The 57,671-nt window shown below is 40.0% G+C and carries 53 protein-coding genes, 1 tRNA gene, 1 pseudogene and 1 riboswitch (1 of these 56 running past the window's edge); of the genes and pseudogenes, 35 read left to right on the top strand and 20 right to left on the bottom strand.

Annotated elements, in window-relative coordinates; translation table 11 throughout:
* Positions 1-818 carry the 5' portion of a gluconeogenesis factor YvcK family protein gene (locus tag ACTG7L_RS04290; RefSeq protein WP_439327551.1) on the bottom strand. 88 nt of this gene lie to the left of the window's left edge, so only the first 818 of its 906 coding nucleotides appear in the window; the start codon lies at positions 816-818; its stop codon lies off the left edge, out of view.
* Positions 819-1,004: 186 nt separating this feature from the next.
* A riboswitch (molybdenum cofactor riboswitch) is annotated at positions 1,005-1,153 on the top strand.
* On the opposite strand from ACTG7L_RS04290, the gene moaA reads away from it, so the two are divergent.
* From moaA to ACTG7L_RS04255, 7 genes are all read left to right on the top strand, one after another.
* A complete protein-coding gene (gene moaA, locus ACTG7L_RS04285; protein ID WP_439327550.1) occupies positions 1,142-2,152 on the top strand; it encodes a GTP 3',8-cyclase MoaA in 1,011 nt (336 codons plus the stop codon). (Overlaps the previous riboswitch by 12 nt.)
* A gap of 197 nt (positions 2,153-2,349) precedes the next feature.
* Complete coding sequence (moaC, locus tag ACTG7L_RS04280) at positions 2,350-2,826, top strand: cyclic pyranopterin monophosphate synthase MoaC (RefSeq protein WP_439327549.1); 477 nt, start codon at positions 2,350-2,352, stop codon at positions 2,824-2,826.
* Complete coding sequence (moaD, locus tag ACTG7L_RS04275; protein ID WP_439327548.1) at positions 2,826-3,071, top strand: molybdopterin synthase sulfur carrier subunit; 246 nt, start codon at positions 2,826-2,828, stop codon at positions 3,069-3,071. The genes moaC and moaD overlap by 1 nt, the downstream gene beginning before the upstream one ends.
* A gap of 3 nt (positions 3,072-3,074) precedes the next feature.
* Positions 3,075-3,527: a molybdopterin synthase catalytic subunit MoaE gene (gene moaE, locus ACTG7L_RS04270; RefSeq protein ID WP_439327547.1), complete on the top strand. Its 453-nt coding sequence runs from the start codon at positions 3,075-3,077 to the stop codon at positions 3,525-3,527.
* A 141-nt stretch (positions 3,528-3,668) separates the two neighbouring features.
* Positions 3,669-4,535: an Rpn family recombination-promoting nuclease/putative transposase gene (locus ACTG7L_RS04265; RefSeq protein ID WP_439327546.1), complete on the top strand. Its 867-nt coding sequence runs from the start codon at positions 3,669-3,671 to the stop codon at positions 4,533-4,535.
* Positions 4,536-4,629: 94 nt separating this feature from the next.
* Entirely contained in the window at positions 4,630-5,433 is an 804-nt protein-coding gene (gene xthA / locus ACTG7L_RS04260) for an exodeoxyribonuclease III (protein ID WP_439327545.1), read from the top strand.
* Positions 5,433-6,224, top strand: coding sequence for a TIGR01619 family protein (locus ACTG7L_RS04255; RefSeq protein WP_439327544.1), 792 nt, complete (start codon positions 5,433-5,435; stop codon positions 6,222-6,224). The genes xthA and ACTG7L_RS04255 overlap by 1 nt, the downstream gene beginning before the upstream one ends.
* Positions 6,225-6,280: 56 nt before the next feature.
* On the opposite strand, the gene sixA is transcribed toward ACTG7L_RS04255, so the two are convergent.
* Complete coding sequence (sixA, locus tag ACTG7L_RS04250; RefSeq protein WP_439327543.1) at positions 6,281-6,751, bottom strand: phosphohistidine phosphatase SixA; 471 nt, start codon at positions 6,749-6,751, stop codon at positions 6,281-6,283.
* 215 nt (positions 6,752-6,966) lie between these two features.
* Between sixA and pyk the strand changes: the two genes are divergently transcribed.
* From pyk to ACTG7L_RS04230, 4 genes are all read left to right on the top strand, one after another.
* Complete coding sequence (pyk, locus tag ACTG7L_RS04245; protein WP_439327542.1) at positions 6,967-8,406, top strand: pyruvate kinase; 1,440 nt, start codon at positions 6,967-6,969, stop codon at positions 8,404-8,406.
* A gap of 171 nt (positions 8,407-8,577) precedes the next feature.
* Entirely contained in the window at positions 8,578-9,216 is a 639-nt protein-coding gene (gene sspA / locus ACTG7L_RS04240) for a stringent starvation protein SspA (protein WP_439242607.1), read from the top strand.
* A gap of 5 nt (positions 9,217-9,221) precedes the next feature.
* Positions 9,222-9,671 carry a ClpXP protease specificity-enhancing factor gene (locus tag ACTG7L_RS04235; protein ID WP_439327652.1) on the top strand — a complete coding sequence of 150 codons (450 nt, stop codon included), beginning with the start codon at positions 9,222-9,224 and terminating at the stop codon, positions 9,669-9,671.
* A gap of 50 nt (positions 9,672-9,721) precedes the next feature.
* A complete protein-coding gene (locus ACTG7L_RS04230; RefSeq protein WP_439327541.1) occupies positions 9,722-10,606 on the top strand; it encodes a hypothetical protein in 885 nt (294 codons plus the stop codon).
* 121 nt (positions 10,607-10,727) lie between these two features.
* Here the strand turns inward: ACTG7L_RS04230 and ACTG7L_RS04225 are convergent.
* A tRNA-Leu gene (locus tag ACTG7L_RS04225) sits at positions 10,728-10,814 on the bottom strand.
* Positions 10,815-10,992: 178 nt separating this feature from the next.
* Between ACTG7L_RS04225 and ACTG7L_RS04220 the strand changes: the two genes are divergently transcribed.
* The 3 genes from ACTG7L_RS04220 to cysB are packed head-to-tail and all read left to right on the top strand — an operon-like array spanning position 10,993 to position 13,852.
* Positions 10,993-11,616 (top strand): L-threonylcarbamoyladenylate synthase, encoded by a 624-nt coding sequence (locus ACTG7L_RS04220; RefSeq protein ID WP_439327540.1) that lies wholly within the window; start codon positions 10,993-10,995, stop codon positions 11,614-11,616.
* Positions 11,617-11,667: 51 nt separating this feature from the next.
* Complete coding sequence (gene rluB, locus ACTG7L_RS04215) at positions 11,668-12,852, top strand: 23S rRNA pseudouridine(2605) synthase RluB (RefSeq protein ID WP_439327539.1); 1,185 nt, start codon at positions 11,668-11,670, stop codon at positions 12,850-12,852.
* A 28-nt stretch (positions 12,853-12,880) separates the two neighbouring features.
* Positions 12,881-13,852, top strand: a complete 972-nt coding sequence (cysB, locus tag ACTG7L_RS04210) for an HTH-type transcriptional regulator CysB (protein WP_439327538.1) — start codon at positions 12,881-12,883, stop codon at positions 13,850-13,852.
* 95 nt (positions 13,853-13,947) lie between these two features.
* Here the strand turns inward: cysB and asnS are convergent, their stop codons facing one another.
* Positions 13,948-15,351, bottom strand: a complete 1,404-nt coding sequence (asnS, locus tag ACTG7L_RS04205; RefSeq protein WP_439243740.1) for an asparagine--tRNA ligase — start codon at positions 15,349-15,351, stop codon at positions 13,948-13,950.
* 279 nt (positions 15,352-15,630) lie between these two features.
* Between asnS and cspD the strand changes: the two genes are divergently transcribed.
* The gene (cspD, locus tag ACTG7L_RS04200; protein WP_439243743.1) at positions 15,631-15,840 is read left to right on the top strand and encodes a cold shock domain-containing protein CspD; all 210 of its coding nucleotides are present in this window, start codon (positions 15,631-15,633) and stop codon (positions 15,838-15,840) included.
* Positions 15,841-15,916: 76 nt separating this feature from the next.
* Here the strand turns inward: cspD and ACTG7L_RS04195 are convergent, their stop codons facing one another.
* Together ACTG7L_RS04195 and ACTG7L_RS04190 are read right to left on the bottom strand one after the other, a co-directional pair.
* The gene (locus ACTG7L_RS04195) at positions 15,917-16,531 is read right to left on the bottom strand and encodes a DedA family protein (protein ID WP_439243746.1); all 615 of its coding nucleotides are present in this window, start codon (positions 16,529-16,531) and stop codon (positions 15,917-15,919) included.
* Between the two features lie 9 nt (positions 16,532-16,540).
* Positions 16,541-17,095, bottom strand: coding sequence for a nitroreductase family protein (locus ACTG7L_RS04190; protein ID WP_439327537.1), 555 nt, complete (start codon positions 17,093-17,095; stop codon positions 16,541-16,543).
* Between the two features lie 172 nt (positions 17,096-17,267).
* Between ACTG7L_RS04190 and sppA the strand changes: the two genes are divergently transcribed.
* The 8 genes from sppA (at position 17,268) to ACTG7L_RS04150 (ending at position 25,712) form a co-directional block, all read left to right on the top strand.
* Positions 17,268-19,157: a signal peptide peptidase SppA gene (sppA, locus tag ACTG7L_RS04185; protein ID WP_439327536.1), complete on the top strand. Its 1,890-nt coding sequence runs from the start codon at positions 17,268-17,270 to the stop codon at positions 19,155-19,157.
* A gap of 35 nt (positions 19,158-19,192) precedes the next feature.
* Positions 19,193-19,633, top strand: coding sequence for a terminus macrodomain insulation protein YfbV (gene yfbV, locus ACTG7L_RS04180; RefSeq protein ID WP_439327535.1), 441 nt, complete (start codon positions 19,193-19,195; stop codon positions 19,631-19,633).
* 84 nt (positions 19,634-19,717) lie between these two features.
* Positions 19,718-20,215, top strand: coding sequence for a CvpA family protein (locus tag ACTG7L_RS04175; protein ID WP_439327651.1), 498 nt, complete (start codon positions 19,718-19,720; stop codon positions 20,213-20,215).
* 14 nt (positions 20,216-20,229) lie between these two features.
* Positions 20,230-21,741 (top strand): amidophosphoribosyltransferase, encoded by a 1,512-nt coding sequence (purF, locus tag ACTG7L_RS04170; protein WP_439327534.1) that lies wholly within the window; start codon positions 20,230-20,232, stop codon positions 21,739-21,741.
* Positions 21,742-21,984: 243 nt separating this feature from the next.
* Positions 21,985-23,514 carry a Re/Si-specific NAD(P)(+) transhydrogenase subunit alpha gene (gene pntA, locus ACTG7L_RS04165; protein WP_439327533.1) on the top strand — a complete coding sequence of 510 codons (1,530 nt, stop codon included), beginning with the start codon at positions 21,985-21,987 and terminating at the stop codon, positions 23,512-23,514.
* A 10-nt stretch (positions 23,515-23,524) separates the two neighbouring features.
* Positions 23,525-24,976, top strand: a complete 1,452-nt coding sequence (gene pntB, locus ACTG7L_RS04160) for a Re/Si-specific NAD(P)(+) transhydrogenase subunit beta (RefSeq protein ID WP_439327532.1) — start codon at positions 23,525-23,527, stop codon at positions 24,974-24,976.
* 174 nt (positions 24,977-25,150) lie between these two features.
* The gene (locus tag ACTG7L_RS04155; RefSeq protein WP_439327531.1) at positions 25,151-25,435 is read left to right on the top strand and encodes a BrnT family toxin; all 285 of its coding nucleotides are present in this window, start codon (positions 25,151-25,153) and stop codon (positions 25,433-25,435) included.
* Positions 25,410-25,712, top strand: a complete 303-nt coding sequence (locus ACTG7L_RS04150; protein WP_439327530.1) for a BrnA antitoxin family protein — start codon at positions 25,410-25,412, stop codon at positions 25,710-25,712. Before ACTG7L_RS04155 ends, ACTG7L_RS04150 begins: the two co-directional genes overlap by 26 nt.
* Before the next feature lie 65 nt (positions 25,713-25,777).
* Here ACTG7L_RS04150 and can read toward each other — a convergent pair whose 3' ends face one another.
* The 8 genes from can to ftnA (ACTG7L_RS04110) all read right to left on the bottom strand — a co-directional run bounded on the left by can (position 25,778) and on the right by ftnA (ACTG7L_RS04110) (position 32,199).
* Complete coding sequence (can, locus tag ACTG7L_RS04145; RefSeq protein ID WP_439327650.1) at positions 25,778-26,467, bottom strand: carbonate dehydratase; 690 nt, start codon at positions 26,465-26,467, stop codon at positions 25,778-25,780.
* A 14-nt stretch (positions 26,468-26,481) separates the two neighbouring features.
* On the bottom strand, positions 26,482-27,834 hold the full coding sequence (ppnN, locus tag ACTG7L_RS04140) for a nucleotide 5'-monophosphate nucleosidase PpnN (protein ID WP_439327529.1): 1,353 nt from the start codon (positions 27,832-27,834) through the stop codon (positions 26,482-26,484).
* A gap of 1 nt (position 27,835) precedes the next feature.
* Entirely contained in the window at positions 27,836-28,675 is an 840-nt protein-coding gene (queF, locus tag ACTG7L_RS04135; protein WP_439327528.1) for an NADPH-dependent 7-cyano-7-deazaguanine reductase QueF, read from the bottom strand.
* Positions 28,675-28,998, bottom strand: coding sequence for an HI1450 family dsDNA-mimic protein (locus ACTG7L_RS04130; RefSeq protein ID WP_439327527.1), 324 nt, complete (start codon positions 28,996-28,998; stop codon positions 28,675-28,677). The genes queF and ACTG7L_RS04130 overlap by 1 nt, the downstream gene beginning before the upstream one ends.
* 84 nt (positions 28,999-29,082) lie before the next feature.
* Positions 29,083-30,009: a universal stress protein UspE gene (uspE, locus tag ACTG7L_RS04125; protein ID WP_439241555.1), complete on the bottom strand. Its 927-nt coding sequence runs from the start codon at positions 30,007-30,009 to the stop codon at positions 29,083-29,085.
* A 145-nt stretch (positions 30,010-30,154) separates the two neighbouring features.
* Positions 30,155-30,925, bottom strand: coding sequence for an FNR family transcription factor (locus ACTG7L_RS04120; RefSeq protein ID WP_439241557.1), 771 nt, complete (start codon positions 30,923-30,925; stop codon positions 30,155-30,157).
* A gap of 284 nt (positions 30,926-31,209) precedes the next feature.
* The gene (gene ftnA / locus ACTG7L_RS04115) at positions 31,210-31,698 is read right to left on the bottom strand and encodes a non-heme ferritin (RefSeq protein WP_439327526.1); all 489 of its coding nucleotides are present in this window, start codon (positions 31,696-31,698) and stop codon (positions 31,210-31,212) included.
* 12 nt (positions 31,699-31,710) lie between these two features.
* Entirely contained in the window at positions 31,711-32,199 is a 489-nt protein-coding gene (ftnA, locus tag ACTG7L_RS04110; protein ID WP_439241561.1) for a non-heme ferritin, read from the bottom strand.
* A gap of 358 nt (positions 32,200-32,557) precedes the next feature.
* Between ftnA (ACTG7L_RS04110) and rplY the strand changes: the two genes are divergently transcribed.
* Complete coding sequence (gene rplY, locus ACTG7L_RS04105; RefSeq protein ID WP_439241563.1) at positions 32,558-32,845, top strand: 50S ribosomal protein L25; 288 nt, start codon at positions 32,558-32,560, stop codon at positions 32,843-32,845.
* Positions 32,846-32,938: 93 nt separating this feature from the next.
* Positions 32,939-33,751, top strand: coding sequence for a 4-hydroxy-tetrahydrodipicolinate reductase (dapB, locus tag ACTG7L_RS04100; protein WP_439327525.1), 813 nt, complete (start codon positions 32,939-32,941; stop codon positions 33,749-33,751).
* A gap of 57 nt (positions 33,752-33,808) precedes the next feature.
* Here dapB and tdeA read toward each other — a convergent pair whose 3' ends face one another.
* From tdeA to ACTG7L_RS04085, 3 genes are all read right to left on the bottom strand, one after another.
* Positions 33,809-35,182, bottom strand: coding sequence for a toxin/drug exporter TdeA (gene tdeA / locus ACTG7L_RS04095; RefSeq protein WP_439327524.1), 1,374 nt, complete (start codon positions 35,180-35,182; stop codon positions 33,809-33,811).
* Between the two features lie 136 nt (positions 35,183-35,318).
* Positions 35,319-37,253, bottom strand: a complete 1,935-nt coding sequence (locus ACTG7L_RS04090) for a MacB family efflux pump subunit (protein ID WP_439241571.1) — start codon at positions 37,251-37,253, stop codon at positions 35,319-35,321.
* A 27-nt stretch (positions 37,254-37,280) separates the two neighbouring features.
* The gene (locus tag ACTG7L_RS04085) at positions 37,281-38,444 is read right to left on the bottom strand and encodes an efflux RND transporter periplasmic adaptor subunit (RefSeq protein WP_439327523.1); all 1,164 of its coding nucleotides are present in this window, start codon (positions 38,442-38,444) and stop codon (positions 37,281-37,283) included.
* Between the two features lie 194 nt (positions 38,445-38,638).
* Here ACTG7L_RS04085 and glnS point away from each other — a divergent pair, with 194 nt between their 5' ends.
* Genes glnS through ACTG7L_RS04070 form a run of 3 tightly spaced genes read left to right on the top strand, consistent with a single transcriptional unit; the run spans position 38,639 to position 40,947 of the window.
* Complete coding sequence (glnS, locus tag ACTG7L_RS04080; RefSeq protein ID WP_439327522.1) at positions 38,639-40,303, top strand: glutamine--tRNA ligase; 1,665 nt, start codon at positions 38,639-38,641, stop codon at positions 40,301-40,303.
* Positions 40,304-40,450, top strand: coding sequence for a hypothetical protein (locus ACTG7L_RS04075; protein ID WP_439241577.1), 147 nt, complete (start codon positions 40,304-40,306; stop codon positions 40,448-40,450).
* Between the two features lie 56 nt (positions 40,451-40,506).
* Positions 40,507-40,947, top strand: coding sequence for a YcgN family cysteine cluster protein (locus tag ACTG7L_RS04070; RefSeq protein WP_439241579.1), 441 nt, complete (start codon positions 40,507-40,509; stop codon positions 40,945-40,947).
* Here ACTG7L_RS04070 and ACTG7L_RS04065 read toward each other — a convergent pair.
* Both ACTG7L_RS04065 and ACTG7L_RS04060 read right to left on the bottom strand, forming a co-directional pair.
* The gene (locus ACTG7L_RS04065) at positions 40,944-41,243 is read right to left on the bottom strand and encodes a helix-turn-helix domain-containing protein (protein ID WP_439327521.1); all 300 of its coding nucleotides are present in this window, start codon (positions 41,241-41,243) and stop codon (positions 40,944-40,946) included. The two genes, ACTG7L_RS04070 and ACTG7L_RS04065, sit on opposite strands and share 4 nt — an antisense overlap.
* Positions 41,244-41,247: 4 nt before the next feature.
* Positions 41,248-41,631: a type II toxin-antitoxin system RelE/ParE family toxin gene (locus tag ACTG7L_RS04060; RefSeq protein WP_439327520.1), complete on the bottom strand. Its 384-nt coding sequence runs from the start codon at positions 41,629-41,631 to the stop codon at positions 41,248-41,250.
* Positions 41,632-41,901: 270 nt separating this feature from the next.
* Here ACTG7L_RS04060 and malQ point away from each other — a divergent pair, with 270 nt between their 5' ends.
* The 7 genes and pseudogenes from malQ (at position 41,902) to ACTG7L_RS04025 (ending at position 55,188) form a co-directional block, all read left to right on the top strand.
* The gene (malQ, locus tag ACTG7L_RS04055) at positions 41,902-43,986 is read left to right on the top strand and encodes a 4-alpha-glucanotransferase (protein WP_439327519.1); all 2,085 of its coding nucleotides are present in this window, start codon (positions 41,902-41,904) and stop codon (positions 43,984-43,986) included.
* A pseudogene (gene glgB, locus ACTG7L_RS04050) lies at positions 43,983-46,286 on the top strand (1,4-alpha-glucan branching protein GlgB); the annotation flags it as partial. The gene malQ and the pseudogene glgB, both read left to right, overlap by 4 nt.
* A 450-nt stretch (positions 46,287-46,736) precedes the next feature.
* Positions 46,737-48,710 (top strand): glycogen debranching protein GlgX, encoded by a 1,974-nt coding sequence (glgX, locus tag ACTG7L_RS04045; protein ID WP_439327518.1) that lies wholly within the window; start codon positions 46,737-46,739, stop codon positions 48,708-48,710.
* Positions 48,711-48,854: 144 nt separating this feature from the next.
* Positions 48,855-50,162 (top strand): glucose-1-phosphate adenylyltransferase, encoded by a 1,308-nt coding sequence (gene glgC, locus ACTG7L_RS04040; protein WP_439258250.1) that lies wholly within the window; start codon positions 48,855-48,857, stop codon positions 50,160-50,162.
* Between the two features lie 105 nt (positions 50,163-50,267).
* Entirely contained in the window at positions 50,268-51,698 is a 1,431-nt protein-coding gene (gene glgA, locus ACTG7L_RS04035) for a glycogen synthase GlgA (RefSeq protein ID WP_439327517.1), read from the top strand.
* Between the two features lie 71 nt (positions 51,699-51,769).
* Positions 51,770-54,217: a glycogen/starch/alpha-glucan phosphorylase gene (locus ACTG7L_RS04030; RefSeq protein WP_439327516.1), complete on the top strand. Its 2,448-nt coding sequence runs from the start codon at positions 51,770-51,772 to the stop codon at positions 54,215-54,217.
* A 71-nt stretch (positions 54,218-54,288) separates the two neighbouring features.
* Entirely contained in the window at positions 54,289-55,188 is a 900-nt protein-coding gene (locus tag ACTG7L_RS04025; RefSeq protein ID WP_439327515.1) for a DUF5672 family protein, read from the top strand.
* Positions 55,189-55,243: 55 nt separating this feature from the next.
* Here the strand turns inward: ACTG7L_RS04025 and ACTG7L_RS04020 are convergent, their stop codons facing one another.
* A complete protein-coding gene (locus ACTG7L_RS04020; protein WP_439327514.1) occupies positions 55,244-56,563 on the bottom strand; it encodes an L-cystine transporter in 1,320 nt (439 codons plus the stop codon).
* Positions 56,564-57,671 lie beyond the last annotated feature (1,108 nt).

Here is a 57,671-nt window from a genome sequence, read left to right as displayed (position 1 = left end):
CGGACTAACAGCTTAATATTTAATGCCGTTTCATCAATCGGCACTGGCGTAATCGCACCGTCCACAATATTTTCGCCTACGGTTTGATTAATCCACTGAATACGGTCAGGTAAGGATAAATGGGCTGCGGGGCTGTGTTCTACACCAAGATTATCAATAAAAATAATATGCGCAGAGGTTTGTTTGAGCGCTTGGATAATTTCGGGTAATAAAAGGGTTGGCATAATACTGGTGAGAAAACTGCCTGGGCCAAGTAAAATGACGTCAGCTTGTAAAATCGCTTGAATCGCCTCGGGGGAGGCGTTGACATTGGGGTAGAGAAAAAGTTGCGCAGGGAGCTGTTGTAGATTGTCTATGGCCACTTCGCCGAGAATATTTTCGCCCGAGGGCAACGTGGCACCCAGATGTACAGGTTCATCTGACATGGGTAAAAGAAAGGATTTTACTCTCAAGAAGTTACGAATTAAATTAATCGCATCCGTAGGCCGAATTTGCATATCTTCAAGGGCTTTTAAAATCAAATTACCGAGATTATGCCCCGCCAATTCCCCCGTGCCAGAAAAACGATATTCAAACACGGCCGAGGCGGTGGTGGGGGTGGCTATAATTTGGGTTAAGCAGTTGCGTAAATCGCCCCATGCAATACCGCCGTGATCGTGGCGAATGCGTCCTGTGGACCCGCCATTATCGGTGGTCGCCACAATGCCGGTGAGCTGTTCTTTTAAGAAACTTAAGGCCGACATCACACGCCCTAAACCATGACCACCCCCGATAGCGACGAGGTGTTTAACTTGTTTGAGCGAGCTGTTGTTCGGCATAATTTGTTTTTCCTGTGATAAAAGTGCGGTGTTAATTTACCATTTTTCCCTACGTTTAGAAAGGTTATTTTACGCTATATAAATTAAGCTATAATTGAAGAAAAGGAATTCCAATATATTTCTACCTAAATAGTGTTAATCCTCGGCTTTTAAGTTGTACTTTTGGGCTATCTCTTTTAGAATAAAGATAATTTCATATACCGAGCTTGTGTGCCTACGTCAATATAGATAAGGTAGCAATGCCAGTGATCGCCAAATGGGTTGGCGATTGCTCGGGGATACGCTGGAAACGGTTTGTCCTATTCTTTTTATAAAGGTATTTAATGCACAATATTCCTATCCGAAACTTGTCGGTGCGGTTAGTTGATCCGTTCCAACGAGAATATTACTATTTGCGGCTGTCCATTACGGATGTTTGCAATTTTCGCTGTAACTATTGTTTACCCAATGGTTATCAGTCCCATCCTGAATGGGATAAATTCCTCAATGTCGACGAAATTCGCCGTGTGGTGCGAGCCTTTGCCGCAATGGGAACGGAAAAAGTGCGACTCACAGGGGGCGAACCGACCTTACGCAAAGATTTTGTTGAAATCGTGGAAAATATTGCTGATATGGAGAATATTCACACCTTGGCATTAACCACCAATGGCTATCGGATGGCAAAAGACGTGGCAGCGTGGCGAAAAGCAGGGATTACCTCTATCAATGTCAGCGTAGACAGCCTAAACCCTCGTCAATTTCACCGCATTACAGGCGAAGATAAATTTGATGATGTTATGCGTGGCATTGAGCGTGCTTTTGACGTGGGTTATCAGAAAATCAAAATAAATTCCGTACTGATGAAAGACTACAATGACGGCGAACTTGCGCAGTTTTTGGCGTGGATTAAACACCGCCCGATTCAAATGCGGTTTATTGAATTAATGCAAACAGGGGAGATGGATCATTTTTTCCAACGTCATCATCTTTCAGGGCAGCTTTTAGCGGATAAATTAGTGCAACAAGGTTGGCAATTACAACCAAAAGGGCGAACAGATGGTCCTGCGAAAGTATTTTCTCACCCCGATTATCAAGGGGAAATTGGCTTGATTATGCCTTATGAGAAACATTTTTGCACCAGTTGCAACCGCTTGCGCGTGTCGGCAAAAGGCAAATTGCATTTATGTTTATTTGGTGAAGAAGGCGTTGATTTGCGAGAATTGTTACAATCAGATAACCAGCAATTACTTTTACAAGCAAGGCTTTTCGGTGCGTTACAGGGTAAACGAGAACATCATTATTTACATCAAGGCGATAGCGGTGTAAGAACTAATTTAGCTAGTATTGGTGGGTAAAGAATAGTCAATATTTGCTTTTTTGTGTTGATTATATTTAATTTAGGAGATGATTGTAGGGGCGTATTGCATACGCCCTCATCTCGAATTTGCAAATTTGCCCTAAAAAAATTGGGGCAAGCATTAAAAGGGCGTATGCAATACGCCCCTACAATATTAATATAAAATTCGAACATAGCCAAAAAAGAGATAACAGAATGACAAAATTAACTCATATTAATCAAAACGGCGAAGCCAATATGGTGGACGTGTCGGCGAAACAAGATACCGTACGAGAAGCCCGAGCGGAAGCCTTTGTGACAATGTCACCCGAAACCTTGGCAATGATTGTTAATGGCAATCACCACAAAGGGGATGTGTTTGCCACCGCCCGAATTGCAGGGATTCAAGCCGCAAAACGGACGTGGGAGCTGATTCCGTTATGTCATCCGTTATTGCTGTCAAAAGTGGAAGTGAATTTAACCGCACTTCCCGAGCAAAATCAGGTGCGAATTGAAAGTCTATGTAAACTCACGGGCAAAACAGGCGTGGAAATGGAAGCCTTAACGGCGGTGAGTGTTGCCGCCTTGACGATTTACGATATGTGCAAAGCAGTGCAAAAAGATATCGTCATTTCGGACGTGCGTTTATTAGAAAAGTGCGGTGGGAAATCGGGGCATTTTAAGGTGGAATAATGCTAAAAATTTTATTTTTTGCTCAAACCAGAGAATTGCTCGGCGTGGAGCAGTTGGAACTGAATGCCGAATTTGATACCGCAGAAAGCGTGCGTCAGCATTTGGCTCAACAAGGCGATAAATGGGCGTTGGCGTTACAAAAGGGCAAGTTACTGGTGGCTATTAATCAAACCTTATTGCCGTTAGAAAGTGCGGTTAAATCGGGCGATGAAATTGCTTTTTTTCCGCCTGTGACAGGGGGATAAACCATGGACGAAATATTAATTGCCGTGCAAACAGAGCCTTTTGATCAAAATGCGGTGTATCGTTGGTTATCAGAACAACATAGCGTCGGTGCAACCACGATTTTTGTGGGCAAAGTGCGGGAAATGAATTTGGGTGACAAGGTGTCGAGTTTATATTTAGAACATTACCCCGCCATGACTGAAAAAGCGCTACATGAAATCATACAGACAGCCAAACAACGTTGGAATTTGCAACGAGTAGCCATTATTCACCGTGTAGGTTTGTTACATACTGGTGATGAAATTGTCTTAGTTGGGGTGAGTACCGCTCACCGTGCTGATGTCTATGCCGCCAATGAATTTATTATGGATTACCTGAAGACCAAAGCGCCTTTTTGGAAAAAAGAACAGACGGAACAAGGGGAACGTTGGATTGAAGGGCGTGAAAGTGATTTAGTTGCGGCGGAGAAGTGGTGATAAATTGACACTAAAAGGATGCGGTTTTTGTCCTTTAAAAAAGCATTTTTGTGATCTTGATTCCAAAATTGAACTGAAAATCTTGTGAAATTTTAACCGCACTTAATAATATCTCCATTAATCCCAAAAATGGAGCAACAAATGATACAACTTTCTCGCTATATTGATCTCACCACCGATTACGGTTTTAAACGCATTTTCGGTACTGAACCCCACAAAGATATCTTACTTTCTTTTTTAAATGAATTATTCAAGGGTAAGAAAATCATCCAAGATTTGGTTTATAATAAAAACGAACAAGTGGGCGATACGTTAAAATTAGGCTCAGTGATTTTTGATTTAACCTGTACCGCCGATGACGGCAGTCAATTTATTATTGAAGTGCAACGTAGTCATCAAGAGCATTTCAAGGAGCGTACGATTTATTACGGTGCAAAATTGCTCAGTGACCAAGCCCCAAAAGGTAAAAGAAACGAATGGGAATATGCTATTACCGAAGTTTATGTGATTGCCATTATGGATGGTTTCCGTTTCTCTAATACAACAGATTATTTGCACGATATTTGCCTTTGCAACAAACAGACAGGGGAAATATTTTATGATACACTGGGATTTATCTACATAGAGCTGATTAACTTCAGTAAACCTGAAAAACAGTTAACGACAACGTTGGAAAAATGGCTGTATGTGCTAAAAAATATGGTGAAACTGCCTAATTTACCCAATTTTTTAGACGATCCTATTTTTGAAAAACTATTTGAAATTGCGGAATACAGCAACTTGAATAAAAAGGAGCAAGAAATGTATGATGTCAGTTTAAAACGTAAATGGGATGAATATTCCCTGTTAAACTCCGCTACAAACAGAGGACGAATGGAAGGGCGTTTAGAAAATATGAAAGAAGTTGCCCACAATATGCTTTCTTTAGGCTTAGATTTAGAGATTATTTCCAAATCCGTTGGTTTGCCTGTTGATGAAATTCAAAAGTTAAAACGAACAATGGATTAATTATGATGCTGGTGTGGATATTATTTTATTTATCCAGTTTTTCTTTATTACAAAATAAGTATAATAAACCATCCTTTTATCACGAGAACCCTTTATGAAATTTATCTCTTTTAATATCAATGGATTACGAGCAAGACCACATCAGCTAGAAGCGATTATTGAAAAACATCAGCCTGATGTATTGGGCTTGCAAGAAATTAAAGTGGCAGATGAGCAGTTTCCCTATGAATTAGTAGAACATTTGGGCTATCAGGTGTTTCATCACGGGCAAAAGGGTCACTACGGTGTGGCGTTGTTGTGTAAGCAGCAACCTGTTGCCGTGCGGAAAGGGTTTCCGACCGATGATCCTGATGCTCAAAAACGCATTATTATGGCAGATTTAGACACGCCTTTTGGCTTATTAACGGTGATTAATGGCTATTTTCCGCAAGGGGAGTGCCGTGATCATGAAACCAAATTCCCTGCCAAACAAAAATTCTATGCGGATTTGCAACATTATTTGGAAGATCATCATAATAAAGCCAATCCGATTGTGATTATGGGCGATATGAATATTAGCCCGACGGATTTGGATATTGGTATTGGCGAAGAAAATCGTAAACGGTGGTTGCGTACGGGCAAATGTTCGTTTTTACCTGAAGAAAGAGAATGGTATCAACGTCTGTATGATTATGGGTTGCGAGATACGTTCCGTCAGCTAAATCCAACGGTGAACGATCAATTTTCGTGGTTTGATTACCGCTCCAAAGGTTTTGATGAGAACCGTGGCTTGCGGATCGATCATATTTTAGCTAATCAAGCCTTGGTGGAAAAATGTGTCAATGTGGGGATTGATTGGGAGATTCGGGGCATGGAAAAACCTTCCGATCATGCACCGATTTGGGCGGAATTTAACTAATGTCAGCGATACATTTTCATCAGGATATTGATGATCAACATTGGCAGAATTATCGCACTTGGTTTGGTGAGCATGTGGCGGTGGTGTCAGTGAACACCGCTGTGTTGGCCTCTTTTTCAGAAGTTCGCCCAATAAATATTGCACAAATTAGCCGACATTATGAAAGCGATCAGAATGGTTTGCCAAGTGAACCTCATTATCATGATATGTTCCGTCAGATTTTGCATACGATTACGCAACTTTGTGCATTGCCGGATGTGTTTTATGCGGGGCATATTTTGTCCAACGGTAAAGCGCAGCAATTTTTCTATTTTAATGATGAAATTAGCTTGTTGGAAACCTTAGGGCAACTCACTTATGATTCCCTTGATATTCAGCAAGATCCTCAGTGGGATACTTATTTTGAATTTTTATTGCCGTCATCATTGGAAAGTAAAATGATGTTGACGGAAGAAATGTTAGATACGCTCAGTGAAAGTGGGGCGGATTTGTCTGAACCGCAACCCATTGAACATAATTTTCATTTTGATGATAAAGGGGATATCGAACTTTTTATTGAAAAATGTCATTTGGCCAATATTCCTTTTGAGCGGATTAAATATACAGAACATAAAATTAAAATAGAGGGTGATTATAAAGCCTACTTGGTTAAAGTGGAGCAAGAATTGAGCTTGGATACGCAAGATATTTTTAATCAAGTGGAGCAGTTTGAAATGATTGCTGAGGCATTGTCTATACGTTATATTGGGTGGGAATATAGCCAATTAGGCCAACAAGGCTATTTAAATTAATTTAGGCCTAATCAGGCCTAAATCACAATAAATTGACGTAAAACACACCGCACTTTTTAAGGCAATTTAGCTTGAATTAATTTGCCATGTTCTCCATCCCAATCAATTTCTGCAATGGTTGCAGGCAAAAAAGATACGTTATTTTTACCACATAATTCCGCTACAATTTCACCCACTAAAGGTAAATGGGAGATAATCAAAACTTGTTGTATCTCCTCATCGAACAGTGCAGACAGATAATCCACTACCACTTCCGCCTTACCATAAGGGGTAATAGCGTCCCATATTTCGGTGTGTTCAGACAGGACATTATCGAAATTTCGGTTTATACAATCAAAAGTTTGCTTGGTTCGGGCATAAGGGCTGACTAACACTTTATCAAAGTGCGTTGCGTTTTCTTGCAGTTTTTCTTTTAGCCAAGTACCTTGACGTAATGCGCTTTGCTCCCCAAACTCAGTCAGAGTCCGTTCTTTATCAACTTTCGCAAACATCTCCGCTTCACCGTGGCGCATAATAAAAATTCTCATTTAATGTTCCTTATACAATACAGTTTTTTAACAAAATATAATCGTAAGTTCATATCTATGTCAATGGGAAATTTTTGTTTAATGCCTCGCTTTTCATGTGTCTTTAGCGTATAATATGCGCCAGTTTTTATCGTTGTAAAGGGATTGCAGTCAATTTTATGACGGTATGTGTAATATTATCATGTTAAATCATAAAATTAGTGACGGAGAAAGCAATGTCTATAAAACTCAGAAGAACCAAAATCGTATGTACAATGGGACCTTCGACGGATCAAGGCGATAATTTAGAAAAAATTATTGCAGCAGGTGCCAATGTGGTTCGTATGAACTTCTCTCATGGTACACCAGATGACCATATTGGACGTGCGGCTAAAGTGCGTGAAATTGCCAAAAGATTAGGTAAAAACGTGGCCATTTTAGGCGACTTACAAGGCCCTAAAATCCGAGTGTCGACTTTTAAAGATGGTAAAATCTTCTTAAATGTGGGTGATAAATTTGTGTTAGATGCCAACTTACCAAAAGGTGAGGGTGATCAAAATTCTGTGGGATTAGATTATAAAACCTTACCAAGAGATGTGGTATCTGGTGATGTATTATTATTAGATGATGGTCGTGTTCAATTAAAAGTGTTATCTACCGAGGGAGCTAAAGTGTTCACCGAAGTCACCGTAGGCGGCCCACTTTCCAATAATAAAGGGATTAACAAATTAGGCGGCGGCTTATCTGCTGACGCATTGACTGAAAAAGATAAAGCTGACATTATCACCGCAGCACGCATTGGGGTAGATTATTTAGCCGTTTCTTTCCCTCGTTCAAGTACCGACTTAAATTATGCTCGTCGTTTAGCCAGAGAAGCGGGATTAGATGCGAAAATTGTCGCCAAAGTAGAGCGTGCAGAAACTGTGGTAGATGAAGCCGCAATGGACGACATTATTTTAGCCTCTGATGTGATCATGGTAGCTCGTGGTGACTTAGGGGTTGAAATTGGCGACCCTGAATTAGTGGGTGTACAGAAAAAATTAATTCGTCGTTCACGTCGTTTAAACCGTGTGGTGATTACGGCGACTCAAATGATGGAATCTATGATCAGCAATCCAATGCCAACCCGTGCGGAAGTAATGGATGTAGCGAATGCGGTATTAGATGGAACAGATGCAGTGATGCTTTCTGCTGAAACAGCGGCAGGTCAATACCCTGCAGAAACCGTGGCGACCATGGCAAAAGTCTGTTTAGGTGCAGAAAAAATGCCAAGCATTAACGTTTCACGTCACCGTATGGATGTACAATTTGAAACCATCGGTGAATCAGTGGCATTCTCTGCGATGTATGCAGCGAACCATATGAAAGGCGTTGCTGCGATCATCACGATGACTAGCACAGGGCATACTGCCAAATTGATGTCACGTATCAGTTCAGGCTTACCGATTTTTGCCTTATCTCGTCATCAATCCACATTAAATCTTTGTTCATTATATCGTGGTGTAACACCAGTTTATTGTGAGACAGAATCTCGCACTGCCGAGGGTGCAAAACAAGCGGTCAAATTATTAAAAGATAAAGGTTATTTAACCTCTGGCGATCTTGTTTTATTAACCCATGGTGACCCATTGGGCAAAGGTGATACCAATACTTGCCGTACGTTAATCGTTGAATAAGCAAGTGTGTTCATAATGATCAAACGGTGGTGTCGAGCCACCGTTTTTTATTTGGCTATTTAACCGCTATTTATGATATAATGCACAGACATATTATTGGGTGCAATTCTTGAGTCAGAATCACCTTATTTTCACCATTTAAATATTCTATTTTAGTCGTTGGAGGACTAAATGACTAGTGCAGTAAATAAACGTTCAATAATGACCCTTTTTTATGATAAATCTGATATTTATTGTCATCAGGTTCGCATTGTATTGGCGGAAAAAGGTGTCGCTTATGAAGCTGAAGTGACTGAAGCGCAAAGTTTATCAGAAGACTTAATTGAGTTAAATCCTTATGGCACACTGCCGACATTAGTGGATCGTGATCTTGTGTTATTCAATTCTCGCATCATCATGGAATATTTAGACGAACGTTTTCCGCATCCCCCTTTAATGCCAGTTTATCCTGTTGCCAGAGGCAAAACTCGTCTATTAATGCAGCGCATTGAACAAGATTGGTATCCAACCCTAGCCAAAGCTGAAAATGGCACGGAACAAGAACGAACCACTGCACTTGAGCAGCTCAGAGAAGAATTATTATCTGTATCATCTATTTTTGAACAAACGCCTTTTTTTATGAGTGAAGAATTTAGTTTAGTGGATTGTTATCTTGCCCCGTTATTATGGCGAATGCAAGAGGCTGGCGTTGAATTTACAGGTACGGGCAGTAAAGCATTAAAAGCCTATATGAATCGAGTCTTTGAACGTGATTCGTTCCAACAATCTGTTGGCAATGCAGCCCCTAAAAATTTAATGGATGATAAATAATGGTTATGGAATACAAATCCACCCCAAAACGCCCTTATTTATTAAGAGCCTATTACGATTGGTTGGTGGATAACGGTTTTACCCCTTATTTAGTGGTCGATGCCACCTACAACGGTGTTGTTGTGCCACAGGATTATGTTAAAGACGGCCAAATTGTATTAAACATTTCCGCCGGCGCAGTAGGCGCGTTGTCATTAGGCAATCAAGCCATTGAATTTAACGCCCGTTTCCAAGGTATTCCAAGAGATATTTACATTCCTTTAGGCGCTGCCTTAGCCATTTACGCTCGTGAAAATGGTGATGGTGTCATGTTTGAGCCAGAATCGATTTATGATGAACAGGAGCAAGTCCCACACATTGAGCAACCGACTAGCTTTAATGAGGCTGTGGATAAAACAAAAGCGAAAAAAACACCAAACACTAAATCGGCATCACATTTAAAAATTATTAAATAATTGAGATGTGATAAAACAGTGGAAAAGAATTTGACTTATAGGGTTTTGCTATGAATACAACGACGAATATAACGCTGCCTGCGAGTAATAACATTCCTGAGACAACCATTATTCGTTTTAAAGAAGTCCATACCAAAGATGCAATACGCATAATGGTGAATCGGAATAAGGAAGTTTTATTTGATCCAGTTAAAGGGCGAGTTAAGCAATTCACTAAATTCATCAAATCCAAAGAGAGTGATACGTTAGAAGTCAATTTCAAGGAGACGGTATTAACCTCTTATTGGTGTATTGAAGCTCAACGTAAAATAGATTATGCGTTGAAACAACAAAGAAAAATCAATATTGATAATCCAGATGCGACAAAAATTACCATAAAAATAAATGATGCTGATTTAGAATGCCCAGTTGAACGAGGGATTGTGAATGTCGAAACAACAGAATATTGTACTCAGACGATTGATTATTTTCATATTTTTGATAATTCAACAGGCTTAGAGTATGATGCTTTCCAACGTAATTATATAGATGAACCTAATTACACTAAGCAAAAAAATAAAAAAGAACTAGGGATAATTTTAAAACCTAGCATTTCTAAAACATCGTTAATTATCAGTTGTAATTCAAAACTAACCAGTAAATCACCTAAAGCGGATGATATTCTTGATAATATGATTAGCTATAAGAAAATAGAACTTTATCTGGTGCCTGTGTATATTTTTGAATGTAGAGAATCTGAAACACAACGATCTGTTACGGTTAAAGTTGATGCGGTGACAGGGAAAATTATCAAGGATCAATCTCAAATTTTAGATATATTAAAAGATGATGAATTTAAAAATATGTTGATTGATGTGGCCGCAGAGGTCACGAATGCTGCCCTCCCTGGTGTGGGAAGTATTGGGAAGTTTGCTGTAAATAGAGTGATGCATTAAGTTTATTAATTAACGTTGGGTTTAACATTGTTGATGTTAAACCCAATTTTTATGTTTGAAAGCATGCGCTGGAAATTGATGAAAATAAAAAAGACGGCGTAAAACCGTCTTTTCTTTGAATTGGTGCCAGTGGCCGGACTCGAACCGGCACGCTTTTAAGGGCGGCGGATTTTGAATCCGCTGCGTCTACCAATTTCGCCACACTGGCTAGCACTGATAATTCTTGAGTTGTATTATACGGTTATCTAAAGCGGTTGCAAGTATAAATTTGTGATTTACGTTTATTCGCTTTAAATTTCATCAATAGGCTTGGTAAATAAAGCTATTCATATCATATAACAATGCAGTATAATAAGGATTATTTTTTATATTGTAACGGAAATACAATGAGCCAGTTTTTTTATGTTCATCCTGAAAATCCACAAGTGAGATTAATTAATCAAGCGGTGGAGATTTTGAAAAGTGGTGGGGTGATTGTTTACCCGACCGATTCGGGTTATGCTTTAGGTTGTATGATGGGCGATAAGCATGCTATGGATCGCATTGTGACCATTCGTCAGTTGCCAGAGGGGCATAATTTTACTTTGGTATGCAGTGATTTATCGGAACTATCCCATTATGCCACGGTGAGTAATGTGGCTTATCGGTTAATCAAAAACAATACACCAGGGCGTTATACCTTTATTTTATCGGCGACCAAAGAATTGCCTCGTCGTTTGATGACATCAAAACGTAAAACCATTGGGTTGCGTGTGCCAGATAATCAAATTGCCTTGGATTTGTTAAAGGCTTTGGGCGAGCCGATTTTATCTTGCTCGTTGATGTTGCCGAAAGAAGAACATATTACGCAATCTGATCCTGAAGAAATTCGTGATCGCTTAGAACATCACGTGGATTTAATTATTCACGGTGGTTATTTAGGTCAAGACCCGACAACCGTGGTGGATTTGACCGAGGACATTCCGGTTATTTTACGTGAGGGTAGTGGTAGCATTACGCCGTTTATTTAACCGTTTATTTTAATTATGACGCTTGGGAAAGCGACAACAAAGGATACATTTATGAAATTTCAATCTCAGCCTCGCTCAACAGAACGTTCAACCGAACGCTCCACAGATCGTAACCGCAATCGTAGCACAAATCGTGACACAGGAAGAAACGAAAAACGAGGCGAAAAATCACCGCACTTTAATCTCCGTACGGGCCAAGAAAGAGGGCGTCAAGATAAAGATCAGCAAGCGCCAAAAGGGCGTTTAGACCGTTCTCGAGGTGAACGTAACTCGGTGAAATCCAGTTCAAATAACCCAGACAAGGCACCGTTTGAACGTAAACCCTTGCCGATGCGTAAACCTAAACCTGTTGCAGTCACAGAAAATAAGCCGACGGTAGCCGGTGAGAAATTACAGAAGATTTTAGCCAATGCAGGACAAGGTTCACGCCGTGAAATTGAGGCGATTATTGCCGCTGGACGGGTGAGTGTCGATGGGAAAATGGCCACGCTAGGTGATCGTGTCACCGTGCATTCTGGCTTGAAAATCCGCATTGATGGCCATTTAATTAATTTAACAGCGGTGCAAAAAGAAGTGTGCCGTGTGTTAATGTATTACAAACCCGAGGGCGAATTATGCACCCGAAGTGACCCTGAGGGACGTGCCACCGTATTTGATCGTTTGCCTCGCTTGGTTGGTTCACGTTGGATAGCCGTAGGCCGCTTAGATATTAATACCTCCGGTTTATTATTGTTCACCACCGACGGCGAATTGGCCAATCGTTTAATGCACCCAAGTCAAGAAGTGGAGCGTGAATATTCGGTGCGAGTGTTTGGCGAGGTGAATGACGCCATGATTGCTCGCTTGCGTAAAGGCGTGCAGTTAGAAGATGGATTAGCCAATTTTAAAAGCGTGAAAGCCATGGGCGGCACGGGGTTAAATCAATGGTTTGATGTGACCTTAATGGAGGGGCGCAATCGTGAAGTGCGTCGTCTGTGGGAAAGTCAAGGTATTCAGGTCAGCCGTTTAATTCGTATTCGTTACGGCAATATTAAATTGATGAAATCCTTGCCTCGGGGTGGTTGGGAAGAAATGGATTTAGCCAATGTGAATTATTTGCGTGAATTGGTGGGGCTGGCGCCTGAAACCGAAACGAAATTAGATGTCACTCAGCCAAAACGTCGCTCTAATACAGGCAAAATTCGTAAAGCCGTGAAACGTTACACTGAAATCAGTAAGCGTTATAAAAAAGCCTAGTTTGACATTCCTTTAAAGAGAAATTTTTATGAAAATTCAACAGCTACGTTATATTGTGGAAATTGTTAATCAAAATTTAAATGTCACGGAGGCGGCTGCGGCGCTATATACTTCGCAACCGGGGATCAGTAAACAGGTTCGTTTGTTGGAAGAAGAATTAGGGCTAGAAATTTTTGAGCGTAATGGCAAACACATTAAATCCATTACGCCGGCGGGCAAGAAAATTATTGGTATCGCACGTGAATTGTTGGTGAAAACCCAAGCCATTCGGGCGATTGCGGATGAGTATACTCAGCCGAATCATGGCGTGTTACGCATTGCCACCACCAATACACAAGCTCGTTATATGTTGCCGTCGGTGATTGAACGTTTTTCAAAACACTATCCCGATGTCAGTTTACATGTACATCAAGGTTCACCGAATCAAATTTATGATGCGTTGTTGTCTGGCGAAGTGGATTTAGCCATTACCACCGAGGCCCAATATTTATTTGATGATTTAGTGCTGTTGCCTTGTTATTTTTGGAACCGTTCGGTGGTGGTGAAAAAAGATCACCCGTTGGCGAACGTGAAAAATTTAACCATTGCGGAATTGGGTAAACACCCGTTAATTACCTATACGTTCGGGTTTACTGGTGTATCGGATTTGGATTATGCCTTTAACAGCGAGGGTATTTTGCCGAATATCGTGTTTACGGCCACTGATGCGGATGTGATTAAAACCTATGTTCGCTTAGGTTTGGGCGTGGGGATTATCGCCTCCATGGCGCATACTGAGGCTGATACGGATTTAGTTGCTATTGATGCGAGCCATTTATTTAATGCGAGTATGACCCAAATTGCGTTTAAACATAGCACGTTCTTGCGCAATTATATGTACGATTTTATTAATTATTTTTCACTGCACTTAACTCGTACGTTAGTGGAAAAAGCCGAATCTATGCACGATAATAATGCCGTTAAACGCTTGTTTGACGGGGTGCAGTTGGAGAATAAATAACAAAAAATAAGGTGCATTTTATGCACCTTATTTATTTTTTTTTTATTAGGAAATTGCATTCCTTTTTGGGTTAGAAACTGGCGTTCCTTTTTGTGTTAGAAACTAGCGTTTCTTGGCGCTCTAGGGAACGGAATCACATCACGGATATTTTGTACGCCAGTGACATAGACGATTAAACGTTCAAAACCTAGTCCAAAACCTGAATGTGGCACGGTGCCATAACGGCGTAAATCACGATACCACCAGTAATCCTCTGGGTTTAATCCCATTTCGATCATACGTTTATCTAACACATCCAAACGTTCTTCACGTTGTGAACCCCCGATAATTTCACCAATTCCCGGTGCTAATACGTCCATGGCAGCCACGGTTTTGCCGTCATCATTTAAACGCATATAGAATGCTTTAATGTCTTTCGGATAGTTTTTCACCACCACAGGGGATTTAAAGTGTTCTTCAGCTAAATAACGTTCGTGTTCAGAAGATAAGTCGATTCCCCAAGATACTGGGAATTCAAATTTCTTACCCGATTGTAATAACACCTCAATAGCGTCGGTGTAATCAATTTGCGCAAAATCGGAACTGACAAAATTTTCTAAACGGGTAATGACCTCTGGATCCACGTGTTTAGCAAAAAATTCTAAATCATCACGGCGTTCTGCTAATACGGCACGGAATACGTATTTCAACATATCTTCGGCTAATTTAGCATTATCATTCAAATCAGCAAAGGCCACTTCAGGTTCCATCATCCAGAATTCCGCTAAGTGACGTGTGGTATTTGAATTTTCCGCACGGAATGTTGGTCCGAATGTGTAGACCTTGCTTAATGCACAAGCATAGGTTTCCGCATTTAATTGACCCGATACGGTTAAAAAGGATTCACGACCAAAGAAATCTTGCGAAAAATCCACCGCACCTTTGTCGTTACGAGGTAGATTTTCTAAATCAAGGGTGGAAATACGGAACATTTCGCCCGCCCCCTCGGTATCTGACGCAGTGATAATTGGGCTTGCGACCCAATAGAAACCTTGTTCATGGAAGAAACGATGAATCGCTTGCGCTAAACAATGACGTACACGAGCCACGGCACCGATAATATTGGTGCGAGGGCGTAAATGTGCCACTTCACGTAAGTATTCGATACTGTGGCGTTTTGCGGCCATTGGATAAGTATCGGGATCTTCTACCCAACCCGCCACTTCCACGCTTTGAGCTTGTAACTCAACCGCTTGTCCCTCGGCAGGGGATTCTACCACCGTGCCTGTCACAACCACGGAACAGCCCGTGGTTAAACGTAACACTTCCGTTTCATAATTCGCTAAATCGTTATTTACAATCGCTTGAATAGGGGCAAAGCAAGAACCGTCATAGACAGCCAGAAAAGAAAGGCCCGCTTTTGAGTCACGGCGAGTTCTCACCCAACCACGCACAGTTACGCTTTCACCAATCGCAACTTTACCTTGCAGTACGTCGGTGATAGAGGCAATTTTTGTCATTTTTAATCTCCGAAATCAAAATATTATTATTCATAAAAAATTCTGCTTAGTTTACCTTAAATTCAGTGATTTACCAAAAAATCCCTGAAAATATTTGCGAAATACGGCATGTCGTGCTGCTTTTTTGCGTTGCTGAAAAGATTAAGCAAAAAAATTTTGTGATCTATGTCGAATTTTGAACATTTATTGATTGCAGAAAATACAAAAATACTTAATCATATGAACAGGTAACAAGGCATGACGCTTGTTTTTTATCATTAGACCGAAATGAGGTATCGTATGGAAGTTGGTGTTGTTAAATGGTTTAATAATACAAAAGGTTTTGGCTTTATTAATAAAGAGGGCAGTGATGAGGATATTTTTGCTCATTTTTCTGTGATTGAAATGGAGGGGTATCGTTCATTAAAAGCGGGCCAAAAAGTGAATTTTGAGGTTTCACATGGCGAAAAAGGTTCGCAAGCCACAAAAATTATTCCTATTTTTGAATAGAGAGGATGATTAACAAAAAGTGCGGTAAAAATCATGTTATTTTTACCGCACTTTGCTGTTTCTATTTGTTAACGTATTAATTCGGTTTTTTCTTCGATTTCTTGGCTTTATAAATTTTATAAGCCACGTATAACACGACCGCAGCCACGATAACATAAATACCGTGTTGACCGTTTTTCACTTGTTGAGCCAACCAATCTCGATTGTCTGCACCGTGATAACCAAGGTAAACCCAAATCGGCACAGAAATAATGGCGGCACAGAAATCTAACAACACAAAACGAGTATAACTTACTCGATTGGTGATGCCTGATACCATATAAATCGGGGCTCGTAAGCCAGGTAAGAAACGTGCAATAAATAAAACTCGATTACCATATTGATCAAACTTTTCCCGTACCATTTTTAAACGTTTGGAGGAGAGTAATTTGCGTAATGGGCGGAAACGTAAGATTTTTACCCCATAAATACGGCCTAACCAATACATGGTGCTATCACCCGCTAATACGCCGATCATACTCACCACCAACATCATATGCACATTCACATTTTCAGGATAAAGGCCCGCAATAATGCCACCAGAAACCAGAGTAATATCTTCTGGAATCGGCACGCCAAAGCCACAAATAATCAATACAAATAAAACGGCCCAATAGCCATAATCAGTAAAAAAGTTAATTAACACATCCATGAAAAAATCCTATAAATATGAAACAAAATCTTGTATATCGACCGTTCTACATTCACGTTCTATCTTGTCATTTTCTGCCGTGCCGACTAATAAGAGGGCCACAATTTTTTCTTGTTCGGTGCAATGTAAGGCTTGACGCAAGGCGTTACCGTCGCTCCATTTTCCCGTAATCCAAACGTTATCAAAGCCCAAATCTTGTGAGGCTAGTTGAATGCCGTAAGCTGCACAACCCGCAGTAACAAGCTGTTCCCATTCTGGCACTTTGGCAATCGTCGAATCCAATTTTGCGATTACCGCAATCACCATTGGATTGGCGCAGAGTTTGTCGATTTTGTCGAATTGTTTTTGTTCTAAATTCAGGTCCGTTGCCACCTGAGTTAAGGCGTTGGCAAGCGTGGTTAAGCCGTGATTTTCAATGACCACAAAGCGATAAGGTTTTAATTTGCCATGATCGGGTGTGCGCAATGCGGCTTGGAAAATTTGTTCAAGTTGTGCTTTATTGGGGGCAGGCGCCACTAATTTTTTATTTGATCGACGATTGATCAGTAATTCTAATGCGTTCATAACGCTCTTTTCCTCTTTTCTTTACTTTCTTGCTTATTTTAACGTGCATGATTTTAACATAAAAATACCGTGAAAACTTCTCATTTTTGCGGTATATTCCCTTTCAATTCAATAGCTCATCGGTGAATTTGTATTATTTTTTGCCATTTACCGTTTATATTAAGAGGATGTTATGCAACTCATTTTTCGTTTTTTAAAGCAGTGTTGGAAAGCCTTAAACGTTGTTCGACGTGTAGTAATGAATGTGGTTTTTTTGTTATTCGTTTTGGTGTTTATCACATTTGTGAGTTTATTCCATTCACCAACTAAGCAAACAGAATTAGTCGGTGAACAAGGCGCATTGGTGTTAAATTTAGACGGTTATCTGGCGGATAATCGAGAGCAAACAATGACTTGGCAAAAAGCCTTAAACACCTTGGATAGCAATCAAGTTGCTCGTCAAATTTCAACATTTGATGTGGTCTATGCTATTGAAAATGCCAAGAATGATGACCGAATTAAAGGGATTGTGCTAGATTTAAATTATTTTGAGGGCGCTGATTTACCCGCATTGGAATATGTTGGTCATGCTTTAAATGATTTCAAAGCACAACATAAACCCGTGATTGCCATGGCCGATAATTACACGCAAGGGCAATATTTTCTTGCCAGTTTTGCGGATGATATTTATTTAAATACCGTGGGAACCGTGGATATTCACGGCTTATCGGCTGAAAATTTATATTTTAAATCCATGCTAGAAAAATTGGCTGTCACGCCGCACGTTTTCCGTGTGGGAACCTATAAATCAGCGGTGGAGCCGTTTTTGCGTGATGATATGTCACCTGAAGCCAAAGCCAATGCACAACGTTGGTTAGGCGGTATGTGGCAAAATTTCCGTGACGTTGTCGCAAAAAATCGTCAAATTCCGATCAAGGATGTCTTGCCAGACAGCCAAGAATATTTGGTACAACTAAAAGCCTTGCAAGGGGACAGCACGGCTTATGTGAAACAACGGCATTTAGTAACACTATTAGCCAGTCGTCCAGAAACACAACAAAAACTCACCGCAGTTTTTGGTTCATCAACGCAACATGATGAAAGTTATGGCTTTAAAAATGTCGATTTTGATACTTATTTAAGTGCGTTACCTGACCGTCAACAAGGGGACAGTGCCTTTTCTGAGCCAACCCATAAAATTGCCGTTGTGAATGTCGAGGGGACGATTATTGATGGCGAGAGCTACGAAAATGAAGTTGGCGGCGATAGCGTGGCGTATTTACTACGTCAAGCTGCTCAAGATGAGGCGGTTAAAGCGGTAGTTTTACGTGTAAATAGCCCAGGTGGTAGCGCTTTTGCCTCTGAAATTATTCGCCAAGAAATCGATCATTTGCAAGCATTAGGCAAGCCTGTTGTGACCTCAATGGGTTCAATGGCCGCCTCGGGGGGCTACTGGATTTCTAGCACTACGGATTATATTGTGGCGGATAGAAATACGATTACCGGTTCTATTGGCATTTTCGCCATGTTCCCGACCTTTGAAAATAGCTTGAAAAAAATTGGCGTAACGGCTGATGGTGTAAGCACTTCAAAATTAAGCGAAATATCATCAGTGAGTCCATTATCCGAGGAATTAAAACAGGTATTTCAATTAGAAATTGAGAACGGCTATGATCGCTTTTTGGACGTAGTAAGTCGTGGGCGGCAGTTATCAAAAACGGATGTAGATAAAGTTGCACAAGGACAAGTTTGGCTAGGACAAGATGCGTTACAATATAAACTCGTGGACGAACTCGGTGATTTTGAAACTGCGGTGAAAAAAACGGAAGAATTGGCTAATCAGAAAAATAATGAGCAAGCAGAGTATTCCGTAGAATGGTTTGATGAACAACCGCAAGGATTTAAAGCGTTACTGCAAGCCCTACAAACAGAGGCGAAGTCGTTTGTTAACCGTTCGGTAAGCGAGATGATTGGATTGCCAAAACCAGTTGAACAAGTGAGAAGTCAACTTGGGGTGTTGAGTAAATTTAATGATCCGAAAGGGCAGTATTTGTATTGTTTGAATTGTGCAATGGTAAAGTAAATCTAAATCGGATTTCCCTTAATGGAAAGAAAAAAATGACATTATTCAAAACCCTACAAAATGGTCAAAATTATCAAAAAACTTGGTTCTCTCATCCCAAACTTAACCAAATTTTCCCCGAAAATAGGGTGATAAAGGCTACTAAATTTGCTCAAAATATGATGCCGTTTGTCGCAGTTTTTGCTATTGCTTGGCAACAATTCTTTGTACCCCATAGCCATGTAGCGTTATCTGCTGCCATATTAACAGCGCTGTTTGCCTTGTGTATTCCGCTACAAGGATTATATTGGCTCGGCAAACGTGCCCAAACCAGTTTGCCTAAGCAAACTGCGGTGAAATTTCAGCAAATTTCTATGCAACTTCGTCAACAAGGTGTAGCGTTGCCACAGATGGATAAACCGACTTATCAAGATTTAGCTTTTTTATTAAACAAAGCCAACCAACATTTACCCGACACATTCTGGCAAGACCTCTAAATCTAAAAGCAATCGTTTTCTTTTTGCGGAATTTTCGGTAGAATAGCCAACGTTGTTTTTCCTATTTTTGAGATGATTATGTCAGTGATTGATTATATTATTATTGGTATTATTGTATTTTCCGTGATTGTGAGCTTATTACGGGGCTTTGTGCGTGAAGTGTTGTCACTGGCAACGTGGATTGTGGCGTTTATTATTGCTAGCCAGTTTTACCCTTATTTAGCAGGCCTGTTAACCCAAATTGCTTCTGAATATATCCGTAACGGCGTGGCTATCGGTATCTTGTTTATATTAACCCTGATTGTGGGGGGGATTGTGAATTATGTCATTTCGCAATTAGTGGATAAAACAGGTCTGTCAGGCACGGATCGCGTGTTGGGCGCCTGTTTTGGCTTTTTACGTGGTGTATTGATTGTTGCTGCTTTACTGTTCTTTGTGGATACCTTTACTAATTTTGAGCAAAGTGACGCATGGAAATCGTCGCAATTAATACCGCACTTTGGTTTTGTGGTCGAGTGGTTTTTCCAACAATTACAAGCCAATTCCAGTTTCTTAAATTCAACCTTAACCCCCGTGAAATAAAAGGAGCATAGCAAATGTGTGGCATCGTCGGTATCGTTTCTCAAACTCCCGTTAATCAGGCCATTTATGATGCGTTAATGGTGTTACAACATCGTGGCCAAGATGCCACTGGTATCGTCACCGTCGATGATGAAAACTGTTTCCGTCTGCGTAAAGCAAATGGTTTAGTAAGTGATGTATTTCAACAAATACACATGCAACGTTTACAGGGAAATTCAGGAATAGGGCATGTTCGTTATCCAACCGCAGGGAGTTCTAATGTATCCGAGGCGCAACCTTTTTATGTCAATTCTCCTTATGGTTTAGCCTTAGTCCATAATGGTAATCTGACAAATTCTGATGAACTGAAAGAGAAACTATATAAACTAGCCCGTCGCCATGTTAATACTAATTCTGATTCTGAAGCCTTGCTTAATATTCTTGCTCACCATATTGATCACATCGACAAAGCTATTCTTTCTCCTCAAGATGTATTTACTGCCATTCGTGCAACTAATCAGGATATTAAAGGAGCCTATGCTTGCGTGGCGATGATTATTGGGCATGGCTTAGTGGCGTTTCGTGATCCAAATGGGATTCGTCCATTGGTATTAGGACAACGGGAAGAAAAAGGCAAAATGGAATATATGTTTGCCTCCGAAACCGTGGCGTTAGACACCGTTGGTTTTGAATTTGTGCGAGATGTGAAACCGGGTGAGGCCATTTATGTGACCTTTGAGGGCGAAATTTTTTCCGAAATTTGTGCGGAACAGACGCAACTGACGCCTTGTATTTTTGAATACGTCTATTTTGCACGTCCTGACAGTACCATTGATGGCGTTTCTGTGTATGCGGCACGTGTGCATATGGGCGAACGTTTAGGCCAGAAAATTGCTCGAGAATGGAAAGATATTGACATTGACGTGGTGATTCCTGTACCAGAAACCTCCAATGATATTGCCTTGCGAATTTCAAATGTATTAGGCAAACCTTATCGTCAAGGCTTTGTGAAAAATCGTTATGTAGGACGTACCTTTATTATGCCTGGACAAACCCAACGGGTGAGTGCCGTTCGGCGTAAATTAAATACGATTTCTGCGGAATTTAAAGGCAAAAACGTGCTATTAGTGGACGACTCCATTGTGCGTGGCACGACCTCCGAGCAAATTGTCGAAATGGCACGTGCGGCGGGGGCAAATAAAATCTATTTTGCCTCGGCGGCGCCCGAAATTCGTTATCCGAATGTGTACGGCATTGATATGCCGACTAAGAATGAACTCATTGCTTATGGTCGTAATGTTGAGGAAATTGCGCAGTTAATCGGTGTAGATGGGCTTATTTTCCAAGATCTGGAGGCATTAAAAATTTCCATTCAGCAAGAAAACCCTGCTATTCGTGAGTTTGATGCCTCGGTGTTCACTGGTCAATATATTACGGGCGATATTACGCCTGAATATTTAGAACGTATAGCGGAAAAACGTAATGATAAAGCGAAAACAAAACGTGAGAAAGACGCGGCGAATTTAGAAATTCATAACGAACGCTAATCTCAAAAAGAATGAAAAATTTACCGCACTTTGTTAAAAATAATGCAACGTGCGGTATTTTTTAGACAAAAATTTAGCTCTATTAAATTAATTGATTTTTACTGCTAAAAATCCTTTTTAATTTCTCTTTATTTAGGGTAGAGTTAGTGTAGTTTGACTTTTTTGTCATATTGACGGGTTGGATAGCCAGAAATGTTCTGGCTTATCCATTTATTTGTAATCAACCAATTTGAAGGAAACATTATGTTAATTGGTGTACCTAGAGAACTGCTTGAGAATGAAAGTCGGGTAGCGGCAACGCCAAAGACGGTTCAGCAAATTCAAAAACTCGGCTTTGATGTACTCGTAGAACAGGGTGCGGGGTTTAAAGCCAGTTTTGAAGATCAAGCCTTTATAGATGTCGGCGCAAAAATCGGTTCGGCGCAAGATGTTTGGAATGCGGACGTGATTTTTAAAGTCAATGCGCCAACGGATACGGAAATCGGGTTAATTAAAGAGGGCGCCACCTTGGTGAGCTTTATTTGGCCTGCGCAAAATCCAGAATTAATGGAAAAATTATCGGCGAAAAAAATTAATGTGCTAGCCATGGATTCGGTGCCACGTATTTCTCGTGCGCAAGCCTTGGATGCGTTAAGTTCTATGGCCAATATTTCGGGGTATCGTGCGGTGATTGAGGCCGCCAATTCATTCGGTAGTTTCTTTACGGGACAAATTACTGCAGCAGGTAAAGTGCCACCGGCTAAAGTGTTGGTGATTGGTGCGGGTGTTGCAGGTCTTGCAGCAATCGGTGCGGCCAATAGTCTTGGTGCGATTGTGCGTGCTTTTGACAGCCGTCCAGAAGTAAAAGAGCAAGTGAAATCCATGGGTGCAGACTTCTTAGAAATTGATTTCGAAGAAGAAGGCGGTTCAGGTGACGGTTATGCGAAAGTGATGTCAGAAGAATTTAACCGTCGTGCCATGGAACTGTATGCAGCACAAGCCAAAGAAGTCGATATTATTATCACCACGGCAGCGATTCCTGGCAAACCTGCGCCACGTTTAATCACTAAAGAAATGGTCGATTCCATGAAACCGGGGTCAGTGATTGTGGATTTAGCCGCAGCGACTGGCGGTAACTGCGAATACACCAAAGCAGGTGAAATTTTTGTCACCGATAATCAAGTGAAAGTGATTGGTTATACTGACTTCCCAGCGCGTTTACCAACCCAATCTTCCCAACTTTATGGTACTAACTTAGTTAATTTATTGAAATTATTAGCACCAAATAAAGATGCTCAAATTGATATTAATTTTGAAGATGTGGTATTGCGTGGCGTGACTGTCATTCGTGATGGTGAGGTCACATGGCCTGCTCCGCCAATTCAAGTATCCGCTCAACCGCAAAAACAAGCGGCAGCACCAGTAGCGAAAAAAGAAGAAAAACCAACCAATCCAAAAGTTAAATATGGCATTATGGCGTTGGTGGCATGCTTGTTCTTAGCCTTAGCTTCAGTGACGCCAACGGCATTTTTGTCACATTTTACCGTATTCGTGCTAGCTTGCGTGGTGGGGTATTATGTGGTTTGGAACGTCAGCCACGCCTTGCATACCCCATTAATGGCGGTCACCAATGCGATTTCAGGCATTATTATTGTGGGTGCGGTATTGCAAATTGCACAAGGCAGTTTCTTTATTAGCATTTTAGCATTTATTGCCATTTTAGTGGCAAGCATTAATATTTTCGGGGGATTCAAAGTCACCCAACGTATGCTTGCCATGTTTAGAAAAGGTTAAGGAGAAAAATATGTCATTAGGTTTAGTACAAGCGGCATATATTGTATCCGCATTACTTTTTATTATGAGCTTGGCGGGTCTTTCTAAACATGAAACCGCAAAAGCAGGTTGTTGGTATGGTATCGTCGGTATGGCGATTGCGTTAGTGGCGACCATTTTCGGGCCTGTCACCGAAGGGCAATTTTGGATTATTATTGCCATGATTATCGGGGCGATTCTTGGTATTCATCGTGCCTTAAAAGTGGAAATGACCGAAATGCCAGAACTTGTCGCAATTCTTCACAGCTTTGTGGGTTTAGCCGCTGTTCTTGTGGGTTTCAATAGCTTTGGTTTGCATATTCATCCTGAATTTGTGGCACCAGAGGGCATGACTTTTACCAGTCCAGATGCTTTAGAAACAGCGAAAGCGGCCTTTTTAGCCGAGCAAGATGTGCTTGCTAATATTCACAATGTGGAAGTGTTTTTAGGCATCTTTATTGGTGCGGTGACCTTTACTGGTTCTATTGTAGCCTTTGGTAAATTACGTGGAATCATCAATTCTAAAGCCTTAGCTTTACCACATCGCCATAAACTCAATTTAGCCGCTTTAGTAGTGTCTGCATTGTTAATGGTGGCGTTCTTAAACTCACCAGATAATATCTTCCCTGTGTTATTAATGACAGCCATTGCGCTTGCATTCGGTTGGCATTTAGTGGCCTCTATCGGTGGGGCAGATATGCCAGTGGTGGTGTCCATGTTGAACTCTTATTCAGGTTGGGCAGCAGCAGCAGCCGGTTTTATGTTGAACAACGACTTATTAATCGTCACGGGGGCGTTGGTCGGTTCGTCCGGTGCAATTCTTTCCTACATTATGTGTAAGGCCATGAACCGTTCCTTTGTGAGCGTGATTGCCGGTGGTTTTGGTAATGATGTGGTAGCAAGTTCTGATGAAGAACAAGGTGAACATCGTGAAACCACTGCAGAAGAAGTGGCAGAATTATTGAAAAATGCGAGTTCTGTGATTATCACCCCTGGATACGGCATGGCAGTTGCTCAAGCACAATATCCAGTGGCAGACATCACCGCTAAATTGCGTGAACGTGGTATTAACGTACGTTTCGGTATTCACCCTGTGGCAGGCCGTTTACCAGGTCACATGAACGTGTTATTAGCCGAAGCCAAAGTGCCTTATGACGTGGTATTAGAAATGGATGAAATCAATGATGATTTTGCTGATACGGATGTTGTATTAGTTATCGGGGCCAACGACACCGTTAACCCTGCTGCATTAGATGATCCAAACAGCCCAATCGCAGGTATGCCAGTCTTGGAAGTGTGGAAAGCCCAAAACGTCATCGTATTCAAACGCTCAATGGCGGTGGGTTACGCAGGCGTGCAAAATCCATTGTTCTTTAAAGAAAATACCCAAATGTTGTTTGGTGATGCCAAAGAACGTGTGGATGATATTTTAAAAGCATTGTAATATTGCGTTAAAATTGTTTACAATATAACCGTACTTGGGAGCAAGTGCGGTTATTTTTTTAAGGTATTTTTTTATTTTTGTGATCTTGATTCCATAATTGATAAGAAAATCTTTTGTTTTTAGCAAATTCTTTTATATTGCGTGTTACAATCAAACCAATATGAGAATTTGCTTATGCAAATAGAATATGATTTACAAAAATCAGAAAAAAATGAACGAGAACGAGGATTGTCTTTTGAATTAGTGAAAGGATTCCATTGGTATTCTGCTATTATTGTTCCTGACGTTCGATTTAACTATCCTGAGCCGCGTTTTACCGCCACAGGTTTTTTGGGGCGAACACAACGTTTGCATGTCGTTTGTTTTACACCTATTGAATCAGGCGTGAGAGTGATTAGTTTTCGTAAAGCAAATAAAAGAGAGATAAAAAAATATGAAAGAGAGAGAACCCTTAACTAATGAAGATGGTGAAGTGAGAGAACTTACAGCAGAAGACTTTGCTTTGGCTCGTCCTTTAGTAGAAGTCATGCCTCCAGAGTTTGTGGAAATGGTATTGGCTCATCAAAAAGAAATGGAAGAAGAACAAGCAAAGAAAGTAGCTCAAAAAACACAGTCTGTGACGTTATCCCTTTCACCTGAAGTCCTTTCAGCTTTTCGTGCCACAGGGCGTGGATGGCAAGGAAGAATTAATGATGCTTTATTACAATATGTGAAAACCTCCCCTGATTTTTCTTAAATGATTGATAGAAACTTATTGTAAAAGAACCGCACTTTAAAAGTGCGGTGCTTTTTTGGGGGAATTTATTCCGTTTGTGTTGGTTTCTTTTCTAAAATATTATTTTCATCTAATGTCAGCAAGCGAGAAATGGCGTTACGATAAGAGATCTCTAAACTCTCACGGCTTGTTGCTAATACGCCTTGATCCACTAAAAAGCCATCATTAACATCATAAACCCAACCATGTAAGGATAATTTTGCACCACGCTCCCAAGCAGATTGCACAATAGAGGAGCGACCAAGGTTGTAAACTTGTTCCGCTACGTTGATTTTGGTCAGCATATCGGCCCGTTTTTCAGGCGACAGATTACCAAGCAAATGGCTGTGTTTAAACCAAATATCTCGAATATGCAATAACCAGTTATTGATTAGTCCCAAATCTTGATTTTTCATGGCAGCATTAATACCGCCACAATTCGTGTGGCCGCAAATAATAATGTGTTCAATATTTAACACATCTACCGCATATTGCACTACCGATAGACAGTTGAGATCGGTATGAATGACTTGGTTTGCCACATTACGGTGGACAAATAATTCCCCCGGTTCTAAATTGGTGAGCTTTTCTGCGGGCACACGGCTGTCGGAACAACCAATCCATAAATAATGAGGGGTTTGGTGTTCGGCTAATTCTTTGAAATAATCGGAGTTTTCTTCTTTCATTCGCAACGCCCAACTGTGGTTGTTAGCAAATAATTGTTCAATTCGTTTCATCATTTTTAGGTTTCCTATTGAATAATTTCATAACAAGGTTCGTAGGCGTCACCGGTCGGCAATTTCATGCGGTGTTGCACAATAAAGTCCTGTAAGAGTTGATCGATTTTATTCATCAGTTGTTGATCGCCCCGTAGTTGGAATTTTCCTAAACTGGCAATCTTATCTTGGGTTTCCGCTTTAATATTACCTGCCACAATGCCTGAAAAAGCACGGCGTAAATTGGCCACTAATTCCACCGCACTTTGGTTTAAATGGAGGTTAAGATTCGCCATATTTTCATGGGTCGGCACGAAAGGCTGTTGGAATGCCTCGTCAATTTCGAGCGACCAATTAAAGCTGTAACTATCGCCTTTTTCAAAGCGTTGTTGTTGAATTTGGGTCATGGCGGCTTTCATGCGGCGTGACACCGTCACGGGGTCGTCAATAATAATTTGATACAGCGATTGTGCCTGTTCGCCCAAGGTGTCTTTGACAAAGCGATCTATGGCCTCAAAATACCCTTGGCTTTCTTTTGGCCCTGTGAGAATTAACGGCAAGGTTTGTGCTTGATTTTTCGGATTAAGTTTTATGCCTAAAATAAACATAAATTCTTCAAAAGTACCAGGGCCACCAGCGAAAATAATAATACCATGTCCCATGCGCACAAACGCCTCGAGGCGTTTTTCAATATCGGGCATGATAATCAATTCATTGACAATCGGATTCGGCGGCTCGGAGGCGATAATGGACGGTTCAGTAATGCCAATAAAGCGACTGTTTTTATAGCGTTGGTTGGCATGGCCAATGGCTGCGCCTTTCATTGGGGCCTCCATGACACCCGTGCCACAACCCGTGATAATATTCAGTTCACGCAAGCCCAATTCTGTACCGACGGCACGGCAGTATTGATATTCCACCTCGCTAATCGAATGACCGCCCCAACAGACCACTAAATTCGGTTTTTCACCCACAATCAAGGCTTTGGCATTGCGTAGAATACTAAATACCAAATTGGTAGTTTGCTCGCTAGTTAAATCTATTTTTGAAATCATGCTATTAACAAATAAAATATCTCGTAATACGGCAAAAGAATGGTATTGAATATTGCGAATCATCACATCATCCACAAATGCTGTTTCAGGCGGGTGATGTAATTCAAGGGCAATGCCACGTTCCCTTGCGACTAAATTAATATCGAAATTATCGTATTTGGCTAATAAGGCTCGGCTATCATCTGTCACTGCACCAGAATTGAGTACCGCCAACGTACAATTACGATAAAGTTGATAGAGTGGCGATCCTGCTTGTTTGGTGAGTTGGCAAACTTCAATATGGGAAAGCTGATCCATGCTGCCTTTCGGATTAATATAATACACTTGATTCATCTTATTGTCTGGCTAATCGTTGGTTAAGGGGAATCGGTTCAAAGTTTGAACGGAACGGATTAATATCTAAACCGCCACGACGGGTATAGCGAGCATATACCGTTAATTTTTCTGGTTGAGCATAACGCATTAAGTCGCTGAAAATCCGTTCGACACATTGTTCGTGAAATTCATTATGTTGACGGAATGAGATGAAATAGCGTAATAATTTTTCTCGGTCAATTTGTTTGCCCACATAATGAATTTGTACGGAGCCCCAGTCAGGTTGACTGGTAATTAAGCAATTCGATTTAAGTAAATGGCTGACTAAGGTTTCTTCCACCGGTAAATTGTGGGTGCAATCTTGTAAGTAATCCGCATTAAACGCATAATCAGTGATTTCAATATCTTGATCATCAATACATTCGCCAGTAAAATCCACAATCTCTTGCTGTCTGTAAAATTCGAGAGAATTTAACCGCACGTTGACATCACCGTTAGCACATTGTGCTAAATCCTGTTGAATGGTGCGTTGTACCTGTTCAAGAGAATCAAATTTCGTTTGGTTAAAGCTGTTTAAATAGAGTTTGAAACTTTTCGATTCAATTAAATTTAATGATCGGTAATCAATTTCTACATCCGCAATGGCGACTTGTGGCAAGCCTTTGGGGTTGAGCCATGAAATTTCATAGGCGGTCCAAATATCCGCACCGAATGTAAAGGGCTGTTGCTCCGTTATGCCGAGAGTATCACGGTTCAGTGAACGTGGCACGGGTTGCAGTAAAGTGCGGTCATAAATGGCACAATATTCTGTTTTTTGCCCGAGTTTTAACGCTTTTAAGCTGTCGTTATTATCGTACATTATTTCTTCCAGATAATATGACATTCACGTTCATCTTCGTGATGTGAAATTAAAAATTTAGCAAATACGTCGTCCATGATGTCTTGCTCATTAACAAGACCCACCCATACTTCGACATATTCAGTTGGGTCAATCAGCACGCCAATTTCTAGCTCCCAATCCTCAGCGGTTTCTACCACTTCCACACCGCCTCGTTCTTCAAATTGCAGATTGAACAACAGAATATCGGCAGGATCTAGATTTTCGCCCGCCATTTCAAGAAAAATATCATAGGCAATATCAATCGCCGTATCGGGATCCAGTTTTTTTATCGTTTCAGTCATATATGATTACGTTTGGGACGTTTTAAAATAAAAAAGTGCGGTGATTTTCACCGCACTTTTGCTCTGTTTCGTGCCAGTGATGGATTAGGCTTTTTTACTTGGCTTAATGGCCAATAAATTACATTTTAATTTGCTAATCACATGTTCTGCCGTGTTGCCGAGGAGAGCAGCGGATAATCCCGTACGCCCCACGGTGCCTAAAATCACTAACTCTGCCTCAATGTCTTTGGCCACTTGCGGAATAATTTCTTCTGGGAATCCCTCATACACATGCGTATGATCTTCTGCAATGCCAAAATGCTGACGGAGGGCTTTCATATTAATTAAATGTTGGCCACGCACACCGTTGACGTATTCACTGGAATGAAATTCGGGTAAATCAATTGCCATGTTCATTGGGGTTGGCGGATAAGCCGCCACCAAATGCACATTGCCACGTTCCAACTGATCGGCCAAATCCATGCTGAGGGATACCAATTCTTTGTTGAAAATATCATGGTATTCTTCATCACCAGACACATTCACCGCCACTAAAATACGGCGTTGATGTTTCCAGTCGCCATCACGCACCATTAATAATGGGGTTGGGCATTTACGCAATAATTGCCAATCCATCGGGGTGACAAAGAGGGAAGTTAAACTTTCTTCTTCTTTGGTATATTTAATCACTAAATCATAATGATGATTGTCGATTTCTTCTACAATGGCCTCTGATTCATTGCTTGACCATACCACACGAGAGTGGAAGTTGATCATCGGATCGGCGTATTTTTCTAAATAAGGCAATACATCTTTTTGACGTTGTGTCACCACGGTTTGGTGCATTTCTTCCCGTTCGTCGGAAGATAGCAACGCAGACATTTCATAAGACAGATCATAGACGGGCAGAAAAACCGTAATGTTGACGGGTGTGTCACTTTTTTGTTCTTTGACCAAACGAACAGCACGTGCAAGGCCGTATTGTTTTTCATTTTCTGGGTTAAGAATAACGAGAATATTATTGAATTTCATCATAACCTCCATGGAGATGTTGCAGTTCAGTTTTATTCAATTTTGAATATAACTAGCATAGTGCGGATTGCATAAAATAACAAGCAACAGTCTTTAAAAATGTGATCTAGCCGACAAATTTTATGTGATTTATGCACCGCACTTTTTATTCAAATGCAATCTTGGTGCGGTGAATGCCCGCAATTTCGGTTAATTCTGGCAAACTGTTAATGGTAATATATTTGCCTTGCACCGCTAATACGCCGAGTTTTTGGAAACGCCCCAATAAACGGCTAATGGTTTCCACGGTTAAGCCAAGATAATTACCAATATCGCCACGGGTCATGGTTAAACGAAATTCTCTGGGTGAAAAACCTCGAGCAGAGTAGCGTTTGGATAAATTGTAAATAAACGCCGCTAAACGTTCTTCCGCATTCATTTTGGATAACAACAAAATCATTTCTTGATCGCTTTTGATTTCGCTACTCATTAATCGCATAATTTGTTGGCGTAATTTCGGCAATTTGCCTGAAAGGTCGTTTAAAATATCAAAAGGAATTTCACACACCATGGCGGTTTCCAAGGCTTGAGCATAGCTTGGATGTTTCATATTCATAATGGCATCAAAGCCGACTAAATCACCGGGTAAATGAAAGGAAGTAATTTGCTCCTCGCCCGCCTCATTAATGGTGTAAGATTTAATGGTACCAGAACGAATCGCATACAGGGAAACCAATTCATCCCCCGCTTTAAATAACAGGTGTGATTTTTGGATCGGTTTTTTTCGCTCGATAATATTATCGAGCTGATCTAATTCATGAGCATTCAGGGTAAAAGGAATACATAATTGGCTAATACTGCAATCTTGGCAGTGAATCGCACAGCCACCAGATTGGATACGACGAGTCATGCGTGGTTCAGATGATAAAATACTCATTATGCCTCAAAATTTATGATAAAATTGATCTAACTCAAAAATAATAGCATTAAAATGCAAAATTAAGAAGTAGAAAATGAAAAAAGGCCTTGAAAAAGAAATGAAAAAAGGGAAATTATGCCAGCAGAAAAATTAACCAAAAAACGTCTTATTCAAATTATCATTATGTTTGTGATTCTTCTTGTGGCGTTTGGTTATAAGACCTACCAATATTATCATTAAAAATGAATAATCATAAAAAAGCTGATGAAATATTCATCAGCTTTGATCGATTTATGCGCAGATTAATTTAATGTCGCAAGATCTTTATCAATCATGAAAATAGATTTACCATCTTCCCCTAAGATATTAAATTTATCGAGGATGCTGCCGAATAATTTTTCTTCTTCGTGTTGTTCTGCCACATACCATTGTAAGAAATTGAATGCAGAATAGTCTTTAGCCTCAAAGGTCGCACCCACTAATTCATTAATTTTACTGGTAATGAATTTTTCATGGGCGAACGTTAATTCAATGACTTCGCGTAATGATTTATATTCGTGAGCCACTTCTTCAATCGCAGAAATTTGTGCGCCCGCACCGGTTTCATTTAAATAAGTGAACAATTTACGCATATGTTCCATTTCTTCAGCCGCATGTTCACGTAAGAATTTGGCCGCACCGACATAACCTTTTTGATCACACCATGCACTCATTTGTAAATAAAGATTGGAAGAATAAAATTCCAAATTCATTTGTGCATTTAATAATTCAACGATTTTTTTTGCTAACATGATGTTGTCCTCTTATTCTAGTGTAGATAATTCTTTATCGATTAAGTAAATGGCTTTGCCGTCATTGCCTAAAATATCAAATTTATCAATGACGCCACTGAATAAGGTTTCTTCTTCGTGCTGCTCTGCCACATACCATTGTAAAAAGTTGAAAGTCGAGTAGTCTTTTGTGGCAAAAGTGACTTCGACTAATTCATTAATTTTCGCTGTCACGTGTTTTTCGTGTTCAAAGGCGATTTCTAATACTTCACGTAATGACGCATATTCGGTACGTGGTGCCTCAATTTTGCCTAAAATTGGCAAGCCACCGGTTTCGCTAACATAATCGAATAATTTTTGCATATGTTCCATTTCTTCATCCGCATGACCGATAAAGAATTTGGCGGCACCTTCGTAACCATGGTTTGCACACCAAGCACTCATTTGTAAATAGGTGTTTGATGAAAAGAATTCTAAATTGATTTGTTCATTCAATTTAGTAGTAATTGCTTGGTTTAACATGTTTTGTTTCCTCGTAAAAAATAAAGTGGAATAAATCCAACTGTTGCTATTATAACCATCTAAATGAGAATTGCAATATTTATTTAAATATAAGTGATTAATTTAAAAGGAAAAATCAATAACAACTATTATCATTTAGAATAACTTAACAATTTCTTTACATAAACAAGTTTGGAAATAATTCGCATTTTTTAACCGCACTTTTATTTTGCTCGAAAAGAAAGTTGTCAGAACATTTGATTTATCTCATAAATTCACTATAATACGCTTTCTCAAAATGACTTTTGAGCAAATTATGGGAAATCGTTGGGTCGCCTGCGGTTTCTGTTTTTAAACAATCTTACAAGAGAACATGAAAATGGCATTTAAATTTAACGCTGAAGTTCGTCAAACGCAAGGTACGGGTGCGAGCCGCCGTCTGCGTCACAACGGTCAAATCCCTGCAATCGTTTATGGTGGCAGCGAAGCACCGGTTTCAATCATCTTAAACCATGATGAATTAAACAACGCACAAGCACATGAGAGTTTCTATTCTGACGTGATTACGTTGGTGATTGGTGGTAAAGAAGTGGCTGTTAAAGTACAAGCTATGCAACGTCACCCATTTAAACCAAAATTAGCGCATATCGATTTCAAACGTGTATAATTTTTAGTTTGTTTGTTGAAAAACACCAATAATCCCTGATTATTGGTGTTTTTTTTATTATAATGAAACAAAATTAAACATAAGGAACAGAATATGACATTAAAAATCGGTATTGTGGGCGCAGGTGGACGCATGGGGCGTCAATTAATTCAGGCGGTACATTCTGCCAGTGGCGTAGAATTAGGGGCGGCTTTTGAACGCTCAGGATCATCTTTAATTGGGGCAGATGCTGGCGAATTAGCGGGTATCGGTGCGTTAGGCATTAAAGTGGAAGAAAAATTGGAAAATCAAGCGGATCAATTTGACGTATTGATTGATTTCACTCGCCCTGAAGGTACATTGGAACATTTAAAATTCTGCGTAGCTCATCATAAAAATATGATTATCGGTACCACGGGTTTTGATGAGGCAGGTAAACAACAGATTCAACAGGCCGCTGAAAAAATTGGCATTGTATTTGCCTCAAATTATAGTGTTGGCGTAAATTTAGTCTTCAAACTGTTAGAAAAAGCGGCTAAAGTGATGGGGGATTATTGCGATATTGAAATTATTGAGGCCCATCACCGTCATAAAGTAGATGCTCCATCTGGTACAGCATTATCCATGGGGGAACATATTGCGAAAACCCTTGGCCGTGATTTGAAAACCCATGGGGTATTTTGCCGTGACGGTATTATTGGTGAACGTAAAGCGGATGAAATTGGTTTTTCCACCATTCGTGCCAGTGATGTCGTGGGGGAGCATACCGTGTGGTTTGCGGATATTGGTGAACGAGTGGAAATTTCTCATAAAGCCTCAAGTCGCATGACCTTTGCCAATGGGGCGGTGCGTGCGGCGAAATGGATTGAAAACCAATCTCATGGCTTATTTGATATGACGGATGTGTTGGATTTGAATAATTTGTAGTTTACCCTCACCCTAGCCCTCTCCCAAAGGGAGAGGGGATTTTTGGGGGAAGATTTTTTATTTTGCGGAATAATATCCACCCATTGCACTATAAATGGCATTTTCGTTTTGAAGTACCGCATATTTCGCATTTAAGATAGCCACTTGAGAGGCTTTCTCGGTATTCGCCGCAGTTAACCATTCTCTTAACTCTGATACCCCTGCGTTATAACGATTTTGATAGTATTTGGTAATCCGTTGATCATAATCGTATTTTTTCTTCAAATTGGTATAATTTTGTTGCGATTGGGTATAAGCAAAATAGTTAGTATCAATTTCATTCAATGCCGTGGTAATGCCCTGTTCATAGGTTACTCGAGCTGACTCATAAGCCGCCTCGGAAATTTTGACATTCCATTTTACGTGGTTCCAATCTAAGAACGGTAAGCTAATACCTAAAGCACCGGCTGCAATAGGATTGCTTAAGGCGGATCCCACTGTGGTGGCACTAGAGGACAAGGTACCACTTAAACTAAGCGTTGGGAACCAAGATTTTTGCGTCGCTTTGGCATCTTTAAATGCACTGCTTAAACGGAATAAATTGCCTTTTACATCTGGACGATTCGCAATAGTCGATACCGGTACATTTAAATTTACACCAGCGGTTTTCACATTTAAAATATGTGGAAAATTAATATTTAACGCTTGATCTGGTTTTAAATTCAATAAATTACGTAAAGTTTGCTCCGCAGTTTTACGTTGAGTTTGGTACGCAATTAAACTGTTCCGAGCTGACAAAACCGCTTGTTGTGCTTGGTCGGTACTGGCACGGTCGGCCACGCCTTGTGCTAAACGGTTTTGCATAATGTTGTTGATTTGTCCGTAGTAGCTAATCGTGTCGTTGGTGGCTGAAATCGCATCATTGAGATAAGCAAGTTGATAATAGGTCACCACAACAGAGTTAATTAACGATAAACGTGTTGCCTCTAAATCTTGTTGCGTAGCTTTGTAGGTCCATTCGCCGGCATCGGCTGCATCGGCTAAACGACGCCATAAATCTAAAGTATAACTTACGCCCAATGAGCCACCATGGCTAATGGTTGAATTGGCATGGGTGTCGGTACGACGGCTAGCAGAAGAACTGGCGGAACCATTAAAACTTGGCACTAAATCAGCCCCTAATAAATTGGCTTGGTAAAGTGCTGAGTTGACGGAAATAGCGGCTTTAGCCAAATCTTTATTATTTAATAAGGCTTGTTCAACCACATGGTTTAATTGTGCATCATTGTACAATGTCCACCAGTTTTCTTTGATGTTATATTGTTGAGTAAGCTGTTCATATTGTTGATAGTCTTGTTGGCTAGTTTGGTAACTATCTTCAATATTGCTTGCACAGCCAGCTAAGGCTGTCGATAAAATCACAGTGAAAGCGATTTTGTTTAGTTTTAACATATTTTGTCCTTTAAATTTGAAACGGAAGTGCGGTGAAAAATATTAAATTTTTTTACCGCACTTTTACTAAAAAGTAGTAAATGAACGTTCGTTCATTTTGACTTGCTTATTCTAACAGAAAAATAAAAATTTTCTACTATTCTCTCGCCAAAGCATTAATCGGATTTAACTGTGACGCATTTTTCGCTGGCATATAACCGAACACCACACCAATTAACGTGGAGCAGAGTACCGCAGAAATAATCGAGAAACTGGAAAATACCATGGTGAAATCCGTCATAAACAGATTAAAAATGGTACCAAATAACACTGATAATACAATGCCAGTTAATCCACCAATTAAACAAATTAAGATCGCCTCAATCAAAAACTGTTGCAGAATATTAGCTTGTCTGGCACCGATTGCCATACGAACCCCAATTTCTTTGGTGCGTTCTGTGACGGAAACTAACATAATATTCATCACACCAATGCCGCCGACCACTAAGGAAATCAACGCAATAGAGGAAATTAACAACGTCATGGTATTGGTGGTGGCTTCAATAGTTTGTTTAATGGTATCGGTATTCATCACGAAAAAGTCTTTTTTACCATGGCGAACTTGTAATAAATTAGTTAAGCCTTTTTCTGCCACCGTAGAATTGACATCATCACGAATTTTTACCGTAATGCTATCAATTTTTTGATTGCCTGAAATTTTATTCATGGCCGTCGTGTAGGGAAGATAAAGTTTCAAACTGCTACTACTTCCGCCCATATTATTGTTTGATTTGGCCACGCCAATCACTTTCAACGGCTTTTTATTTACCATTAAAATTTCGCCAAGTGGATCTTTATTCGGGAAAATTTGATTCACCGTATTATCATCAATCACCACCACATTTTCATTATTTTTCACCTCATCTGCGGTGAAAATTTTACCATTTTCAGTGGTTAACCCTTTCACATTAAAATATTGTTCGCCTACACCATATACTTGTGCAGTAAAACTTTGGCTACCATAAGTTAGCGTTCCGCTCACGGAGCTATTTGGGGTGGAACTTTCAATATAACTTTGTTTGGCGAGAATATCGCTGTCGTTAACGGTTAAATTCTGGTTTTTATCAGCGTGTCGATCACCAAAGCCGGTACCGTTAAAAATATCCATAGTATTGGTTCCCATGGAATTAATATTGGCCAGAATTTTTTGCTGAGAACCGTTACCTAAGGCCACCACACAAACCACCGACGTGATCCCAATAATAATCCCCAACATGGTTAATAGGGAACGCATTTTATGTGCCACAATAGCTTTGACCGACATACGGAATGATTCCATAAATTGATCTTTATAGAAACTGAAAGCGTTTTTATTAATTTTAGGCGTGGTGTCTTTGTGGGCAATTAAATCACTTTTGCGAGTATCTTCAATAATCCGACCGTCTTTAATTTCAATCACTCGATTAGCAAATTCCGCCACATTTTTATCGTGCGTTACCAAAATAATGGTATGCCCCTCACCGTGGAGTTGAGTTAAAATCTCCATCACGGTTTCACCACTTTTGCTGTCTAATGCCCCAGTGGGTTCGTCCGCCAAAATAATTTCACCCCCATTCATCAAGGCACGAGCAATACTCACACGTTGCTGTTGACCGCCTGAAAGTTGGCTCGGTTTATTTTCTAATTTATCGCCTAAGCCTAATTTATCCAGCAAACTCCCTGCACGAGCTAAACGAGTTTGTTGATCGACGCCGGCATAAATTGCCGGAAGTGCCACATTTTCCACCGCACTTAAGGTGGAAAGCAAATTATAACGTTGGAAAATAAAGCCAAATTTTTGCTGACGTAAATCAGAAAGTTGGTCACGATTTAAATGACTAACTTCTTGGTTGTCAATTTTATAAGATCCAGACGTCGCCGTATCCAAACAACCAATAATATTCATCAGGGTGGATTTACCTGAACCCGATTGTCCAATAATGGCAATAAAATCGCCTTTTTTAATGTCTAGATCAATGTCTTTTAAAATCTGCGTACGGTTTTCGCCCTCACCAAAAAATTTGGTAATGCCTTTGATTTCAATAATATTCATAAAATTATCTCTTTTTACACCGCAGTTTTAAAATATTCTTGGGCCACGATTGCTATTGCCCACAGTTTCGCCCTCAGCCACTTGTGAAGTGATGACTTTATCGCCTTCATTTAAACCCGATAAGATTTGCGTATTCACATCGTCATTTAAACCAATGGTCACGTCACGTTTTTCCACTTGTTTATTCTCGTTTAACACATTGACATACACGTTATTACCGTCTTTTTGTAAACTTGTGGTCGGCACTAATAAGGCATCTTTCACATCCGCAATGGTAATGGTATTTTGCGTGGTCATCCCAATACGTAATTTGCCCTCTGGGTTATCCACTACCACATTCGCATAGTAATACACCGCATTGGTATCCGTGACATCTTCGGTATAGCCGTTATCGGTTAAGGTCGTCATGGCTGGATCCACGGAGTTAATTTCCGCATGATATTTCGTATTCGGATCGGAGAGCGTAGTAAACTCAATGGGCATACCTTGTTTCACTTTGGTAATATCGCCCTCGGAAATTTCAGGTTTAATCAGCATTTTGCTTAAATCTGCCACTTGTACGATAGTCGGCGTAGTTTGATTGGCGTTCACGGTTTGTCCAACGGAAACCGGAATCGAAATCACCGTACCGTTTAACGGAGAAACAATTTTGGTATAACCTAAATTGGTTTGAGCCGTACTGACTTCAATTTCCGATTGTTTAATCGAGGCTTCTACGGTTTCAATATCGGCTTCTGCACTGGATAGGGCATTTTTCGCCGTATTCACATCATCTAAGGTGGCAGAATTTTGTTTGTATAACTTCGACATCCGATTATAAGCAGACAATGCCACGTCATAAGCGGTTTTCTTGGCTTTTAACTGTGCTTGATAAGAAGAAAGTTGTGCTTGAGCCGTGTTCAGGCTGTTAACTTGGGTTTTGGAATCAATTTCCGCAATTAAATCGCCCTCTTTCACCTCTTGCCCTAAGCTCACGTGAATTTTCTCAATTTTTCCTGAAACCTGTGCACCCACTTCTACACGGTTATAGCTCCGCACCGTGCCACTGGCTATCACTGATTTTTGCAAATTGCCACGGCTTACCGTTTCAGTTAAATAGGTGACTTGTGATCCTTGATCTGCTTTAAAATAAAACCAAGCTGCTGCACCCAAAGCAAGGATAATGACCGCAATTAATAATTTTTTCATCATAATATGTCCGATAATAAATAAAAGTAATAGAAGTATAAAGGATAAATCTTAATAAATCCTTAAGTATGATTGATAGATTGCATTTTTAGGAAAAAGTTGCAGGAAAAATTTCAAAGATTTTGTCCGCACTTTGTAATCTGACCGCAAACCGTGTAGAATAACCCCAATTTTTTAACCGTTTAACTTTTGATGATATGACAACAGAAAATATTGAAACAAACGAAACTCGTCCGACGAACTTTATTCGTCAAATTATTGATGAAGATTTAGCATCAGGAAAACATAGCAATGTTTACACACGTTTCCCGCCTGAACCCAATGGCTATTTACATATTGGCCACGCCAAATCTATTTGCTTGAATTTTGGTATTGCACAGGATTATCAAGGTAAATGTAACTTGCGTTTTGATGACACTAACCCAACCAAAGAAGATGTGGAATATGTGGACAGTATTAAGCAAGATGTGGAATGGCTCGGTTTCCATTGGGAGGGTGAACCGCATTATGCGTCAGATTATTTCGATCAGCTTTATGGTTATGCTATTGAATTAATTGAAAAAGGTTTAGCCTATGTAGATGAACTTTCACCGGAACAAATGCGTGAATATCGTGGTACTTTAACCGAAGCAGGCAAAAACAGCCCGTATCGTGATCGTCCGATTGAAGAAAATTTAGCCTTATTTGAAAAAATGAAAAACGGCGAAGTAGCCGAGGGCAAAATGAGCTTACGAGCCAAAATTGATATGAGTTCGCCATTTATGGTGATGCGTGACCCTGTGATTTATCGGGTAAAATTCGCTAGTCACCACCAAACAGGGGATAAATGGTGCATTTACCCAATGTACGATTTCACCCATTGTATTTCTGATGCCATTGAACGCATTACTCACTCAATTTGTACCTTGGAATTTCAAGACAACCGCCGTTTATATGATTGGGTATTGGAGCATATTTCTATTGAACGTCCATTGCCACATCAATATGAATTTTCTCGTTTAAATTTAGAGGGAACCTTAACTTCTAAACGTAAATTATTAAAATTAGTGGAAGAAAAAGCCGTAGATGGTTGGAACGATCCACGTATGCCAACGATTTCAGGCTTACGCCGTCGGGGTTATACGCCAGCTGCTTTGCGTGAATTTTGTCGCCGAATTGGGGTGACCAAACAAGATAACGTGGTGGAATTTTCTGCGTTAGAAAGCTGTATTCGTGATGATTTAAACACCAATGCACCACGAGCCATGGCCGTGATTAATCCGTTAAAAATTGTGATTGAAAACTTAAAAAATTCGGAAATTTTAACCGCACCTAATCATCCAAATCGAGACGAATTAGGCACAAGAGAATTGCCGTTTACTCAAGAGCTTTATATCGATCAAGCAGATTTCCGTGAAGAAGCCAATAAACAATATAAACGTTTGGTATTGGGCAAAGAAGTGCGTTTACGTAATGCTTATGTGATTAAAGCCGAACGGGTGGAAAAAGATGCGGACGGCAATGTGACTTGTGTATATTGTTCTTACGACCCTGAAACCCTTGGTAAAAATCCTGCGGACGGTCGCAAAGTGAAAGGCGTAATTCATTGGGTGTCAGCTACGGAAAATAATCCAGCGGAATTTCGTCAATATAGCCGTTTATTTGATATGCCAAACCCTGGGGCAGAAGAGGATATTATTGCCGCCATTAACCCAAATTCGTTGGTGGTAAAACAAGGTTTTGTAGAAAAATCTTTAGTCAATGCAAAAGCGGAACAAGCCTATCAATTTGAACGTGAAGGCTATTATTGTGCGGATAACAAAGACAGCCGTGCAGATCATTTGGTGTTTAATCTCACCGTGAGTTTAAAAGAAGGATTTTAGATGAAAAAATTAGTGTTAGTCGTGTTGACCGCCTGTGTGTTAGTCGCCTGTTCACAACCAAAAGATATTTATTTTAATGGAGCAGAGGGATCACATTCTGGCATTAAATATGATAAAAGTAGTGAATCCTTTGGGTTAAATCCTTAGTCCCTCACCCTAACCCTCTCCCAAAGGGAGAGGGGATTTTGTATTTATCATCAACCATGACAACATCTCAATCACTCCCTTTTTGGCAACAAAAATCCCTTTCTGAAATGACAGAATCGGAATGGGAATCCCTTTGTGATGGCTGTGGAAAATGTTGTTACCGCAAATTTATTGAGGGACGAGGCAAGCGTGAACGCTTATATTACACCCGAATTGCCTGTGATTTATTAAATCTCGAAACTGGGAAGTGCGGTGATTATTGCAATCGTTTTACATTAATTGACGACTGCACCAAACTGACCAAGAAAAATCTTGCTCAATTTAGTTGGTTGCCAGATACTTGTGCTTATCGTTTACTTTATGAGAACAAGCCATTATTTGACTGGCATCCGCTGATTTCCAATAATCCCAACTCCGTTAAACTCGCGGGTGTCATGATTAAAAACGGCATCCACGAAAAAGATGTGATTGATTGGTTTGAGTATGTCATAGATTAAATCCGATAAATATGGCATTTCCCTGTTGGCATATCCACCGCAAGGCTTAATCTTCCGCCTAGCGTTTCCACATAGCGTTTTAGCGTGGAGAGTTTTAACTCATTACCACGTTGCTCAATTTGTGCCACCGCAGGTTGAGAAATACCGAGAGATTTAGCTAATTCTTTTTGTGACATTTCTAGTTCTTCGCGTAAATTAGATAATCTTGTTTCAAGAATAAGTTCTTCGGCTTCTTGTTGTATTTCTTTTTGTTCCTCTGGGGTAAATGTGGCAAGTAAGTCATCTAAGGTTTTCATTATGTTACTCCAATGTTTTTAAATAAGTGGTAAATTCTTGATCAGCTAGACGGATCATATGCTTATAAAATAATTTGTCATTACTTTTATCACCAGCACATAGCACGATAGCTTGACGTAGTGGATCAAATGCAAAAAAAGCTCGTAATGGCCTACCGTTATGTTGAATGCGTAATTCTTTCATATTGGCATATTTTGACCCATTAACAGTGTCAGCATAAGGTCTCGATAAATAGGGCCCAGCCATTTTTAATATCGTTAATGCTCGAGTAATACTTCGTTGTGTTTCTCTATTTTGTTGTTGTACCCAATCCCAAAAACAATCTGTTAATACCACTGTCCATTCTTTTTTTGGCTTTTCTTCGTCAGTATTTTCTGTATAACTCATAACTTATTCTCCTTGCATTTTATAACTTACAGCTTATTTGTCAAGTTGCTCGTTTGTACGATTGAAACGAGAACATAACGCAAAATAATACTTGCAACAAACTTTGCTGTTTAAGTTTGGAATCTAGATCACAAAAATCTATTTTACAACTCGCCCCACTGTGATCCTGCGAATGATTGACAAATATGACAAAGATCACAAAATTCAACTAAATTGATTGTGTTTATTGTTGACCTTGTTAGAATATAACCAGAAACTTGAGGTACGCCTATGAATTTAACTGAACAACCACGCTTTACTGAACAGAAAGCTGAAAAATTAGGTATCTGTCCTTCGCATTATGATATTGATGGGCATTTTATTACGGCATCGCCCGAAACATTGGATTATTTCATCGCACTTTTGTCTGCGGAAAGTAGTCAGTCTGATGCTCATTTTGATGATGTCTTAGTATTAAATGCACAGCAAGTCACAGATTACGCTTTTTCTTCTTTCTTCTCATCCGTCACCACTTGTCGTTTAACCAACGAACAAAACGAATTAATCTTTGAACAACAATCCAAACAACAAATTAGTTTACCGGCACTGCCAGTAGGTTATTATCAATTAACCCTTTCAGATAAAAAACAACAACGTAAAATTCGCTTGTTGGTGCAACCTAAAACCACATTCCAATCGCCGGTGTTAGAACAGCAAAAAGCCTGGGGGATTAATGTCCAGCTTTATAGCTTGCGTTCTGAGCGTAACTGGGGAATAGGTGACTTTGCCGATTTAACGTATTTAATCCAACATGCGACGCAATTTGGAGCGGATTTTATTGGGATTAATCCATTACATAAAATGTATTCTGCAGTGCCAGATTGGGCCAGTCCTTATAGTGCGAGTTCACGTCGTTGGTTAAATCCGATTTATTTAGCGGTAGATTTGTTGCCTGAATTTAAATTGGCGAAATCGGTACAAACTTGGCTTACTCAACAACAAACTGAATTGGTGCGTTTACGTCAGCAAGAGGCGGTAGATTATCGTGCAGTTTCTGATTTAAAAATCACTGCGCTTGAACAGCTTTTTGCATTCAGTCAACGAAGTAAAACAGCCAAGATTGTGGCTCGTCGTCAAGCGTTTTTGACGTTTGTTGAACAGCAAGGTGAAAATCTGTTAAACCAAGCCTTATTTGAGGTGTTGGATAATATTGAGCACCCGACCAAACAAGCTGATGAAAAGACGATTGGTTGGTTAGGTTGGCGGAAAGAATGGCAACAATTAAGCGAAAAAAATCGTAAAGCCTTAATTAAAAAATATCAACGTCAAATTGAATTTTATATGTGGTTACAATGGTTAACCGAACAACAATTGGCCGAAGTGAAAGTTTTTGCTCAAAAAGCTAGGTTACAATTAGGAATTTATGGCGATTTAGCGGTACAAAGTTCATGCGGTAGTGTGGATGTATGGAGTGACCCTGATCTTTATTGTGCCAAAGCGACCATTGGCGCCCCGCCTGATCCTCTTGGTCCTGTTGGGCAAAATTGGGGATTGCCGCCTTATAATCCGACGGTTTTAAAAGCTCGTGGTTTCCAACCTTTTATTGATATGTTACGAGCCAATATGCAACACTTTGGCGTGTTGAGAATCGATCATGTGATGGGGTTGTTCCGGTTGTGGTTTATTCCGGAAAATAAAACCGCAGTTGATGGTGTTTATGTGCTTTATCCATTTGCTGAACTTATGGCGATTTTGGCCATTGAAAGTCAGCGTAATCAATGTGTGATTGTGGGCGAAGATTTAGGCACTGTGGCAGATGAAGTGCGGTCTAAATTAAATGAATTTTTAGTTTATTCGTATTTTGTGTTGTATTTTTCACAAGCCAATGGCGAATTTCCGCTAGCAGAAAATTTCCCACCCCAAGCCTTTGCGACTATTGGCACCCATGATGTACCGTCTTTACGTAGTTTCTGGCATTGCAAAGATTTAGAATTGTTTGAACAACTTGGTGTGTTGCAAGGCGATTTTCTACAACAGAAATACCAACAACGTGTGGAAGATAAACAGGCGTTATTGAACAGTTTACATCGAGATCAGTATTTACCCGATGATTATTACGGCGATGCATTAAGTATGGCCATGCACGATCATCTCAATTTGGTGATTCATCGTTATTTGGCTCAAAGTGAAAGCCGTTTGATTGGCGTACAGTTAGAAAATTTGATTGATCAGGAAGTGTCGTTTAACTTACCTGGTACATCTGATGAATATCCTAATTGGCAAGTGAAACTCGCATTGCCATTAGAGCAGATATTTAGTGACCAACGCATTCAAGCGTTGCTAAATGAAATTAACCATAATAGGAAGTCATTATGAAAAAATTAGTAGAACAATCCGTGATTGATGCGTTTTTTAATGGAACGCACGCTGATCCATTTTCCGTGTTAGGTATGCACGAAACAGAAAGAGGGATTGAAGTTCGCGTGTTAATGCCTGACGCAGATAGCGTAGTGGTGATTAATCGTGCCACGCAAGAGGTGGCAATCCAATTAGAAAAAATTGATGAACGTGGATTTTTCACTGGCGTGACAGCCCAAACCCATGATTTCTTTGATTATCAACTTCAAGTCACTTGGGGGCATGAAACCATTGTGGTAGAAGACCCATACCGTTTTCATCCAATGATTGAAGAATTAGATAATTGGTTATTAGCCGAGGGTTCACATTTACGTCCTTATGAAGTGTTGGGTGCGCATTTTACCGAGTGTGACAATGTCACAGGGGTGAACTTCCGTTTATGGGCACCGAATGCCAAACGAGTGTCTGTGGTAGGGGATTTCAACTATTGGGACGGTCGCCGTCATCCAATGCGTTTCCATGCGAACAGCGGCGTGTGGGAACTCTTTATTCCGAAAGTGACCTTAGGGCAATTATATAAATTTGAATTGTTAGATTGTAATAATCAACTACGTTTAAAATCTGACCCTTATGCCTTTGCCGCACAATTACGCCCAGATACCGCCTCACAAGTGAGTGCCTTACCTGAAATTGTGGAAATGACTGAAGCTCGCCGTAAAGCGAACCAATCAGACCAACCGATTTCTATTTATGAAGTACATTTAGGTTCATGGCGTCGTAATTTAGAAAATAATTTCTGGTTAGACTATGACCAATTAGGGGATGAATTAATTCCTTATGTGAAAGATATGGGCTTTACCCATATTGAATTATTACCCATTTCTGAATACCCATTTGACGGTTCTTGGGGCTATCAACCGTTAGGTTTATATGCACCGACTAGCCGTTTTGGTACGCCAGAGGGCTTTAAACGCTTTATTGCTAAAGCACACGAGGCCGGTATTAATGTGATTTTAGACTGGGTACCGGGACATTTCCCAAGCGATACTCATGGTTTAGCTGCTTTTGACGGTACGGCATTGTATGAACATGCAGATCCAAAAGAGGGTTATCACCAAGATTGGAACACCTTAATTTATAACTATGGCCGTCATGAAGTGAAAAACTTCTTGACCGGTAATGGCTTATATTGGTTGGAACGCTTTGGGTTAGACGGCTTACGTGTGGATGCCGTGGCGTCTATGATTTATCGTGATTACAGCCGTAAAGACGGAGAGTGGATTCCAAATGAATACGGTGGTCGTGAAAACTTAGAGGCCATTGATTTCTTACGTCAAACTAACCGCATTGTGGGTACCGAAGTCCCTGGGGCAACCAGTATTGCGGAAGAATCGACCTCTTTTGCTGGCGTCACCTTACCGCCTGAAAATAACGGTTTAGGGTTCCATTTCAAATGGAATATGGGTTGGATGAATGACACCCTTTCTTATATGAAACTGGATCCGATTTATCGCCAATATCACCACAATAAAATGACCTTTGGTATGGTGTATCAATACAGCGAAAACTTCTTATTGCCATTGTCCCATGATGAAGTGGTGCATGGTAAATGTTCGTTGTTAGGCAAAATGCCAGGGGACGCATGGCAAAAATTTGCTAACTTGCGTGCTTACTATGCCTATATGTGGGGCTATCCGGGCAAAAAATTACTCTTTATGGGTAACGAATTTGCTCAAGGCCGTGAGTGGAATTATCAAGAAAGTCTGGATTGGTACTTATTGGACGATTTCCACGGCGGTGGCTGGCATAAAGCCGTGTTGCAATTAGTCAAAGACTTGAATAAAACTTACAAAGAAAACGCCGCACTTTATCAATTAGATAACAAACCAGAAGGGTTTGATTGGTTAGTGGTGGACGATTATCAAAATTCTGTATTTGCCTTTGAACGTCGTGACAGCAATGGCGAACGTATTTTGGTGGTGAGTAACTTTACCCCAGTGGTGCGTGAAAATTATCGTATTGGTGTCAATGAGGCAGGGGAATATGAAGAAATTCTCAATACCGACTCGGCTTATTATAAAGGCTCCAATGTAGGTAACTCTGGTGTCGTTACTACAGAAGAAATTGAAAGTCATGGCAGAGAACAATCTATTTCAATTGTGATACCGCCATTGGCAACGGTTTATTTGCGTTGGAAAAAAGTCGCAAAAAAGGTCAGAAAAACAGCCGTTAAACGTACGAAAAGTGCTGAAACTGCGGTAGAAAAACCAGCCAAAACAGCTAAAAAAGCGACCACAACGAAAGTAAGCAAGGCGAAAGCAACGAAAGCGGAGAGTGTGAAAGCGGCGGTGGCCGAAAGCAAGGCGACTAAAGCAAAAACAACCCGAGCTAAATCAGTAAAATCGGATACGGTAAAAATGGATGTGAGTAAGATCACCATACCTATCGAGACTGAAATTGTGCCTACCACGGCAACAAAAACGACCGTGAAAAAGGCGACCAAAGTCACCACTAAAAAAGCGGCGTTAGATGCCGAACCGGCGAAAAAAACAGTGAAAGCAAAAGCGGAGACCAAAACCACCAAAGCGAAAGCGAGTACGGTGAAAAAAGTAGCCTCAGAAACTGAAACTGTTAAAAAAGCAACCAAAGCAAAAGCGAAAAAAACGGCCGAAGTATAACAGGTAGAACATTGCGTAATGGAATGGTGTGATTAACTACACCATTCCAAACGCTTTGATGTTAATGGATTATTTTTAAATTATTATTTTATGAGTACATTATTAGGGGCGAATGTTGAATTTCGCAATAATCAACAAGGGGTAAATTTTGCCCTCTATTCAAGCCAAGCCAGTCGCATTGAGTTATGTTTATTTGATGATAACGATCAGGAACAACGCATTGCCATGGCGAAAAATGAACAAGATATTTGGCATTGTTGGTTAGCCAATGTGGCAGCAGGGACAAAATACGCTTACCGTCTTTATCCTAAAGATGAAAAAAGTTTAAACAATCCCAACAAATTAATGTTAGATCCTTACGCCAAAAAAGTTGTTGGAAAACCTGATTTATCCACCGCCACCAAACGAGCGTGTTTTTTATTAAACGATCCTCGTGATAATGCGAAAGTTGCCCCGAAGGGCGTCGTGACGGCGCCCTCTGATTTTGATTGGCAAGGTGATGACCTGCTACAAATTCCGTGGGCAAACAGTATTCTTTATGAATTACATGTGAAAGGCTTTACCCAATTAAGAGGGGATTTGCCCGCACATATTCGAGGCACCTATGCGGGTTTAGCCCATCCGAAAAGTATCACCTATTTAAAACAATTAGGCATTACGGCGGTTGAATTATTGCCCGTAAATTATGCGGTAGATGAACCGCACTTACAAGAAAAACGCTTACACAATTATTGGGGTTATAACCCCTTAGCCATGTTTGCATTAGAACCTCGTTATGCGGCGACGGAGAATCCAGAAAACGAATTTAAACAAGCGGTCAAAGCCTTGCATCAAGCGGGGATTGAAGTGATTTTGGATGTGGTATTTAATCACAGTGCCGAGGGCGAAAAACATTTTCCAACCTTTAGTCAACGAGGTATTGATGATGAGGCTTATTATTATCACAACGCAGACGGATATTATGAAAACTGGACCGGCTGTGGCAATACCTTAAATTTATCGACGCCACAAGGCCGAGCTTGTGTGTTAGATTGTTTAAGATATTGGGTGGAAGAATACCATATTGATGGTTTCCGTTTTGATTTAGCCAGTAGCTTAGGGCGAGAACAACCCCATTTTAATCCGCATTCTTTATTATTTCAGGCCATTGAACAGGATCCATTATTATCCCGTTGTAAAATGATCAGCGAACCTTGGGATTTAGGCGAGGGTGGCTATCAGGTCGGCAATTTCCCACCGTATTTTGCTGAATGGAATGATCGTTATCGTGATGATATTAAACAGTTCTGGTTATGGAAAAATGGCGCATTAGGTGCGTTAGCAGAACGCTTTGCTGGCTCAAGTGATATGTACCGAAAAGAGGGACAACAACCGCATAAAACATTAAATTTTATCACCGCACATGATGGTTTTACCTTACGTGATTTAGTCAGTTACAACCATAAGCATAATCTGGCCAATGGCGAAGATAACCGTGATGGACGTAATGAAAATTATAGTTACAATCATGGCGTGGAGGGATCTGCCGAGGGTTTGCCGTTGGCCGAAAAAAGTGCGGTGGAAAAACAACGATTTTTAACCAGTGTGGCGTTATTACGTACGTTGTTATTATCCAATGGGACGCCCATGTTATTGGCAGGTGATGAATTTGGGAATACACAATATGGCAACAACAACGCCTATTGTCAGGACAGCCAAATTGCTTGGTTGAAATGGTCGGCATTTAATCATGATTTATTTACGTCCACCCAGAAAATGATTCAGTTACGTAAAAAAATAGCCTGTTTATCTCGTGATCAATGGTGGACAGACCAGAACGTGACTTGGTTAAATGAATTTAGCCACCCTATGCAAGTGGCGCATTGGAACGATAAAGCCGTAAAAGCCATGCAAATCTTATTAGATGATGAATGGCTGTTCGTGATCAACGCAAAAGATGAATTGCAGAATTTTGTATTACCGGAGGGAAATTGGGAAATTTTAGCGTCACAACAAGCCAAGCTATTAAAAGGGCAAGGTTTATTGCTTGAAACCTTAGATTTCTGTGTATTACAACGAAAATAAACGTTTTTTTTAATTAATTTTTTCAAAAGTTTGAAGTCTATCACAGAATTTTATTTTTATTTTCTGTATAGTGATAACAGATGATGAAGTTCTCACCATTTTAACTAAACGATTAACCCGAAATTTTATTTATGGAGAATAATTATGAGTAGCAAAGTAGCAGTACCCAACAGATTCGAACTTGTTAAAGAAACCTTGGTGTTAATTTTAGCGGGTGGACGTGGTTCTCGTTTACACGAATTAACCGATAAACGTGCAAAACCTGCACTGTATTTTGGTGGTAATCGTCGTATTATTGATTTCGCTTTATCAAACTGTATTAACTCGGGATTAAACCGCATTGGCGTGGTAACACAATATGCGGCACATTCTTTGTTACGTCATTTGCAAAACGGTTGGTCTTTTTTGCCACAAGAACGTGGGGAATTTGTGGATATGTTGCCAGCACGTCAACAAATTGATAATTCCACATGGTATCGTGGCACGGCGGATGCGGTATATCAAAATATGGCGATTTTGAAAAATCACTATAAACCAAAATATGTATTGATTTTAGCCGGTGACCATATTTATAAACAAGATTATAGCCAAATGTTACTCGACCACGTTTCCAGTGGGGCAAAATGTACCGTGGGTTGTATTGAAGTGCCACGTTCAGAAGCCTCTGAATTTGGTGTGATGGCCGTGGATGAACATTTAAAAGTCAAAGAATTCGTGGAAAAACCTGAAAATCCGCCAGCTATGTTTGGTAAACCAGATGTTTCATTGGCCTCCATGGGGATTTATGTGTTTGACGCCGATTATTTATATGACGTGTTAGATCGTGAAGTCAAATCACCTTACACGTCTCATGACTTTGGTAAAGATATTCTACCGAAATCCTTAGAAGAAGGTGTATTGTATGCACATCCGTTTAGTCGTTCTTGCATGGGTCGCAATACCGACGGCGAAATTTACTGGCGTGATGTGGGTACCTTAGACAGTTTCTGGCAATCAAACATTGATTTAGTGTCTGAAAAACCACAATTAGATATTTACGATCAACGTTGGCCAATTCGTGGTAATCCAGAACAAACTTATCCATCAAAATTCTTCTACAATAACCCACATGTTAAACCGGTGGATAACTCGTTGATTTCTGGTGGCTGTTTGATTACCGACGCAAGCATTAGTTATTCCGTGTTATTCAACAATGTAAAAATTAAAGCCAATTCCAGTGTCGATCACTGCGTCATTTTACCACAAGTGACCATTGGTAAAGATTGTGTGTTGAAAAACTGTATTATCGACCGCCACGTGGTGATTCCTGATGGCACTCACATTGGAGTAAACATTGAAGAAGATCGTCAACGTTTCCGTGTCAGCAGTACAGGTAAAGTGGTGTTAGTGACAGAATCCATGGTTAAAAAATTAACCGGTGAACACATTGGTGACGAAACCCATTTAGATTAATTTTATTCACCCTCATTACCCTCACCCTAGCCCTCTCCCAAAGGGAGAGGAGATCTGGATTTTCGGGTGGTGAGGGTTTTATTTATTCAAGGAAAACAAAATTAAATGAGAGTATTACACGTTTGTTCTGAACTCTATCCATTACTCAAAACCGGCGGATTAGCCGATGTGATGGGGGCATTGCCTTTTGCACAAAAGCAAGAGGGGATTGATGCACGCGTTTTATTACCAGGTTATCCTGCGATTTTTGCTGGGATTCCAGAAACCTATGTGGTGGCTGAATTTTACAATTTTGCTGGCCGTATTTTATTACGTTATGGTGAATACAATGGGGTAGGCGTGTATATTATTGACGCACCCCATCTCTATGATCGCCAAGGCAATCCGTATCATGATCAATGGTATCAAGACTACACCGACAACTATAAACGTTTCGCCTTACTCGGTTGGGTCGGGGCAGAGTTGGCTACCGGTTTAGACAGTTGGTGGCATGCCGAAGTGGTGCATTCTCACGACTGGCACGCTGGCTTAACCAGTGCGTATTTATATAACAAAGGTAAACCAGCTAAATCCGTATTCACGATTCATAATCTCGCTTACCAAGGCCGATTTGAATATCATCATTTATACGAAATTGGTTTACCTGCGGGCATGTTCCATGTAGATGGCTTAGAATTATACGGTGAAATGTCTTATTTGAAAGCCGGCTTATATTATTCTGATGCCGTCACCGCCGTGAGTCCAACTTACGCCCAAGAAATCACTCGACCAGAATTTGCTTATGGTTTACAAGGCCTATTAGGCACCTTAGCTTATCAAGGACGTTTACACGGCATTTTAAATGGGGTAGATGACAATATTTGGCATCCAAATAACGATCCTTATATTACGGACCACTATAAATTAAAATTTATGGCCGGTAAGAAAAAGAATAAGGAACAGTTACAAGCCTATTTCAATTTACCACAAAATCCAGATGTGCCTGTATTCGTCATGATTACCCGTTTAACTGAACAAAAAGGCGTCGATTTATTATTGGAAACCACCGACGAAATCGTTAGCCAAGGCGGACAGTTAATTGTGTTAGGGTCTGGTGCTCAACATTTTGAACAAGGATTATGGGGCTTAACCCAATATTATCCAAACAATGTGGCGGTGAAAATCGGTTATGATGAAGCCTTATCTCACCTTATGGTCGCAGGCGGTGACGTCATTTTAGTGCCAAGTCGTTTTGAACCTTGTGGATTAACCCAATTATATGGTTTAAAATATGGCACATTGCCTTTAGTTCGCAAAACAGGTGGCCTTGCGGATACCGTGGTTGATAGTACCAGTGAGAACATTAAAGCCGGTACTGCGACGGGTTTTGTCTTTGAACATGCTGACCCACAAGGCTTGCGTTATGCCATTAACAATGCCTTTGCGTTATGGAAAAAACAACGTTTATGGGTGAATGTCAGAGCGAATGCCATGGCTCAAGATTTCAGCTGGGCATTAGCCGCAAGACATTATCTGGCACTTTATAACAGAATTTAGTTGTAAAAGTCGTCAAAGTGCGGTTAAAATACCGCACTTTTTATTTTTATTGATTATTTAGGATTATTTCTATGCACGAAATTCAAAATTATGCACGTCCATCTAATGACGTAGAGTCGCTGAAAAAAGCCATTGTTTATAAATTAGTTTACCTTATCGGACGTTCGCCAGAAGAAGCCAGCCAACGTGACTGGTTAAATGCCACGTTATATGCCGTACGTGATTTAGTCACCGAGGGATGGATTTCTACCGCCAAACAATCTAGAGCGGAAGAAACTCGCCGAGTTTATTATCTTTCAATGGAATTTTTAATCGGACGCACGTTATCTAACGCTATGTTAGCGGAAGGCGTTTATACCACGGTAAGTAAAGCACTTGCCGAATTAGATGTCGATTTAGAAGATGTGTTAGAAAAAGAAGTTGACCCAGGTTTAGGAAACGGGGGCTTAGGTCGTTTAGCCGCTTGCTTTATGGATTCCTTAGCCACATTGGCGATTCCAAGTATGGGCTACGGTATTCGTTATGAATATGGGATGTTCCAACAACATATTGAGGACGGACATCAAGTTGAAAAACCGGATGCGTGGTTAGAAAAAGGTTCATCTTGGGAATTTATTCGCCCCTCTAAACGTTTTGACATTCGCTTTGGCGGTCATATTTATTTTGAAGGTAAAAAATGTGTATGGAATCCTTCCGAAGAAATCACCGCACTTGCTTATGACCAAATGATCCCTGGCTATGACAATGACAGTGCCACCACATTGCGTTTGTGGTCTGCCAATGCCAGTGATACTTTTAATTTGGCAGAATTTAACAAAGGGGATTATTTTGGTGCGATTGAAGAACGTTCATCTATTGAAAACGTGTCTCGTGTACTTTATCCAGATGATTCTACCACCGCAGGGAAAGAATTGCGTTTACGCCAAGAATATTTCCTAGTGTCTGCCTCATTGCAAGATATTATCCGCCGTCATGTGCGTATTCACGGTACCATTGAAAATCTCGCTGATCATGTGGCTATTCACTTAAATGACACCCATCCAGCCTTAGCCATTCCTGAATTAATGCGTATTTTAGTGGATGAAAATGGCTATATTTGGGGCAAAGCATGGGATATGTGTTGCCGCATTTTCTCTTATACTTGCCATACCTTAATGTCAGAGGCCTTAGAAACATGGCCAGTGGAAATGATGGCGAAAATTTTACCACGTCATTTACAAATGATTTTGGAAATCAACGATTATTTCTTAGAACATGTGAGAAATCATGTAACAACCGATAATGACTTTATTCGCCGTGTTTCTTTGGTAGAAGAAGGTGATGTCCGTAAAGTGCGTATGGGGTGGTTATCTGTGGTTGGTTCACACAAAGTCAATGGGGTAGCGGCCATCCATTCTGATTTAATGGTGACATCAACCTTTGCCGATTTTGCTCGCATTTATCCAGAACGTTTCACCAATGTCACCAACGGGATTACACCACGTCGTTGGATTGCGTTAGCCAACCCTGATTTATCTGCGTTGTTTGATAAATACATTGGCACTGAATGGCGTCGTGATTTAACTCAGCTTGAACAGTTCAAAAAACACATTCAAGATCCAGATGTGAAAAAAGCCATTCCAGCGATTAAACGTGCTAACAAAGTGCGTTTAGCGGATTACGTGAAAAAAGAATTGGGCGTGGAATTAAATCCAGATGCGTTATTTGACGTTCAAGTGAAACGTATCCACGAATACAAACGTCAAAGTTTGAATGTATTGCACATTATTGCTCGTTACAACGAAATGTTGGCTCACCCAGAAAAAGACTGGACACCACGTGTTTTCATTCTTGCGGGTAAAGCAGCGTCTGCTTATTATGCGGCGAAACAAACCATTAATTTAATTAATGATATTGCGAACGTCATCAACAATGATGAACGCTTACAAGGTCGCTTAAAAGTCTTATTTATTCCAAATTACAGCGTGAGCCTTGCACAAATCATTATTCCAGCAGCAGATATCTCTGAACAAATTTCTTTGGCTGGTACTGAAGCTTCTGGTACAAGTAATATGAAATTTGCTTTAAACGGTGCATTAACCTTAGGTACGCTAGATGGTGCCAACGTTGAAATTCTCCAAAATGTCGGCGAAGACAATATCTTTATCTTTGGTAATACCGTTGAGCAAGTAGAAACGTTACGCCGTCAAGGTTACCGTCCATTTGATATTTATCAATCCGACGAGCAATTACGTGAAGTGGTTGACCAAATCAGCTCAGGTCGTTTCTCACCAAATGATCCAAATCGTTATCAAGATTTATTGAATGGATTAAGATACCACGATTTCTATCAAGCCTTTGCGGATTTCCGTAGCTATGTGGAAACGCAGAAAGACGTAGATGAGAAATATAAAGATCAAGCCGCTTGGGTTGACAGTGCATTACAAAACATTGTCAACATGAGTTTCTTCTCATCAGACCGTACCATTGCGGAATATGCGGAAAAAATCTGGCATATTGAGCCGTTGAAATTAGCTTAATAAAGCAGGGTCGTTATATAAAATGCGGTGAAAATTCACCGCATTTTCGTTAACAATATAAGGATTATTAAATGAATTTTTCAGATATTACACTGGTGAGTATTACAGGTAGTGAAGATTATACCCTAGGCTCAATGTACGCACTCCAACGCAGTTATATGGAACTCGGCGAACAGCCGCAAGCTATTCTCGTCAGTCCCAATAGACCCGATAATTTACCTGATTATATCCAGCACATTTATTGTAAGCCATTTAGCTATTTGGAATATAACCTTTATATTTTGTATGCTTTAAAGGATATTATCAAAACGGAATTCTGTATTTCCGTACAAGATGATGGTTGGATAATAAACGGTAAAAACTGGCAAGATAAATTTTTTCAATATGACTTTATTGGTGCCGTTGTACCAGCCTTAGTGAATTATGAGCCCCATCAAATTACCACAGGACATTGGGAATATTGGTGTGATAATCATAAAAATCCACCAGCTGGATTTCAGCAATTATTAAATGGAGGATTCTCATTAAGAAGTAAACGTTTATTAGAATTACCCAGTCAACTTAATATCCCTTTAACCATACATTCCCCATTAACTGCGATAGAAAACAATACGTTATCCATTCATTGGGATTTAAATATACATAATGAAGATGTCTTTTTGACTGGGGTAAATCGAGTGAGACTAGAACAAGCGGGGATTAAATTTGCGGATATTTATACGGCAACGGCATTCTCGATAGAATCTATTTTATTGTCTTCCATACTTAATGTACCACTGGAACGCATTTTTGGTGTCCATTTATTCGGATTGTTCAAATTAACGGGATTAAATGAAGTGACAATTACCTCCAAATTAAAGAGTAGGAGTACAGACTACCTCCAATCACCTACTATTGAAATGATTATTCAGCTATTTAAGCAATATGGCTATTTGGTTAGAGATGAAAATCAAGGAAATATATTTATCTAATTGATTTAATTAATCAAAAAATGGGGCAAAGCCCCATTTTTGAATTAAACAAAGGTTATTTTAACCATTTATTGGTCAAGGTTCCTACTACCATCGCCCCATTCACATTTAATGCAGTGCGTCCCATATCAATTAATGGCTCAATCGAAATCAGTAATCCAACTAATGCTAGTGGTAAATTCAAGCTCGATAACACCACAATCGCCGCAAAAGTCGCACCGCCACCGACACCAGCAATACCAAAAGAAGAAATAGCCACCACTAGAATAAGGCTTAAAATATATTGCACCGTGAAGGGGTCAACACCCACGGTTGGGGCGACCATGACGGCTAACATGGCTGGATAAATCCCCGCACAACCATTTTGTCCAATGGTTGCCCCAAAGGTTGCAGAGAAATTCGCAATCACGCCTTTATTGCCTAATTTATCGGTTTGCGTTTCAATATTCAGCGGAATAGAAGCGGCACTTGAACGAGAAGTAAAGGCAAAACTTAGAACCGGCAACACATTCTTGAAGTAATTTAATGGGTTAATACCGGACAATGCAAGAATAAGACCATGTACGATAAACATCAATAAAATGGCTAAATAAGAGGCCACAATAAAGCTCCCCAAATTCACAATATCTGCCCATTTTGCGGTAGAGGCCATTTTTATCATTAATGCAAACACACCATAAGGCGTTAAACGAATAACGAAACGAACTAAGCGCATGACTAATTGATTTAAGGTATCCACACCTTGTGCAATGCGGTTGCCTAATTCTTCATTTTCTTTACGTAAACTCAATGTGGCAATGCCGAGTAAAGCAGAGAAAATTACAACACTAATAATTGAAGTTGGATTGGCTCCCGTGAGTTCGGCAAAAGGATTTTTCGGAATAAAAGAGAGGAGCATGGCCGGAATGCTTAAATGGCTTACTTGATCTACACGTCCATCTACTTTTGCTTGTGCCGCTAATTCACGTTCACCGGCAATTAATCCATCTGCCGATAAATCAAAAGCATAGGCCATGGCAATCCCAATCGCAGCGGCAATGGCCGTGGTGATTAATAATACGCCCAATACACTAAAGCTGATTTTACCCAATGAACTGGCCTGATTTAATTTGGTAATGGCAGACAGGATAGAAACAAAAACCAACGGCATTACAATCATTTGCAATAGTCTGACATAACCATTACCGACCAGATTAATCCAGTCAAGTGCGGTGTCAATTAATGATTTTTCGGCGAAAGTTTGCAGGGTAGCCCCGAATAATAAACCTAGCATTAAAGCGACAAATACGGTTGAGCCTAATTTTTGATTTTTACGATACAGCACATTTAAGCCGTAAAGAATGGCTAAAAATGCAATAAAAGTGACAATAAGCATGAATTTAATTCCTTATAAATAAAAAAGAGAAAATAGGCGAGTATGATACCAAAATACTCAAAATGAGGTTATGACAATTCAGAATAAGTTATAACGAGAAAAAATGACAAATACACGTGACAATGTCACATATAGTAAAAATATTATTGTCAAAATCTAGCGAGAATTTATGCCTTATCTTTTCTAGATTTTACGTAGCGTTATCAACGAAAACAAACTCAAGAAATAAACCATTCAATAAAAAACAACATCACCACAATTTTTATGGAAAAACATAAAATCTAATACTTAGTTCTCATCATGGCATGGAAACCATAAATTTCATTTTTTACCTAAACTAAATCCATATTATAGAGTAGCTGTAAATAGCCGCTTTAAATGTGACATTTTCACCTCTTAATTTAACATAATATACATTATGCGAAATTAGTTATCAGGTTAGCAGATACTACGAATTAAATAAATCACAGAGTTATCAACAGTCACGTTGCAACAGTTAAACAAGACAAATAAATGTATAAACGAGATCTGTCACGGTTATTTTTAGAGGTTGTTCACATAAAGTCAGTATTTGTACTAGTGAAAAAAGAAGATTTAGACAGGTATTTCTAACGGCTATTTTTGACAACGCTACGTAAAATCTGGGTAATTATTGTTGATAGTTATCTAGATGAGATAATCAGATTTAAGATGATTCACAATAGGACTTGAAAATTACGTTGGAAACCTTATAATAGAAAGACAGCAAGGGTTTCCCCTTACTGTCTTGACTGGTTATTCGTGTTACCAAGCTAACGGGCTATAAAGCAACACAAATAACACGATTAAAATTATAAGCATAATTCTCATCGGTCTTTCTCCTATTTGGTTAAGTTAAAACAAACTGGAGATGTGTCACTACCTGACCCGCCAGTCAAGTAATGACAACACCTGACCAGCCGAGATGAATTATAACAAGAAAACCGCCTCATGTATATATGTACATTATGGCGGTTTTGTTTTTTATGAATTATTACAAATAAGGGCATAGTAGACAAAATAGTTGGCACTTTTTTATACACTATGCTCTAGTAGACAAAATAGTTGGTTTTGGTTATTTTTAATAATT

Source organism: Lonepinella sp. BR2357, from assembly GCF_051851525.1.
Taxonomy (GTDB): domain Bacteria; phylum Pseudomonadota; class Gammaproteobacteria; order Enterobacterales; family Pasteurellaceae; genus Lonepinella.
This window is presented reverse-complemented; position numbering and strand designations above follow the sequence as displayed.

Bases quoted from the DNA above. Each gene is read 5' to 3' on its own strand.
- moaA (WP_439327550.1), top strand. From the start codon at position 1,142: ATGCACAATATTCCTATCCGAAACTTGTCGGTGCGGTTAGTTGATCCG.
- moaC (WP_439327549.1), top strand. From the start codon at position 2,350: ATGACAAAATTAACTCATATTAATCAAAACGGCGAAGCCAATATGGTG.
- moaD (WP_439327548.1), top strand. From the start codon at position 2,826: ATGCTAAAAATTTTATTTTTTGCTCAAACCAGAGAATTGCTCGGCGTG.
- moaE (WP_439327547.1), top strand. From the start codon at position 3,075: ATGGACGAAATATTAATTGCCGTGCAAACAGAGCCTTTTGATCAAAAT.
- ACTG7L_RS04265 (WP_439327546.1), top strand. From the start codon at position 3,669: ATGATACAACTTTCTCGCTATATTGATCTCACCACCGATTACGGTTTT.
- xthA (WP_439327545.1), top strand. From the start codon at position 4,630: ATGAAATTTATCTCTTTTAATATCAATGGATTACGAGCAAGACCACAT.
- ACTG7L_RS04255 (WP_439327544.1), top strand. From the start codon at position 5,433: ATGTCAGCGATACATTTTCATCAGGATATTGATGATCAACATTGGCAG.
- sixA (WP_439327543.1), bottom strand. From the start codon at position 6,751: ATGAGAATTTTTATTATGCGCCACGGTGAAGCGGAGATGTTTGCGAAA.
- pyk (WP_439327542.1), top strand. From the start codon at position 6,967: ATGTCTATAAAACTCAGAAGAACCAAAATCGTATGTACAATGGGACCT.
- sspA (WP_439242607.1), top strand. From the start codon at position 8,578: ATGACTAGTGCAGTAAATAAACGTTCAATAATGACCCTTTTTTATGAT.
- ACTG7L_RS04235 (WP_439327652.1), top strand. From the start codon at position 9,222: ATGGAATACAAATCCACCCCAAAACGCCCTTATTTATTAAGAGCCTAT.
- ACTG7L_RS04230 (WP_439327541.1), top strand. From the start codon at position 9,722: ATGAATACAACGACGAATATAACGCTGCCTGCGAGTAATAACATTCCT.
- ACTG7L_RS04220 (WP_439327540.1), top strand. From the start codon at position 10,993: ATGAGCCAGTTTTTTTATGTTCATCCTGAAAATCCACAAGTGAGATTA.
- rluB (WP_439327539.1), top strand. From the start codon at position 11,668: ATGAAATTTCAATCTCAGCCTCGCTCAACAGAACGTTCAACCGAACGC.
- cysB (WP_439327538.1), top strand. From the start codon at position 12,881: ATGAAAATTCAACAGCTACGTTATATTGTGGAAATTGTTAATCAAAAT.
- asnS (WP_439243740.1), bottom strand. From the start codon at position 15,351: ATGACAAAAATTGCCTCTATCACCGACGTACTGCAAGGTAAAGTTGCG.
- cspD (WP_439243743.1), top strand. From the start codon at position 15,631: ATGGAAGTTGGTGTTGTTAAATGGTTTAATAATACAAAAGGTTTTGGC.
- ACTG7L_RS04195 (WP_439243746.1), bottom strand. From the start codon at position 16,531: ATGGATGTGTTAATTAACTTTTTTACTGATTATGGCTATTGGGCCGTT.
- ACTG7L_RS04190 (WP_439327537.1), bottom strand. From the start codon at position 17,095: ATGAACGCATTAGAATTACTGATCAATCGTCGATCAAATAAAAAATTA.
- sppA (WP_439327536.1), top strand. From the start codon at position 17,268: ATGCAACTCATTTTTCGTTTTTTAAAGCAGTGTTGGAAAGCCTTAAAC.
- yfbV (WP_439327535.1), top strand. From the start codon at position 19,193: ATGACATTATTCAAAACCCTACAAAATGGTCAAAATTATCAAAAAACT.
- purF (WP_439327534.1), top strand. From the start codon at position 20,230: ATGTGTGGCATCGTCGGTATCGTTTCTCAAACTCCCGTTAATCAGGCC.
- pntA (WP_439327533.1), top strand. From the start codon at position 21,985: ATGTTAATTGGTGTACCTAGAGAACTGCTTGAGAATGAAAGTCGGGTA.
- pntB (WP_439327532.1), top strand. From the start codon at position 23,525: ATGTCATTAGGTTTAGTACAAGCGGCATATATTGTATCCGCATTACTT.
- ACTG7L_RS04155 (WP_439327531.1), top strand. From the start codon at position 25,151: ATGCAAATAGAATATGATTTACAAAAATCAGAAAAAAATGAACGAGAA.
- ACTG7L_RS04150 (WP_439327530.1), top strand. From the start codon at position 25,410: ATGAAAGAGAGAGAACCCTTAACTAATGAAGATGGTGAAGTGAGAGAA.
- can (WP_439327650.1), bottom strand. From the start codon at position 26,467: ATGAAACGAATTGAACAATTATTTGCTAACAACCACAGTTGGGCGTTG.
- ppnN (WP_439327529.1), bottom strand. From the start codon at position 27,834: ATGAATCAAGTGTATTATATTAATCCGAAAGGCAGCATGGATCAGCTT.
- queF (WP_439327528.1), bottom strand. From the start codon at position 28,675: ATGTACGATAATAACGACAGCTTAAAAGCGTTAAAACTCGGGCAAAAA.
- ACTG7L_RS04130 (WP_439327527.1), bottom strand. From the start codon at position 28,998: ATGACTGAAACGATAAAAAAACTGGATCCCGATACGGCGATTGATATT.
- uspE (WP_439241555.1), bottom strand. From the start codon at position 30,009: ATGAAATTCAATAATATTCTCGTTATTCTTAACCCAGAAAATGAAAAA.
- ACTG7L_RS04120 (WP_439241557.1), bottom strand. From the start codon at position 30,925: ATGAGTATTTTATCATCTGAACCACGCATGACTCGTCGTATCCAATCT.
- ftnA (WP_439327526.1), bottom strand. From the start codon at position 31,698: ATGTTAGCAAAAAAAATCGTTGAATTATTAAATGCACAAATGAATTTG.
- ftnA (WP_439241561.1), bottom strand. From the start codon at position 32,199: ATGTTAAACCAAGCAATTACTACTAAATTGAATGAACAAATCAATTTA.
- rplY (WP_439241563.1), top strand. From the start codon at position 32,558: ATGGCATTTAAATTTAACGCTGAAGTTCGTCAAACGCAAGGTACGGGT.
- dapB (WP_439327525.1), top strand. From the start codon at position 32,939: ATGACATTAAAAATCGGTATTGTGGGCGCAGGTGGACGCATGGGGCGT.
- tdeA (WP_439327524.1), bottom strand. From the start codon at position 35,182: ATGTTAAAACTAAACAAAATCGCTTTCACTGTGATTTTATCGACAGCC.
- ACTG7L_RS04090 (WP_439241571.1), bottom strand. From the start codon at position 37,253: ATGAATATTATTGAAATCAAAGGCATTACCAAATTTTTTGGTGAGGGC.
- ACTG7L_RS04085 (WP_439327523.1), bottom strand. From the start codon at position 38,444: ATGATGAAAAAATTATTAATTGCGGTCATTATCCTTGCTTTGGGTGCA.
- glnS (WP_439327522.1), top strand. From the start codon at position 38,639: ATGACAACAGAAAATATTGAAACAAACGAAACTCGTCCGACGAACTTT.
- ACTG7L_RS04075 (WP_439241577.1), top strand. From the start codon at position 40,304: ATGAAAAAATTAGTGTTAGTCGTGTTGACCGCCTGTGTGTTAGTCGCC.
- ACTG7L_RS04070 (WP_439241579.1), top strand. From the start codon at position 40,507: ATGACAACATCTCAATCACTCCCTTTTTGGCAACAAAAATCCCTTTCT.
- ACTG7L_RS04065 (WP_439327521.1), bottom strand. From the start codon at position 41,243: ATGAAAACCTTAGATGACTTACTTGCCACATTTACCCCAGAGGAACAA.
- ACTG7L_RS04060 (WP_439327520.1), bottom strand. From the start codon at position 41,631: ATGAGTTATACAGAAAATACTGACGAAGAAAAGCCAAAAAAAGAATGG.
- malQ (WP_439327519.1), top strand. From the start codon at position 41,902: ATGAATTTAACTGAACAACCACGCTTTACTGAACAGAAAGCTGAAAAA.
- glgX (WP_439327518.1), top strand. From the start codon at position 46,737: ATGAGTACATTATTAGGGGCGAATGTTGAATTTCGCAATAATCAACAA.
- glgC (WP_439258250.1), top strand. From the start codon at position 48,855: ATGAGTAGCAAAGTAGCAGTACCCAACAGATTCGAACTTGTTAAAGAA.
- glgA (WP_439327517.1), top strand. From the start codon at position 50,268: ATGAGAGTATTACACGTTTGTTCTGAACTCTATCCATTACTCAAAACC.
- ACTG7L_RS04030 (WP_439327516.1), top strand. From the start codon at position 51,770: ATGCACGAAATTCAAAATTATGCACGTCCATCTAATGACGTAGAGTCG.
- ACTG7L_RS04025 (WP_439327515.1), top strand. From the start codon at position 54,289: ATGAATTTTTCAGATATTACACTGGTGAGTATTACAGGTAGTGAAGAT.
- ACTG7L_RS04020 (WP_439327514.1), bottom strand. From the start codon at position 56,563: ATGCTTATTGTCACTTTTATTGCATTTTTAGCCATTCTTTACGGCTTA.